Origin of the sequence: Frankia sp. ACN1ag, assembly GCF_001414035.1 — a bacterium.
GTDB lineage: Bacteria > Actinomycetota > Actinomycetes > Frankiales > Frankiaceae > Frankia > Frankia torreyi.
Window position 1 is genome coordinate 1 of record NZ_LJPA01000030.1, and the last position, 57,671, is coordinate 57,671.

General features: G+C 72.3%; 38 protein-coding genes and 7 pseudogenes (1 of these 45 running past the window's edge). 28 read left to right on the top strand and 17 right to left on the bottom strand.

Annotation, left to right across the window (positions count from 1 at the left end):
- Window positions 1-275 (bottom strand): annotated as a pseudogene (locus UK82_RS23130) (HNH nuclease); the annotation flags it as partial.
- A 467-nt stretch (window positions 276-742) separates the two neighbouring features.
- On the bottom strand, window positions 743-2,752 hold the full coding sequence (locus tag UK82_RS23135) for an MFS transporter (protein ID WP_055409265.1): 2,010 nt from the start codon (window positions 2,750-2,752) through the stop codon (window positions 743-745).
- 429 nt (window positions 2,753-3,181) lie between these two features.
- Between UK82_RS23135 and UK82_RS23140 the strand changes: the two genes are divergently transcribed.
- The 3 genes from UK82_RS23140 (at window position 3,182) to UK82_RS23150 (ending at window position 6,352) form a co-directional block, all read left to right on the top strand.
- Window positions 3,182-4,126 carry an alpha/beta fold hydrolase gene (locus tag UK82_RS23140; RefSeq protein WP_044888684.1) on the top strand — a complete coding sequence of 315 codons (945 nt, stop codon included), beginning with the start codon at window positions 3,182-3,184 and terminating at the stop codon, window positions 4,124-4,126.
- Between the two features lie 336 nt (window positions 4,127-4,462).
- Window positions 4,463-5,533: a DUF2889 domain-containing protein gene (locus tag UK82_RS23145; protein ID WP_236706337.1), complete on the top strand. Its 1,071-nt coding sequence runs from the start codon at window positions 4,463-4,465 to the stop codon at window positions 5,531-5,533.
- Between the two features lie 126 nt (window positions 5,534-5,659).
- A complete protein-coding gene (locus UK82_RS23150; protein ID WP_236706338.1) occupies window positions 5,660-6,352 on the top strand; it encodes a TetR/AcrR family transcriptional regulator in 693 nt (230 codons plus the stop codon).
- A 273-nt stretch (window positions 6,353-6,625) separates the two neighbouring features.
- On the opposite strand, the gene UK82_RS23155 is transcribed toward UK82_RS23150, so the two are convergent.
- From UK82_RS23155 to UK82_RS41675, 5 genes and pseudogenes are all read right to left on the bottom strand, one after another.
- Window positions 6,626-8,854, bottom strand: coding sequence for a glycosyltransferase family 39 protein (locus UK82_RS23155; RefSeq protein WP_055409267.1), 2,229 nt, complete (start codon window positions 8,852-8,854; stop codon window positions 6,626-6,628).
- Window positions 8,855-8,938: 84 nt separating this feature from the next.
- Window positions 8,939-9,367 (bottom strand): annotated as a pseudogene (locus tag UK82_RS39720) (hypothetical protein); the annotation flags it as partial.
- 1 nt (window position 9,368) lies between these two features.
- Window positions 9,369-9,880, bottom strand: a pseudogene (locus tag UK82_RS39725) (glycosyltransferase); the annotation flags it as partial.
- 386 nt (window positions 9,881-10,266) lie between these two features.
- On the bottom strand, window positions 10,267-10,545 hold the full coding sequence (locus UK82_RS33075; RefSeq protein ID WP_152989992.1) for a tetratricopeptide repeat protein: 279 nt from the start codon (window positions 10,543-10,545) through the stop codon (window positions 10,267-10,269).
- A 114-nt stretch (window positions 10,546-10,659) separates the two neighbouring features.
- The gene (locus tag UK82_RS41675) at window positions 10,660-10,791 is read right to left on the bottom strand and encodes a hypothetical protein (protein WP_255354341.1); all 132 of its coding nucleotides are present in this window, start codon (window positions 10,789-10,791) and stop codon (window positions 10,660-10,662) included.
- Window positions 10,792-10,830: 39 nt separating this feature from the next.
- Between UK82_RS41675 and UK82_RS23165 the strand changes: the two genes are divergently transcribed.
- The gene (locus UK82_RS23165; protein WP_055409269.1) at window positions 10,831-11,871 is read left to right on the top strand and encodes a threonine/serine dehydratase; all 1,041 of its coding nucleotides are present in this window, start codon (window positions 10,831-10,833) and stop codon (window positions 11,869-11,871) included.
- A gap of 15 nt (window positions 11,872-11,886) precedes the next feature.
- Here UK82_RS23165 and UK82_RS39730 read toward each other — a convergent pair.
- The 6 genes and pseudogenes from UK82_RS39730 to UK82_RS33750 form a co-directional block, all read right to left on the bottom strand.
- Window positions 11,887-12,218: pseudogene (locus UK82_RS39730) on the bottom strand (molecular chaperone HtpG); the annotation flags it as partial.
- 1 nt (window position 12,219) lies between these two features.
- Window positions 12,220-13,833 (bottom strand): annotated as a pseudogene (gene htpG / locus UK82_RS23170) (molecular chaperone HtpG); the annotation flags it as partial.
- 245 nt (window positions 13,834-14,078) lie between these two features.
- A complete protein-coding gene (locus UK82_RS23175) occupies window positions 14,079-14,822 on the bottom strand; it encodes a methyltransferase domain-containing protein (protein WP_055409271.1) in 744 nt (247 codons plus the stop codon).
- A 247-nt stretch (window positions 14,823-15,069) separates the two neighbouring features.
- A pseudogene (locus UK82_RS41875) lies at window positions 15,070-16,017 on the bottom strand (excalibur calcium-binding domain-containing protein); the annotation flags it as partial.
- Window positions 16,018-16,235: 218 nt separating this feature from the next.
- Window positions 16,236-17,372: an ABC transporter substrate-binding protein gene (locus tag UK82_RS23185; protein WP_055409378.1), complete on the bottom strand. Its 1,137-nt coding sequence runs from the start codon at window positions 17,370-17,372 to the stop codon at window positions 16,236-16,238.
- A 487-nt stretch (window positions 17,373-17,859) separates the two neighbouring features.
- Window positions 17,860-18,450, bottom strand: coding sequence for a metallophosphoesterase (locus UK82_RS33750; protein WP_052681121.1), 591 nt, complete (start codon window positions 18,448-18,450; stop codon window positions 17,860-17,862).
- Window positions 18,451-18,970: 520 nt separating this feature from the next.
- On the opposite strand from UK82_RS33750, the gene UK82_RS23195 reads away from it, so the two are divergent.
- The 3 genes from UK82_RS23195 (at window position 18,971) to UK82_RS23205 (ending at window position 23,413) form a co-directional block, all read left to right on the top strand.
- The gene (locus tag UK82_RS23195) at window positions 18,971-19,750 is read left to right on the top strand and encodes a TetR family transcriptional regulator (protein ID WP_055409275.1); all 780 of its coding nucleotides are present in this window, start codon (window positions 18,971-18,973) and stop codon (window positions 19,748-19,750) included.
- 277 nt (window positions 19,751-20,027) lie between these two features.
- Window positions 20,028-22,187 carry an acyl-CoA dehydrogenase gene (locus UK82_RS23200; protein WP_044885565.1) on the top strand — a complete coding sequence of 720 codons (2,160 nt, stop codon included), beginning with the start codon at window positions 20,028-20,030 and terminating at the stop codon, window positions 22,185-22,187.
- Window positions 22,188-22,309: 122 nt separating this feature from the next.
- The gene (locus UK82_RS23205; protein ID WP_055409278.1) at window positions 22,310-23,413 is read left to right on the top strand and encodes an MBL fold metallo-hydrolase; all 1,104 of its coding nucleotides are present in this window, start codon (window positions 22,310-22,312) and stop codon (window positions 23,411-23,413) included.
- Between the two features lie 32 nt (window positions 23,414-23,445).
- On the opposite strand, the gene UK82_RS23210 is transcribed toward UK82_RS23205, so the two are convergent.
- The gene (locus UK82_RS23210) at window positions 23,446-24,213 is read right to left on the bottom strand and encodes an SDR family NAD(P)-dependent oxidoreductase (RefSeq protein ID WP_044885563.1); all 768 of its coding nucleotides are present in this window, start codon (window positions 24,211-24,213) and stop codon (window positions 23,446-23,448) included.
- 205 nt (window positions 24,214-24,418) lie between these two features.
- Between UK82_RS23210 and UK82_RS23215 the strand changes: the two genes are divergently transcribed.
- Window positions 24,419-25,591 carry a thiolase family protein gene (locus tag UK82_RS23215; protein WP_055409281.1) on the top strand — a complete coding sequence of 391 codons (1,173 nt, stop codon included), beginning with the start codon at window positions 24,419-24,421 and terminating at the stop codon, window positions 25,589-25,591.
- A gap of 240 nt (window positions 25,592-25,831) precedes the next feature.
- Window positions 25,832-26,803: an aldo/keto reductase gene (locus UK82_RS23220; protein ID WP_055409283.1), complete on the top strand. Its 972-nt coding sequence runs from the start codon at window positions 25,832-25,834 to the stop codon at window positions 26,801-26,803.
- A 432-nt stretch (window positions 26,804-27,235) separates the two neighbouring features.
- Here UK82_RS23220 and UK82_RS23225 read toward each other — a convergent pair whose 3' ends face one another.
- On the bottom strand, window positions 27,236-28,219 hold the full coding sequence (locus tag UK82_RS23225; RefSeq protein ID WP_055409285.1) for an SDR family NAD(P)-dependent oxidoreductase: 984 nt from the start codon (window positions 28,217-28,219) through the stop codon (window positions 27,236-27,238).
- 140 nt (window positions 28,220-28,359) lie between these two features.
- On the opposite strand from UK82_RS23225, the gene UK82_RS23230 reads away from it, so the two are divergent.
- The 6 genes from UK82_RS23230 (at window position 28,360) to UK82_RS43190 (ending at window position 34,789) form a co-directional block, all read left to right on the top strand.
- On the top strand, window positions 28,360-29,193 hold the full coding sequence (locus tag UK82_RS23230) for a DNA-binding transcriptional regulator (protein WP_055409287.1): 834 nt from the start codon (window positions 28,360-28,362) through the stop codon (window positions 29,191-29,193).
- 893 nt (window positions 29,194-30,086) lie between these two features.
- Window positions 30,087-31,133, top strand: a complete 1,047-nt coding sequence (locus tag UK82_RS23240) for an LLM class F420-dependent oxidoreductase (RefSeq protein ID WP_055409292.1) — start codon at window positions 30,087-30,089, stop codon at window positions 31,131-31,133.
- Complete coding sequence (locus UK82_RS23245; RefSeq protein ID WP_083507318.1) at window positions 31,130-31,963, top strand: enoyl-CoA hydratase/isomerase family protein; 834 nt, start codon at window positions 31,130-31,132, stop codon at window positions 31,961-31,963. Before UK82_RS23240 ends, UK82_RS23245 begins: the two co-directional genes overlap by 4 nt.
- 96 nt (window positions 31,964-32,059) lie before the next feature.
- The gene (locus tag UK82_RS23250; protein ID WP_201784235.1) at window positions 32,060-32,716 is read left to right on the top strand and encodes a TetR/AcrR family transcriptional regulator; all 657 of its coding nucleotides are present in this window, start codon (window positions 32,060-32,062) and stop codon (window positions 32,714-32,716) included.
- A gap of 438 nt (window positions 32,717-33,154) precedes the next feature.
- Window positions 33,155-34,149: FAD-binding oxidoreductase (locus UK82_RS43185; protein ID WP_396230623.1), on the top strand; the 995-nt coding region annotated here is incomplete at its 3' end.
- Between the two features lie 220 nt (window positions 34,150-34,369).
- Window positions 34,370-34,789, top strand: a complete 420-nt coding sequence (locus tag UK82_RS43190) for a BBE domain-containing protein (RefSeq protein WP_396230626.1) — start codon at window positions 34,370-34,372, stop codon at window positions 34,787-34,789.
- A 57-nt stretch (window positions 34,790-34,846) separates the two neighbouring features.
- Here UK82_RS43190 and UK82_RS23260 read toward each other — a convergent pair whose 3' ends face one another.
- Complete coding sequence (locus tag UK82_RS23260; protein ID WP_055409296.1) at window positions 34,847-35,380, bottom strand: PadR family transcriptional regulator; 534 nt, start codon at window positions 35,378-35,380, stop codon at window positions 34,847-34,849.
- Between the two features lie 105 nt (window positions 35,381-35,485).
- Between UK82_RS23260 and UK82_RS23265 the strand changes: the two genes are divergently transcribed.
- The 9 genes and pseudogenes from UK82_RS23265 to UK82_RS23300 all read left to right on the top strand — a co-directional run bounded on the left by UK82_RS23265 (window position 35,486) and on the right by UK82_RS23300 (window position 43,640).
- Entirely contained in the window at window positions 35,486-36,391 is a 906-nt protein-coding gene (locus UK82_RS23265) for an SDR family NAD(P)-dependent oxidoreductase (RefSeq protein ID WP_161849159.1), read from the top strand.
- 272 nt (window positions 36,392-36,663) lie between these two features.
- Window positions 36,664-37,587, top strand: coding sequence for a beta-ketoacyl-ACP synthase III (locus UK82_RS23270; RefSeq protein WP_055409300.1), 924 nt, complete (start codon window positions 36,664-36,666; stop codon window positions 37,585-37,587).
- Between the two features lie 33 nt (window positions 37,588-37,620).
- On the top strand, window positions 37,621-37,890 hold the full coding sequence (locus UK82_RS23275) for an acyl carrier protein (protein WP_055409302.1): 270 nt from the start codon (window positions 37,621-37,623) through the stop codon (window positions 37,888-37,890).
- Window positions 37,891-37,938: 48 nt separating this feature from the next.
- Window positions 37,939-38,574, top strand: a 636-nt coding sequence (locus UK82_RS23280; RefSeq protein ID WP_236706340.1) for an oxidoreductase, incomplete at its 3' end; no start/stop codon positions are given.
- Between the two features lies 1 nt (window position 38,575).
- Window positions 38,576-38,898: pseudogene (locus UK82_RS39735) on the top strand (short-chain dehydrogenase); the annotation flags it as partial.
- A 4-nt stretch (window positions 38,899-38,902) separates the two neighbouring features.
- The gene (locus tag UK82_RS23285; RefSeq protein WP_055409307.1) at window positions 38,903-40,300 is read left to right on the top strand and encodes an NAD(P)/FAD-dependent oxidoreductase; all 1,398 of its coding nucleotides are present in this window, start codon (window positions 38,903-38,905) and stop codon (window positions 40,298-40,300) included.
- 136 nt (window positions 40,301-40,436) lie between these two features.
- Window positions 40,437-41,390 carry an enoyl-CoA hydratase/isomerase family protein gene (locus tag UK82_RS23290; protein WP_063897551.1) on the top strand — a complete coding sequence of 318 codons (954 nt, stop codon included), beginning with the start codon at window positions 40,437-40,439 and terminating at the stop codon, window positions 41,388-41,390.
- 61 nt (window positions 41,391-41,451) lie between these two features.
- On the top strand, window positions 41,452-42,798 hold the full coding sequence (locus tag UK82_RS23295; protein ID WP_055409311.1) for an NAD(P)/FAD-dependent oxidoreductase: 1,347 nt from the start codon (window positions 41,452-41,454) through the stop codon (window positions 42,796-42,798).
- Window positions 42,795-43,640 (top strand): SDR family oxidoreductase, encoded by an 846-nt coding sequence (locus UK82_RS23300; protein ID WP_055409313.1) that lies wholly within the window; start codon window positions 42,795-42,797, stop codon window positions 43,638-43,640. The genes UK82_RS23295 and UK82_RS23300 overlap by 4 nt, the downstream gene beginning before the upstream one ends.
- A 138-nt stretch (window positions 43,641-43,778) precedes the next feature.
- Here UK82_RS23300 and UK82_RS23305 read toward each other — a convergent pair whose 3' ends face one another.
- Window positions 43,779-45,344, bottom strand: coding sequence for a GMC oxidoreductase (locus UK82_RS23305; RefSeq protein ID WP_063897552.1), 1,566 nt, complete (start codon window positions 45,342-45,344; stop codon window positions 43,779-43,781).
- Window positions 45,345-46,061: 717 nt separating this feature from the next.
- Here UK82_RS23305 and UK82_RS23310 point away from each other — a divergent pair.
- The 4 genes from UK82_RS23310 to UK82_RS43195 form a co-directional block, all read left to right on the top strand.
- Window positions 46,062-47,885: a fatty acyl-AMP ligase gene (locus UK82_RS23310; RefSeq protein WP_083507321.1), complete on the top strand. Its 1,824-nt coding sequence runs from the start codon at window positions 46,062-46,064 to the stop codon at window positions 47,883-47,885.
- Complete coding sequence (locus tag UK82_RS23315) at window positions 47,885-53,800, top strand: type I polyketide synthase (RefSeq protein ID WP_055409320.1); 5,916 nt, start codon at window positions 47,885-47,887, stop codon at window positions 53,798-53,800. The genes UK82_RS23310 and UK82_RS23315 overlap by 1 nt, the downstream gene beginning before the upstream one ends.
- A complete protein-coding gene (locus UK82_RS23320) occupies window positions 53,797-56,934 on the top strand; it encodes a type I polyketide synthase (protein WP_055409322.1) in 3,138 nt (1,045 codons plus the stop codon). Before UK82_RS23315 ends, UK82_RS23320 begins: the two co-directional genes overlap by 4 nt.
- Window positions 56,935-57,075: 141 nt before the next feature.
- Window positions 57,076-57,671: part of an FAD-dependent oxidoreductase coding region (locus UK82_RS43195; protein WP_396230627.1), annotated on the top strand (this coding region is incomplete at its 3' end). Its footprint extends 36 nt past the window's final position; the window shows 596 of its 632 annotated nt.

A 57,671-nucleotide genomic window follows, 5' to 3' on the forward strand; every position in this document is an offset into this window, starting at 1 on the left:
GTGGTGGTGTCGTGGGCGAGGGTGACCTGCCGGCGGGCGTCGCGGGTGGTCAGTCGCAGCCGGTCCCGTAGCCAGCCGGCGAGATCGGTGGCGCCGTGGCGGACGGCGAACCCACGGTCCTGGGCCTCCACGAACAGCAGGCCCCGCGCCGCGGCGACCCGGCCGGTCAGCCGGCACATCCCCTCGATCAGTCCTGCCAGTTCCCCGTCCGACAGCTGCCAGGCCTGCGCGGCCAGCAGCCCGTCGAGGTGGCGGGAGATCGTCGCGAGGCGGGCNGGCGGGTCAGGGCCGTCCCCGAGGTCGTCGTCGAAAACCATGGGTCGACGGTAGAACAACACACCCCGGATGTCGAACACATGTTCGTACGCTGTGGGCGGAGACGGCACGGGAACCAACCCTCACTTGCACGTCCCGCGCGAACAACGCCAACCACAACGACCGGATCTGGCCGCCACACCCTTCGCGGTCCGTGGGCGGTACCGGCTCTCGACGGGTGTACTGGCGCGCCGAGTCTCCCGGCAGCCACCCAGGAAGGGCGACCGTGGCAGCAGCCGACGTCCGCGGCAGCAGAGCTGGGTGGCGTCGTTGGAGGGTAGGCGTCGCAGGCAGGCGGCGCGGAAAGGCGGGCGCCGCGGGTGAGGCGGGCGGGCGGCGCGGGTGGGAGAACATCGGCGCGGCCGGGGGAGGTGGACGGCCGGCCGCCTCCCCCGGGCACAGGCAGTGCGCGGCTAGGGATGCGCGGCTAGGGGATCCGTACCGTCGGCGCGTCCAGGTCGACGCCCGCCTGGTCGGACGGCCGCATCCGCCCTGCCGGCAGGACGCTCCTGGCCGGTTGACCGCTCCCCGCCGGGTGGCCGTTCTCGGCCGGGTGGCTGTTCTCGGCCGGGTGGCTGTTCTCAACCGGATGGCGGATCTCCCTCGAACTGCTGCTTCCTGCCGGAACAGCAGCGCCGTCGGTGTGGGCACCGCCGTCGGTGATGGCACCGCCACCGATGGTGCCGCCGTCCGCGGTGGGGCCGGCGGCGGCCTCGGCGGCGAGCATCGTCTCGACGTGGACATACCGCGCGCCGCGCAGCAGGGAGGCGACGGCTGCGATCAGCGACATGGCGATGGCCAGCGAGAACACGATGATCAGGCCGTGGTGGAACGGCGAGGCGATCAGGTGCGGGAAGAACTCCTTGCCGGTCAGCGCCTGGGCGTTCGCCGCGGGAAGCTGGTGCAGGGTGCCGTCGCCGAGCAGGTTCTGCATCGGGTTGTAGCCGAGGAAGGCGGCGAACAGGCTGCCGACCGGCGGCAGGTTCGCCACCCGGTCGGTGACGTCGGCGGGCACGCCCTGCGCGGCCAGCCCACTGTGCAGCGAGTGCGGCAGCGTCGAGGACAGCCCGGCGATCATCAGGGAGAAGAACAGGCCGATCGACAGGACCTGGCCGGAGTTCATGAAGGTCGCGCGCATCCCGGACGCGCCGCCGCGGGCTGCCGCGGGCACGGCGTTCATCACCGCGGTCGTGTTCGGCGCGGAGAACAGGCCCGAACCGATCCCGTTGAGGACCAGCAGCGCCGCGAACGCCGGGTAGCTGAAGTCCGTCGGCAGCAGCAGCAGGCCGACGAAGGTCGCCGCGACCAGCGTCAGGCCGCCGGTGGCGAAGGCGCGGGCGCCGAACCGGTCGGACAGGAAGCCCGACACCGGGCCCGCCACCAGGAACCCGATCGTCAGCGGCAGCAGGTAGATGCCCGCCCACAGTGGCGTGTCGACGTAGTCGTAGCCGTGCAGCGGCAGCCAGATCCCCTGCAACCAGATGATCAGCATGAACTGCATCCCGCCGCGGGCGATCGAGGACAGCAGGACCGCTGCGTTGCCGGCGGTGAACGCCCGGATCCGGAACAGCGCCAGGTTGAACATCGGCTGCGCGGTGCGCCGTTCGATGAGGACGAACGCGACCAGGACGGCGGCGCCGCCGATCAGTGCGGCGAGCACCTTCGGGTTCAGCCAGCCCATGTCGTGGCCGCCGTAGGGCTGGATGCCGTAGGTGACGCCGGCGAGCAGCGCGGTCAGCCCGACCGCGAAGGTGATGTTGCCCCACCAGTCGATCCGCGCGGGTGCGCGCCGGCCGGTGTCGCGCAGGCTGCGGTAGGACCAGATCGTGCCGGCCACGCCGATCGGCACGCTCACCCAGAACACCGCGCGCCAGTTCCACTCCGACAGCAGTCCGCCGGCGACCAGCCCGATGAAGGAGCCGGCGAGCGCGGCGACCTGGTTGATGCCCAGCGCCATGCCGCGCTGGCGGGTAGGGAAGGCGTCGGTGAGGATGGCCGTCGAGTTGGCCATGAGCATCGCGCCGCCCACGCCCTGGACGACCCGCCAGCCGATCAGCCACAGCGCCCCGGACGAGCCCTGCCAGGGGGTCAGAGCCAGCCCGATCGAGGCGACGCTGAACACGGCGAAGCCGGCGTTGTAGATCCGGACCCGGCCGAACATGTCGCCGAGCCGGCCCAGCGTCACCACCAGCACGGCGGAGACGAGCATGTAGCCCATCAGCATCCACAGCAGGTAGCTGACGTTGCCCGGCTGCAGGGGATCGAGGTGGATCCCGCGGAAGATCGCGGGTAGGGAGATGATGACGATCGAGCTGTTGACCGTCGCCATCAGTACCCCGATGGTCGTGTTCGACAGGGCGATCCAGCGGTATCCCGAGTGGTCGTCCTGGTGTGGCCGGCGCGCTGCGTCGACCGGAGTCCCCGCTGTCGTGGACATCCGGCGCTGCTCCCTCCATCACCGATGCGGGCCGGGCCCGCCGCTGCGGGCGGTGCCGGGCGTGCTGCATGGCATGGGCGCGAGGCGGGTCGGCCGGGGGCCGGGAGGCATCTCGTCGCTGCGGTGAGGGGCCTGGGTACCTTCTGCGTCGGGCGTGTGCCCGCTGCGTCTGGCGCATGCCTTTGGTCGGGTCGACCGTGTGCCCCGCGTCCACGTCGGATAGTTGCTTGACTCATACTAACAACCGCGCCTGTCGATCGGCATTCCCACCGCTGGGATCGCATTGCGGCTCGAAGCGGCACACGTCGACGCCGGAGCGTCCTACATTGCTCGCTGGACGGATCGAGGCTCGCTGGACGGATCGAGGTTCGTGGGTCGGATCGAGGTTCGCGGGACGGATCGAGGCCGGCGCGAGGAGAGCGAGGCGACGTGGCGACCGATGTCGAGGGCACGTTGGCGGCCGACGACTACGACGAGTTCGGACTGCTACACGAGAACGCCGAGGAACTGGGCCTGCCGTTCGCGGGCCGGCCCGACGTCAGCCGCGGCTACGTCGACCTGGCGGCCGACCGACGGCTGAGCTACATCCGCTGGGGCACCGCCGATCCCGAGGTGGTGTTCCTGCACGGCGGCGCGCAGAACGCCCACACCTGGGACTACGTGGCGCTCGCGCTGGGCCGGCCCGCGGTGGCGTTCGACCTGCCCGGCCACGGCCGGTCGTCCTGGCGCGCCGACCGCGACTACGGTCCGTGGCGCAACGTCGAGGCGTTGGAGGCGGCGCTGCCGGCCGTGGCGCCGAACGCGGCGGTCGTGGTGGGCATGTCGCTCGGCGGCCTGACCGTCACCCATCTCGCCGCGACGCGCCCCGACCTCTGTCGCCGCGCGGTGATCGTCGACGTCACCCCGCAGGTCAACGACCCGAGCCGGACGATGACGACGGCCGAACGCGGCTCGGTGGCGCTCGTCTCCGGACCGCCGACCTACGCCTCGTTCGAGGAGATGGCCGACGCCGCGGTGGCGCTCAGCCCGCTGCGGGCCGCCGCCGGGGTGCGCCGCGGGGTGCGCCACAACGCCCGCCGGCTGCCGGACGGCCGCTGGTCCTGGCGGTACGACCTGTTCGGCCCGCCCCCGCCGGGAACCCCGGACTGGCTTGACTTCACCTCGCTGTGGGAGGAGGTCGACACGATCACCGTGCCGGCGCTGCTCGTGCGGGGCGGCGAGTCGAAGTACGTCCACGACGCCGACGTCGCCGAGTTCCGCCGCCGCCTGCCGGCCCTGCGCTACGCCCTCGTCGATGGCGCCGGCCACGCCGTGCAGAGCGACCGACCCCTGGAGCTCGTCACCCTGATCCGCGACTTCGCCTTCCCGGCCTGACCGACTCCAGCCCCTGCCCGGCTCCAGCCCCTGCCCGACCCCAGCCCCTGCCCGACCCCAGCCCCTGCCCGACCCCAGCCCCCAACCGCCCCAGCCCCTGGACCGACTCCAGCCCCTGCCCGGCTCCGCACCCTGACCGGGAGCGCACCCGCACCCCCACTCGGGCTGCGGGTGTCCGGCCTGCCCGTGGTCGATGTCACCCAGCGCAGCGGGATTGTGCAGGGTAGATTCACCACTGGCTTTACTGTGTAAAGGGTGACGGGTTATGCCGCGGGCGCGGCCCAGAAGGGCGGTGCGCCGCTGCGGCGTGCCGCCCGACCGGGCTCGGAGGTCCAGATGCCGTCTCCCGTACGACCGCTGCCGGCACTCGCCGAGCTGACCCCGCCGCCGGGTAGTCCACACCGGGGCGCCCCGCCGCGCGTGCCCGGATCGGTGCGCCGCACCAGCCATCTCAACGTGACCTGGCCCGACGGCTTCGGGTCCCCGATGCACCTGCACGCCGGCGCCCGCGACCTCGTGACCGGGCGCGACAGGCAGGCGACGGTGGTCGACTCCGCGCAGCTGCGCGTCACCATCGACAGCACCCGGACGCTGCGTTCCGTCACCAGTGTGCCCCCGCGCAAGGCCCTGGACGGCCTGATCGGGCAGAGTGGTGGCCGCGGCTACCGTGCCCGCCTGCGCGAACTGGTCCCCGAGGACGTCGCCACCGGATCGCCGCTGCACTTCCTGCTCGACGACATGCCCGGCGCGACCCTCGTGGCGCCGATCGCCTGGCGGCTGTGGCCCCGCGAGCAGGAGAAACTGACGGAGTTCGCCGCGTCGACGGCGGCCAGCCGGGTCGAGGCGATGCGGGAGGTCTGCTCGGGATGGCGGGCTGACGGCGCCCCGCTGGAGCGGATGGCCCAGGGCGGCGGGTTGGAACAGAACCTCGTGCCCGCCCATCCGTTGGAGCAGCCCGACGACCCGCTGGCCTGGCACCGGATGCCGGCGCCGTCCGGCGATTCGGCGATGTTCCGCCGCCGGCGCCGGGTGGACGTGGTCGCGCCCGAGCCCGGGACGCCCCACGGCCTGCTCACCGTCGACTCGATGTTCCGGGACAGCATGTGGAGCCCGCAGGGGGTGGAGACGGTCGTCCACGAGTACGGCGTGCACGCCACCGTCGACCCGGCCACCATGCGGCTCGTCGGGCTGCGCGCGGACCCGCGGGTGCTGCCCTTCGAGACCTGCCCGTCGGCCGCCGACAACGTCGACCTGCTGCTCGGCGAGCCGATGCGGACCCTGCGGGCCCGGGTCATCCGACTCGTCGTCGGCACCGACGGCTGCACCCACCTCAACGACGCGCTGCGGGCGCTCGCCGAGGTCCCCGTCCTCGTCGACCACCTCGTCACCACCGGCCGCATCGACTGACCGACCGGGGTCGGACGATCGTCCGGTCCGTGGGGGCGCCGGTTTTATACTGACCGCGGGGCGTTCCCCGGGGGTGCCGGGGAGGGTGGCGGCGCCCGGCGACGTCGACGTGTCTCGGGTGGTGAGGTGGCGGCAGGTGCCCGTCCGGCTACGGCGCGCGGCGCGCAGGCGTCCGGCGCGCCGGCCGGTGCGGTGCGGGCCCTGGGGGTCGACGACATCGTCGCCGCCGCCCTGCGGGTGGGGACTCACCGGGGGTTCGAGGCGCTGACCATGCGCGCGCTCGCCGAGGAGCTCGGGGTGTCCGCCATGGCGGCCTACCACCACGTTGCCAGCAAGGACGCGCTGGTCGACCTGGTCATCGACGCGGTCCTCGCCGGCGTCGAGATTCCCCCGCCCGACCTCGGCGACTGGGACGTGCGCCTGTGCGAGCTGCGCCGGCGCTGCGCCGCGGCCCTGGAGGCGTGGCCGGGTGTCGACGTCCTGGTCTACGGCCGCCCCCCCACCACCCAGGGGTGGCGGATCATGGACGGTTACCTCCAGATCCTGCTGGACGCCGGCCTGACGCCGAAGAACGCGCTGCTCGGCTTCAACGTCCTGCACGACTACGGCATGGCCCGGTCGATCCAGCGCCGGCTGCGCGAGGGCGCGGGTACCGGTGTCCCGAGCGACCGGCCCGCGCAGTGGCCGGCGCTGAGCCGGGTGGAGGCGATGTGGTCGCAGGTCCACGGACGCGACCTCACCGCCTTCGCCGACACCCTCATCGTCGACGGCCTGCGCGCCCTGCTCGCCAGACAGCACGCCGCTCCCGACACCCCCTGACCACCCGCCCACTCGTCCAGGTGGAGATCGGCATGGGCTCGGGGGTCCGCCCCGGCCCGGCCCGCCCCGCGGTGCGGTTCCGCGGAACCTCCTGACTGTCGGGGCCGGACCGCGCCCTCATCCGGACGGCGTGCTGATCCGGGCGCGCCGATCGCAGCGGAGGGGCCGAAACGCCCGCCGCGGCGGCGATGGTCCCCGGGAGGTCCGTCGCCGCCGTGGCGGGCAGGGTCAGCCGTTGTCGTGCCCGGCATCGTCGTGCCCGGCATCGTCGTGTCAGCCGTTCGTGCTGGTGGCGGTCAGGTCGTAGACCGTCTGACCGCCCACCGTGGTGGCGGTGAAGTGCGCCGCAACCCAGGTGGCGATCGCGGTGCCGGTGCCCGTGGCACGGTCGCCGCCCATCCCGCCGCCCATGCCCCCGCCGCCGGCCAGGAAGTAGTGGATCTTCCCGTCGGCGACCCACTGCTGGAACTGGGCCAGGGTGGGCGCCGGGTCGCTGCCGTCCCAGCCGCCGATCGCGATCACGGACTGCCCGCTGGCCAGTTCGAGCTGCGCCGCGCTGGTCGCGCCGCCCGTCGTGGCCGCGGCCCACGTGGTCGTCGACCGCGCCAGCAGCGCCGTCAACGCCGCGTTCGCGGACTGCTCGCCGCCGCCTCCGCCCGCCGCCATCCCCCCGGCCGTCGAGGTGCCGCCGGTCGTGGACGTGCTGCCGGCCGTCGAGGTGCCGCCGGTCGTGGATGTGCTGCCGGCCGTCGAGGTGCCGCCCGCCGTGGACGTGCTGCCCGCCGTGCTGGTGGTGCCGGTCGTGGTGGTGCCGCTGGTCGGGGTGGTGCCGGTCGGCGGGGTGGTGCCGGTCGGCGGGGTGCCGCCGGCACCGAAGCGTCCGCCGTTGCCGCCGGGGCCACCGCCCATGGCGGCGCTGGACGGTCCCGAGGTGGGGATCGAGCCGGTGTGCGGATGCGCGGCGGTGCTGACGGCGTAGGCGGTGCTGCCGGCGCCGACGGTGAGCACCGCCGCGGTGGCGAGCACCGCGGTCACCCGGGTGAAGCGGGCCGCGCCGGCGACCAGCGCGGCGGCCAGGGCCAACGCGGCGACCAGCACGATCCAGCGCAGCGCCGGCAGCCAGGTCGGCACCCGGTCGAGCAGCACGAAGCTCCACCCGCCGGTCAGCGCGATCATGGCGGCGAGTGCCGCCCGCGCCGGGAACTGGTCGCGGTCGCGCCACAGCGCGGTCCCGCCGGCGGCGACGAGCGCGGCGATCGCCGGCGCCAGGGCCACGGTGTAGTAGGGATGGATGATCCCGCTCATGAAGCTGAACACCAGCCCGCTGACGACGAGCCAGCCGCCCCACAGCACCAGCGCGGCCCGCGCCGGGTCGGTGCGGGGTGCCCGCCTGGTTCGCCACAGTCCGACGACCAGCACGAGCAGCGCCGCGGGCAGCAGCCAGGAGATCTCCGAGCCCATGCTCGACCCGAACAGCCGGGTGATCCCGGTCGCGCCGCCGAAGCCGTTGTTCCCCCCGCCGCCCATCCCGCCCCCGCCGCCGCCGGCCCCGCCGCCGCCGGCCCCGCCGCCGGAGGAGCCGAGGATGCGGCCGAGACCGTTGTAACCGAGGGCGAGCTGCAGCAGGCTGTTGTCGGTGGAACCGCCGATGTAGGGGCGTGACGACGCCGGCCACAGGTCGACCAGGGCGACGTACCAGCCGGCCGAGACGACGATCGCCCCGGCCGCGCCAGCCAGATGCAGCACCCGGCGTCCCAGGCCCGTCGGCGCGGCGACCAGGTACGCCAGGCCGAGTGCCGGGACGACCAGGAACGCCTGCGCCAGCTTGGTGAGGAAGCCGAAGCCGAGGCAGGTCCCGGCGAGCATCAGCCAGCGTGCGCTGGCCCGCTCGGTCGCCCGGACCGTGCAGTAGGCCGCGGCGACGAGGAGCAGCACCAGCAGGGCGTCCGGGTTGTTGAAGCGGAACATCAGGGCGGCGACCGGCGTCAGTGCGAACGCGGCGCCCGCGAGCAGCCCGGCGGTGGCGCTGGCGCTGCGCCGGACCGTCGCGTACAGCAGCCCGACGGCCGCGACCCCCTCCACCGCCTGCGGCGCGAGCACGGACCAGGAGGAGAAGCCGAAGACCCGCGCGGACAGCCCCGAGATCCACAGCGCCGCCGGCGGCTTGTCGACGGTGATGGCGTTGCCGGCGTCCAGGGAGCCGAACAGCAGCGCCTTCCAGCTCTGCGAGCCCGCCTGCGTCGCCGCCGCGTAGAAGCTGTTGCCGTAGCCGGAGGCGCTGAGGTTCCACAGGTAGAGCAGCGCCGTGCCGGCCAGCAGGGCCAGCAGCGCCGCCCGGACCCAGACCGGATCACCGGCCGGCCCGCGGGCCAGCCGCCCGAGCCGCCCGTGTCCCCTGCCCGGCGGCGGAGGCGGCGGTTGGGCCCAGCGCCCGCCGCCGCGCGGCCGCGGGGCGAGCCGGATCGTGTCGGATGGGTCGACGTTGGGTGCGGTGGTCGTCATCGAGAAAGCTCCAGAGTCAGTCGCGGCAAGGCCACCCACCCGACGGGCGGGTTCAGTGCGGGATGCCGCGGGATGCGGGCGGGCTCAGCGCAGGGCGCCGGTGCCGGCCGGGGCGCCGGTGCCGGCCGGGGCGGCCTGCCGGTCGGCGTCCGGCTGCGTGGGTCGCTGGTCGTGCGGGTCGCGCTGGTCGTGGAGGTCGTGGAGGTCGCGCTGGTCGCGGGGGTCGGGGTGGGCGTCCGGGTAGGGCGTCAGGTGGGTGGGCAGCGCGCAGGCCGCGGTGAGCGGGCGGCGTCCGATCCAGGAGCGCAGGTGGGCGACGGGCACCGCGCCGCTGGCGATCGCCCGGCGGACCCGCACGATGCCCCGCAGGTCGGCCAGGGCGGTGGCGACGATGTCGACGCGGCTGTCGGGATCGTCCACCCAGTCCACGGGCACCTCGTGCACCCGCAGTCCGCAGCGTTCGGCCAGGACAAGCAGCTCGGTGTCGAAGAACCAGCCGGTGTCGGCGACGTGNGGCAGCAGGTGTGCGGCGACGTCGGACCGGATCGCCTTGAAGCCGCACTGCGCGTCGCGGAACCGCACCCGCAGCGTCCGGCGCAGCAGCAGGTTGTAGCAGCGGGAGATGAACTCCCGCTTCGGCCCGCGCACCACCCGTGCCCCGCGGCTGAGCCGGCTACCGATCGCCACGTCCGAGTGCCCGGAGATCAGCGGCGCGACCAGGGGGAGCAGGGCGCCCAGGTCGGTCGACAGGTCGACGTCGGTGTAGGCGAGCACGTCGGCGTCCGAGGACGACCACACCTCCCGTAGCGCCCGTCCCCGTCCCTTGAGGTCGAGGTGGGTGACGGCGACGCCGGGCAGCTCGGCGGCCAGGACCCGGGCCAGCGCCAGGGTCCCGTCGGTGCTGGCGTTGTCCGCGATCGTGATCCGGAACGGATACGGGAACCGGCCGAGGAGAAAGGCGTGCAGCCGCCGAACCGACGGCGCGAGATCCTGCTCCTCGTTGTAGACCGGCACCACCAGGTCCAGAACGGGATGATCCGCCCGGGGTGGCCGCGGGCTCGGCTGTGTGACTCTCTGATCGGCGCGCCCCTCCCGGCCGACCTGCCCTGCGGAAGGCTGGCTCGAGGACCGCGGGTAGTCGGACCGCGGGGCGATGGTGCGCGGGGCGATGGTGCGGGAGACATCGGAAATCGGCAGGAGTGTCATGCCCTCACGGTCGGCCCCCCGCCTGCGCAGACCCTGTGCGACCTCTGTGTGATCCCTGTGAACCCCACCGCCCGACAGCCCGCACGGCTGAAGCCGCATGGATCAACGCCTGGCCGTCTGTCTCCGTCTCCCCACCAGCCGCCGACGCGACGGCGTCATCTTTCTCGACGAAGCGCGAAAGAGCTTTACTGCACCAGCGTGGCTGTTCACCGCCTGTCCCACGCTCTGCGCCATCTGGGCGATCGCTGTGGCTCTGAGGGCCGCTTTCCAAGTTGGTCCAAGGTCCACCTGAGCGCGCGGGTGGTGGCGAGGGTGTGGGGGTGGTCGGAGCCGAGGGCGGTGCGTTGGCGGGTGAGGGTGTCGTCGCGCAGGGCGCGTGCTGTGCTGTGCTCGCCAAGCTCGTTCAGGCTGACCCCGAGGTTGTGGGCGGTGGCTTCAACCTTCGGACCACGGTGGCATCGCATCATCGACGAATGCCTACGCATCCGACGTGCCGATCATCGTCGGTCCCTCTACCGCAACCCCCTCACCCGACGGACCGAAGCGCTGACCTTCGTAGACATGGTTATCAACGACGCACCCCAACCCTCAGGAACCGGCTAACCGCCCTCCCCGCCCTCAATCCACAGGTATTGACAATTTCTCACGGCGTGCCGCTTGCGGGCTCGCTCGATTTCGCCGGCGCGTTGCTCGGCGAACTTGCCGCCGTCGGCCGCGCTGATCGGGTTCACCCAAACCGAACATCGCCGGCGGCGCTACGCTGCTGTGTCGTGCAGGGGACGCGTCTCGACACTGCTCGGATCCGGGCGGCTCGCCGGGTGATCGACCCGGTTTTTCTCGACACGCCGCTGTACCGCTGCGAGGCGCTGGAGCCCGCCCTCGGGTGCGCGGTGAGCATCAAGCTCGAAACGGCGAACCCGGTCCGCAGCTTCAAGGCCCGCGGTACCGAGGTGGTCGCGAGCCAGCTTGCCGAGCATGGCTCGCGAGCCGTGGTGTGCGCCAGCGCGGGCAACCTTGGCCAGGCCCTCGCCTGGTCCGGTCGCGGCCGGGGGCTCGACGTCACCGTCGTGGCCTCCCGCTTCGCCCCTGCGGCCAAGCTTGATCGCATCCGCGCCCTGGACGCCAGGGTGGAGCTGGTGGACGGCGACTTCGACCTGGCTCGGGAGCGGGCGGCGGCCGTCGCGCGGCACGACGGCATCCGGCTGGTCGAGGACAGCCTGGACCTCGAGACCTGCGAGGGCGCGGCGACCATCGGCCTGGAACTGGTGGGCCCGGAACTGGTGGGCCCGGAACTGGTGGGCCCGGAATCGGTAGGCCTGGAACCGGTGGACACCGCGCCGTCGTTCGACGCCGTCCTGATTGCTCTCGGCGGCGGGGCGCTGGCCACCGGGGTGGGTCATGTGGTGAAGGCCCTGGCGCCCGGCGTCGAGGTGATCTGCGTCCAGCCGCTGGGCGCACCGGCGATGACCCTCTCGTGGCGCGGGCGGCGCGTCGTCACCACCGACGCGACGAACACCATCGCGGACGGCGTCGCCGGCCGGCGTCCGATCCCGGCCGTCCTGGCCGACCTGCTCCTGGTCGCGGACGATGCCGTCCTGGTCCAGGAGGCGTCGATCATCGCCGGGATGCGGATGCTGCTCGACCACGCCGGCCTCGTCGTCGAACCGTCGGCCGCGCTCGGCATCGCGGCAATCCTCGAAGACCGTGACCGCTTCGCCGGCCGCCATGTCGTCACCATCGTGTGCGGCAGCAACGTCGACGTGGACGCCTACCACCGCTGGGTCGGTGCGGCTTCCACCCGCAGGCCCTGACCTCTGCGCCTCCCGCTACAGGGTGTTCGCGAGCCGGTCGGCGAGGATGCGAGTGAAGCGGGACGGGTCGGGGAGTTCGCCGCCCTCGGCGAGCAGGGCCATGCCGTACAGCAGCTCGGCCGTCTCGCCGAGAACGTCGGAGTCCGCGTCCTGCTGCTCATGGGCCTTCCGCAACCCCGACACCAGGGGATGGGTGGGATTGAGCTCCAGGATGCGCTTGGGATGCGGCACGTTCTGCCCCATGGCGCGGTACATCTTCTCCAGGGTCGGGGTGATGTCGTAGGTGTCGCCCACGAGGCAGGCCGGTGACGTCGTGAGGCGCGACGACAGACGAACCTCCTTCACCTNCTCCTGCAGGGTCTTTGCCAGCCAGGACAGCAGCTCGGCGAAATCCTTCTGCTGCTGTTCCCGCTCGGGTTCGGCGCTCTCCTTCTCGTCCGCCGTGCCGAGATCGACCTGGCCCTTGGCGATTGAGCGCAGCGGCTTTCCGTCGAACTGCGCCACCCGCTCGACCCACACCTCGTCGACCGGGTCCGTCAGGATCAGGACCTCGTAGCCGCGGGCCTGGAACGCCTCCATGTGGGGCGACTTCTCGACCATCAACCGCGACTCGCCGGTCATGTAGTAGATGTCGTCCTGGCCGTCCTTCATCCGCTCGACGTATTCCCGCAGGGTCGTCGTCTGCTCCGGGTCACGCGTCGACGCGACGGAGACGATGTCCAGGATCGCCTCCTGGTTGTCGACGTCGTCGAGCAGCCCTTCCTTGACGACGGGGCCGAACTCCTTCCAGAAGGTCCGATAGCGCTCGGCGTCGTCGGTCTGCAACTGCCTGACGGTGGAGAGCACCTTCTTGACCAGCCGGCGGCGAACCTGCTGGATCTGACGGTCCTGCTGGAGGATCTCACGCGAGATGTTCAGCGACAGGTCGTGCGCGTCGACGACGCCCTTGACGAAGCGCAGATAGTTCGGCATGAGCGCCTGGCAGTCGTCCATGATGAACACGCGCTTGACGTAGAGCTGGACTCCGCGCCGGCCGTCCTGCGCGAACAGGTCGAGCGGTGCGTGGGACGGGAGGAACAGCAGCGCCTCGTACTCGAAGAGCCCCTCGCCCTTCATGTGGATGGTCTCGAGCGGGTCGGTCCAGTCGTGGCTGAGGTGGCGGTAGAGCTCGTGGTACTCGGCCTGGTCGACCTCGTCGCGCGGGCGCGCCCACAACGCCTTCATCGAGTTGAGGGTCTGGATTTCGGTCGTGGCCGCGCCGGCCTCGCCTGTGCTGGCATCGTTCGTGCCGGCCTCGTTCGTGCGCTCGACGGCCATCCGGATGGGCCACGCGATGAAGTCGGAGTACTTCTTGACGATCTCGCGGATCTTCCATTCGGCGGTGTAGTCGAACAGATGGTCCTCGGTGTCCTCGGGCTTGAGGTGCACGGTGACCGCGGTGCCCTGCGGCGCGTCGTCGACGTCGGCGATGACGTAGGTGCCCTCGCCGCTGGACTCCCACCGCGTGCCGCCGCTCGTGCCGGCCCGCCGGGTCAGCAGCGTGACCGTGTCCGCCACCATGAACGTGGAGTAGAAGCCGACGCCGAACTGCCCGATGAGGTCCTGTGACGCGGCGGCGTCCTTCGACTCCTTCAGCTTGCGGAGCACCTCGGCCGTTCCCGACTTCGCGATGGTGCCGATCAGCTCGACGACGTCGTCCCGGGACATGCCGACACCGTTGTCGCGCACCGTGAGAGTGCGCGTCTCCCGGTCGACCTCGATGTCGATGTGCAGGTCGGACGTGTCAGCCTGCAGTTCTTTGTTGACCAGCGACTCGAGACGAAGCTTGTCGAGGGCGTCGGACGCGTTGGAGATCAGCTCGCGCAGGAAGATGTCCTTGTCCGAGTAGATCGAATGGACCATCAACTGCAGAAGTTGACGGGCCTCGGCCTGAAATTCAAGCGTCTCGATCCGGTTGCTCACGCAGACCTCCATGCGGACACGGGCAGTTCGGGGCAGGATCAACGCGGGGTCCCATGCGGCCGGGGAGGCACTCCTGCGGCGCGCCAACCCGGAGACGGCACAGCGCTACCGGCGTCCCCCATTCGCGGAGTCAAATATTAGCGCAGCCGGACTCGTTCTCACGCGCGCCTTCGGAGCACCTGCGGAGGAGGCGCGGGCCGTGTCCTGATCATCGATGCCGCGTCGGGGAACCTTCGGGCGGCCCCTCAGCCGGGCAGGCGCGCGGTGACGATGTAGGCGGTCTCGCTGAAGAGGAATTCGTCGGCCGCGTCGGCCGCTTCCAGGTCGCTCCACCAGCGGTCGACCTCGGTCGGTGTGACGCCACCGAGACCCTGGTCGGCGGCGGAACGGATCGCGGTCGCGACCTCTCGAAGACGAAGGTCCGCAGCCTCGGCTAGCGACGATACGACCCTCGTGTGGGCCTGGACCGACTCGTGGCGCAGCGGCCCGCGTCGGACGAGGCCGGACAGGCGCCGGCCCAACTGGGCGTCGGTCGCCTGCATGTAGAGGTACGGGACGGGCAGGTCGGCGTAGGTGCGCAGAACCCGGCGGGACAGCTCGCGGTCCGACGCGGTGACCACGATCGTCTCGAAATCGGTGTGTGCCAGCACGGCCACCCCGGTCGGCCGCAGGATTCGCGCCATCTCGACGAGCGCCGCGGACGGGTCGACCAGGCATTCCAGCGTGTTGGTCGAGATGACGACGTCGACCTGGCGATCCGCGATTGGTAAGGGCCCGGCGAGGTCGGCGCGGATCGCGGTGAGATTCGGGACGGTCGCCATCGCCGACGCCAGCTTCTCCCCGTCCAGATCGATGGCGATCAGCCGCGCCCGCGGGGCCATCCCGCCGATCGCGGCAAGGGTCCGACCCGACCCCGCACCGGCATCGACGACGATCGATCCTGGAGCGGGCGACGCCAACTGCGCGATCTGCTCATGGACCACGATCATCACCGGTTCCCGACTGGCCCGGGCTCCCCGCTGAACGGGACGTCCGATCCTCCGACACGCGGTGCCCCATCGTAAGGGCGGCGTGCCGCTCTGTCAGCGCACATCGTGCATTGTTCGTCGCTGGATGCGCGTCGCCGGCAGACTGTCAGCTCACGGGCACCGAGGCGGTCGTGGGGACGGGTGCCGGGGCGGTCGTGGGGGCAGGTGCCGGGGCGGGCGATGGGGGCTGGGAGGCCGACTCGGTGGNCGGCGACGCCTGGTTCGCGAGAGAGACCGGGCTCGGAGCCGTGCTGGGTGGCGGTGGGACGGAGGCGGCGGGAGTGGGTGTGGTGACCGGGGTCGTGGGGGGCGCCGCCGGCGGTTGCTGCACCGTCGACGTCGACCCCGTCGTCGACCTCGTCGACGTCGACGGCGGGGTCTGGCAGGCGATGCCGTCGCGGTCCGCGTCGAGGGCGGCCCGGTAGCCGGGGTCGCCGCGATGCAGGTTGGTGACGCCGGCGTTGCGGGCCGCCGTGCAGTTCGCGTAGTAGGTCGATCCCGACCCGGTGACCGGCGCCGGGTCGCTTGAGGCCGCCGGTACCGACGAGGCCGACGTCAACGTCGTCGTCGACGACGTGGCTTCGCAGGCGATGCCGTCGTCGTCCGCGTCGAGGCCGGCCCGGTAGCCGGGGGCGCCGCGGTACAGGGGAGTGACGCCGGCGTCCTGGGCCGCCGTGCAGTTGTCGTAGTAGACCGACCCGGACGCCTGCGTCGGGCCGCCCGCCGCCGCGGGAGCCAGCGCATCCTCGCCGAAAGTCCCGCTGCCGGCCGTGCCGGCGCCGTGCGTGCCGCTGCTGGTCGTTGCGTCAAGCACGAAGCCGGAGCCGGTGCCGGACGCCTCTGCCAGAGCGGCCGAGTACGGCAGTCCCGGCCGCCCGCCGCCGGGCGATGGCGAGCCGGCGGGCGACGGCGACCCCGATGCCGACCCCGGTCTCGAGGCCGATCCCGACAGGCCGGACGGGGGCGTTGCCGCCGCGGTGGGCGGCGGCGTCGAGTTCCCGGCTCGGGAGGCGGCGTCGGCCAGGCCCGCGGGCTTCGACGAGCCGCCGAAGCTCCCGACCACGATGACGATGGCTACGACGGCGCCGAGCACGCCGATTGCGATCTTGCCGCCGCGTCCCGCCAGAAAGTCGACCGCTGCCCGACGATCCGCCATGTCTGCTCCCCCGAAGTCGCTGGGGCGAGACCCTAACGGAAGGTCACGAACCGGTCGAAACGGGGCCTGACCCGGGCGGTTCGCCGTCGGCGGCGGGGGAGAGGCTCCCGGCCGGCCCGGGTGGGGGCCGGCCGGGACTGATAGTCAGGGCGCCGAAACGTCAGGGCGTCGAAAGGTCGGGACGCCGAAACGTCAGGGTGCCAGGGTGTCGGGACGGGTCAGGGGGTCGTCGGGTGGAGGATGCCGGTCACCTCGGCGTCGGTCAGGTCGTAGGAGTAGAAGGTCTTGTAGAAGTCCTTGATCTCCTGCTCGATGCTGACGTCGGCGAACTGCGCGGGATGCAGGGTCTTGGCGACGAAGATCGGCTGCAGGGCCTCCTCGGCGCTGCGGGCGGCCCAGACGAACACGCCCCGCGGGTTGACGATCAGGTGCTTGTCGCGCACCGCGGCCACCGACGACCAGCGCGGGTCCGCCTGGATCTTCGTGCAGGACGAGGCGTCACGGCAGAAGACGTACTCCGGGTCCCACTGGACGATCGACTCGACCGAGACGTCCTTCATCGTGCCCTGGACGCCGTTCACGGTGGCGACGTTCGTCCCCCCGGCGAGCGTCGACCAGTTGTCGATGATCGAGCCGCCACCCTCGGTGTTCAGCGGGTTGTTGGCGGTGTAGTAGAGCTTCGGCCGGTCGGTCGCCGGCAGGCCCGCGAGGCCCTTGTTGATCTGGGCGACGTTGCCGTCGACGTATTCGACGTACTGCTGGGCCCGCTTGGGAGCGTCGCCGCCGAGCACGTCGGCGAGGAACGTGACGCCGTCGTTGAGCTTTTTGTAGTTCGGGAACGAGGCGATCTGGACCACGGGCACACCGAGATCGGTGATCTTCTTCACGAGCGCCGCGTTGCCGGAGGTCAGCACCACCAGGTCCGGCTTCTGGGCGAGCAGGGTCTCGGTGTTGACGGTGGTGGTGTCGGCGCCGAACACCGCCTTCTTCTGCGCGAGCGGCGGGTAGATCTTCTTGAACAGCGGCAGGGTCGTGAGGTTGCTCAGCGGCACGCCGGCGACCCGCTCGATCCCGCCGAGCATGAAGATGATCTGGGTGACCGCCGGGTAGTTGGTGACGATCCGCTCCGGGTGCGTCGGCACGGTGACGTGCCGCCCGCCCATGTCGACGACCTCGTGGGTCGTCGGCGCGGCCGACGCGGTGGGCTTGGCGGCCGCGCCCGACGAGCCGGCGGAGTCGCTGCCGCAGGCGGTGAGCGTGACCAGGGCGATCAGGGCCGCGATCAGGGCCGCGAGCAGGGCGGCGAACGGGCGTCTGGGTGACGGGTGTGTTGCTGGCAGGTCTGTTGCTGACATGTGTTCGGTGGTCCCCATAACAGTTGTCCGACAGGGAGGGCGCAGATGGGCGCCGGGCACCCGGTGCTCTGGCCGTGCGGGGATCCGCGACCGCGGTCTGCGTGGCGGCGGGGTGCGGCTGTCCCGGTGACCGCAGCCCGCGCGCGCCGCACCCGGAGCTCGGCCGGCGGGCTCACCCCGGGGCGGCGACGGCGCAGGGGCCGGGTCCTGGCCTCGGACCGCCCGGACGCCGTCGGCCCGGGCCCGGCGCGTGACCGCGCGCCAACCCGGGCCGCCCGAAAGGGGCGAGCAAAACCTCGTGCACGGGAAGTGACCGACTTCCGTGCGTGAGCATGACGTGCTCCGTTGCACCGAGCTCCGCGGATGCGGACTCAGGCGTGAAGATATGCCGCTTCCTCGGTATCTGTCCCTAGTTCGGCCAAGATATACGGCACACTGAGGGGCCCCGACGGGGGTGGGGGGCGGCGAGCCTCGTCACTCTCCGAGACTAGGCGGTCGGCTTGGGGCGGCGGACGAGCGTGACCTCGTCGGTGCTGGCGTCGAGCAGGGCGTAGGTCATGAGGTCGAAGCCGCCGGGATCCTGGGAGAACGCCAGGGAGCCGGGATTGATCACGAGGGTCTTCCCGACGCGCTGGATGTGCGGCAGGTGCGTGTGGCCCATGACGAGGATGTCCACGCCGAGGTCGCCGCAGCGGGAGAAGTCCGGGTCGGCCGGATGGAGATAGCGGTCGTAGGGCGGCCACGGGCAGCCGTGGATCATGCGCAGCGCGCGGCCGTCGACGACGGTGTCGATGGTGGTCGGGATGGCGGCGACGAAGTCGCGGTTCGCGGCGCGGACGTGCGGCGCCTCCCGGGCCCGCTGACCGGTCGGGCCCATCAGGCGCCACTCGTGGTTGCCGGAGATGTAGCGCATCCCGAACGCCCGGATGACCTCGGTGACGTCGTTGGCGAAGCGGTACTCGAAGTGCGCGTCGCCGGCCAGGAGAATCTCCTCGGCGCCCGCGTCGACCATCTCCCGCGCGGCGGTCTCGAGCAGCGCCGCCTCGCAGTGCACGTCGGACACGATCCCGAGCTTCATCGCCGTCTCCTCCCAGCCTCGATCACCAGGCCCGGCCGCCCGCCGATTCCGGCCGCGATCCGCGGCATGGGCGCGATAACGTCGGCCGTGTCCGATCCATCCCGCACAAAAGGGTATACCCATAGGGCTTTGGGGTTTCGGAGTTGGAACGCGCGAGCCACGGCCGCCGTTCACCGGACGGCATTGGCGCACGTCGGTCCGGCGGGACCCGGTGGGAGTTGTGCTGAGGGGATCCGGGGGGAGTTGTGCGGAGGATCCCGCCCCGTCCCCCTCGCCCGCTCTGCGGCGGTCGTCGAGCATTGAGGCCGATCTCGGATCCTCGTCGCCGCCGGGCGTGTGGCGGCCGGGAAGTCCCGGTGAGGCGGCCGCGCGACGGCTCCGTGAGACGGGCCGCGACCTGCGGACAATCCCTGCATCCGCAGGGTGCGGCGCACGTCTCAAACCCATCCGGAGAACCATCCGGTAGGATACTCGGGGTGGTCCTGGCGGGCGGGGCCGCGCCTGACGATGCGGAGGCAGCGTGCCCCCCACAGCGAACACGAACGCCAAGCGGTCCCGGTCGCGGCGTGCTCGGGGTTCGATCAACGCCGCGGGGATTCTTTCGGGGGCCTTCGAATTCTGCCGGGACACGCCTGTCGACCAGCTCAGCATGCCGCGGCTCGCGGCATTCCTCGACGTCGGCGTCACCAGCATCTACTGGTACTACAAGAACAAGCGTGACCTTCTCGACGCGATGACCGAGGAGGCGCTCGCCGCCTTTTACGAGAGCATGCCACCGCTGCGCGCCGGCGGCTGGGAGGACATGCTCCGCGGGTTCTTCGACGACTGCTACACCGCGCTCGCCGCCGACGACCTGACCTGCGATCTGATTGCCCGGCGCATCGGCGGCGCCACCCGCCAGGCGGCGGTCACGACGTGGCCACGGGCCGCGGAGCTGCTCGACGGGCTGCGCGAGGCAGGCTTCCCCCCGTCGCTGGCCTGGCACGCCTTCGTCACGCTGGCCGCCTACACCCGCGGATTCCTCCTCACCGAGCAGCCGACCGAGGCTCCGCCCGGCTCCGGTCGGCGCCCGGCCGTCGCCGCAGCCGCGGCGGCACCGACGCCGGCGACGCCGGCAACGCAGGTAACGGCGACGCCGGCAACGGCGGCGGTGACACAGACAGCGGCGTTGGCGTCAGAGCTGGAACCGTCGCGGCCGATCGCCGGGCCGCCGGAGGAGTTCGCGTTCGGCATCACCAACATCATTCTTGGTCTGCGGAGCCTGCTGCCCCAGGAGGCGCACGACCGCGAGGTCGCCTGACCCCTGCCCTGACCCTGACCCGAGCCACGCCGGGCTGGTCATCGGCCGGTATCGATCGACGCACGGCCTGGCTCACGGTTAGCGTGCCTGGTGTCGTTCCGGGTGCCCGCATCCGGCCGCCCAGGTCGAGTCGACTCCCTGCGGATGGTCGGTGCGTCGGGATCCGTGGACGGAGCCTGCTTGAAAGGCTTACGGTTAGGTTTACAAATCATGGTCGGCGGGACGGCCGCGCGCCGCTCGGCGGTGCGGTGACGAAAGCCCGCTGGAGGGAGACACGATGGCCCTGGCGATCAGCGACGACCACAAGGCCCTCGCCGAGGTGGTCCGCACCTTCGCCGACGCGAACGACCTGCGCGCGGCGGCCCGGCGGGCGCTCGACGGCGGTCCCGGCGCCGTCGGCCCGCAGTGGAAGCAGATCGCCGACCTCGGCTGGCTTGGCCTGCACCTGCCCGAGGAGCACGGCGGCTCCGGTTTCGGTCTGGCGGAGCTCGCGATCGTCGCCGAGGGTCTCGGCGGTCGGGCCGCCGCCGGCCCGCTGCTGCCGACGGTCGTCGCCTCCGCCGTCGTGGCCGCCGTCGGCTCGCCGCAGCAGCAGGCGGAGCTGCTCCCCGGGCTCGCCGACGGTTCGGTCATCGCCTCGTTCTCCTCGGTCGGCGCCGTCACCGCGGACCCCGCGGGCGCGCTGCACGGCGAGGCGCCCGCGGCGCTCGGCGCGGTGTGGGCCGGCCTCCACTTCGTGCCGGTGGGCGACGACCTCGCGGTGGTCGCCGCCGATGCCGAGGGTCTGACGCTGCGCCCGACCAACGCGCTCGACCCGTCGCTCGGGCTCGCCGGCCTCGGCCTGTCCGCCGTCGCGGTGCACCCCGCCGGCCTGCTGCGCGGTGGCCGGGCCGCGGCCGTGCGCATCCTGCGGGTCGTCGCCGCCGCCGAGGCGGTCGGCGGCGCCCGGGCCACCCTGGACATGGCGCTGGCCTACGCCAAGGTCCGCGAGCAGTTCGGCCGCATCATCGGCGGGTTCCAGGCCGTCAAGCACCACCTGGCGAACATGCTCGTCGACACCGAGCTCGCCACCGCCGCCACCTGGGACGCCGCCCGGGTCGCGGCCGGCGGCGCGGAGGCCGAGCTCGCCGCGGCCGTCGCCGCCGCGGTGGCGCTGTCGTCCTACCAGCACAACGCCCGGATGAACATCCAGATCCACGGCGGCATCGGCTTCACCTGGGAGCACGACGCCCACCTGTACCTGCGCCGCGCGGCGACGCTGGCCGCGCTCGCCGGCCCGGTCGAGGGCGCCGAGGACGACGTCTACGCGCTCATCCGCGACGGCGCCCGGCGCGCGTTGGCCGTCGAGCTGCCGCCCGAGGCCGAGCAGTACCGGCGCGAGGCCCGGGAGTTCGTGGAGCGCTACCACGCCGCCGCCGAGGGCGAGCGCCGCGAGCTGCTCGTCGAGAGCGGCTACCTGGTGCCGCACTGGAAGAAGCCGTGGGGTCGCGAGGCGAGCGCCGCCGAGCAGCTCGTCATCGAGGAGGAGTTCACCGGCGTCGAGGTGCCGAACCTCGGCATCGGCGGCTGGGTGCTGCTCACGCTGACCCAGCAGGGCTCGCCCGAGCAGATCGAGCGCTGGGTGCTGCCGAGCCTGCGCGGTGAGCTGCGCTGGTGCCAGTTGTTCAGCGAGCCGAACGCCGGCTCCGACGCCGCGGCCGTGCAGGCCCGCGCCGAGCGGGTCGAGGGCGGCTGGAAGATCAACGGGCAGAAGGTCTGGACGTCGGACGCGCAGAACTGCAACCGCGGCCTGGCCACCGTCCGCACGGACCCGACGGCGCCCAAGCACAAGGGCATCACGGCGGTGGCGATCGACCTGACCGCGCCCGGCGTCGAGGTCCGGCCGCTGCGCGAGATCACCGGCGACGCGTTGTTCAACGAGGTCTTCTTCGACGACGTCTTCGTCCCCGACGCCGACGTCGTCGGGGAGATCAACGCCGGCTGGATCGTGGCCCGCGCGACGCTGGGCAACGAGCGGGTGACGATCGGCGCCGGCAGCGGCGCGGACGAGGGCCGCACCGCCGTCGGCCTCGTCGACCTGCACGCCCGCTACGCCGCCGGGGACGTCGAGCTCGCCCGCCGCGTCGGCCGGCTCGTCGCCGTCGAGGTCGCCATGGGGCTGATCAACCTGCGCCAGGTCGAGCGTGCGGTCGCCGGCAGCGAGCCGTCGCCCGAGGGCAACGTCAGCAAGCTGCTGTCCGCCGAGCACGCCCAGCACGTCACCGAGCTCGGCATGACCATCGCCGGCGCCACCGGGGTGACCGGCGACGAGGCCGACCTCGCCTACCGCTACCTGTTCGCCCGGGCGCTCACCATCGCCGGCGGCACCTCCGAGGTCGGCCGCAACGTCATCGCCGAGCGGATCCTGGGCCTGCCCCGGGAACCCAACATGCGCTGAGGCAGGCTCATCTTTTCCCGCCACCGCCGCGGTGCCGCCCGTGCGCCGCGGCCGGCGGCGCGTCGGGGCCGGCTCGGCACATGGCCGGCCCCGACGGCATCCCAGCGCTAGGAGGCGCCAGCGTGACGGTCGACGACAAGATCATCGTCACCGGGCAGGTTCAGCAGCAGGCCTGGCGGGACCGGGTCCTGCCGCCGGTGGAGCAGGTCCGCCCGGGCCTGTGGTCGGTGCCGACCCCGTTCCCGCAGAGCCCGCTGCGCTACGTGCTGGCCTACCTGCTGGAGACCCCACGCGGGCCCGTCCTCGTCGACACCGGGTGGCCCAGCGAGGACGCCTGGGACGGCCTCGTCGCGGGCGTGCGCGCCACCGGCCACGAGATCGGCGACGTCAGCGCGGTCCTGATCACCCACGGCCACGCCGACCACTTCGGCCTCGCCCGGCGGATCCGGCGGGAGTCCGGCGCCCCCGTCATGATTCACGAACTGGAGGTGGCGGCCTCCCACCAGTTCGCCAGCATCGCCGAGTTCCGCGCCGCCGACCGGATCTGGTTGCGCCGCCGTGGCATGCCCGCCGCGGAGATCGGCGCGCTGTTCCCCGACGGCGACGAGCCGCCCGAGTGGCGCGATCCGCCCGACGTGCTGCTCCAGGACGGTGACCGCCCGCTCGGCGACGCCGTCGCGGTGCGGGCGCTGTGGACCCCCGGGCACACCCCCGGCCACCTGTGCTTCGTCCACGAGGAGTACAACGTGCTGCTGACCGGGGATCATGTACTGCCGCGGATCAGCCCGAACATCAGCCCGTCGCCGCGGGTGCGCGCGGACTCCCTCGGGGAGTACCTGGGCTCGCTCGCGGCGATCGAGGACATGCCGGTCGACGAGGTGCTGCCCGCCCACGAGTACCGCTTCCGCGGCCTCGGCGCCCGGGTGCGCCAGCTTCAGGAGCATCACCGGGCGCGGCTGCGCGAGGTGGTCGAAGCGGTGATCGAGCTCGACGGGCCGACGACGATGGCGGTCGCCGAGCGGCTGACCTGGTCACGGCCGTGGAGCGAGTCGCAGGGGATCGTGCGCCGCTCGGCGGTCGGCGAGACCTACGCCCACCTGCTGCACCTCGAACGCCGCGGCCTGCTCACCGGCGGCGCGAGTGGCGAGGAGGCCGGCCCGGGCCAGGTCGATGCCTGGCGACCCGCGGCCGAGGCCGGCGTCCTCGTGGACGCGCTGTTGCGCTGACTGGTGTCAGACAGGGCAGTCAGCGCAAGGCGTCAGATGTTGAAGCGCTGCGCCCCGTCGATGCGGATGGTCTCGCCGTTGATGTAGTCGTTGTCAACGATCGACAGGGCGAGCTTGGCGTACTCGTCGGCGTGGCCCATCCGCTTGGGGTTGGGCACGCCGGGGCCCCACTTGGCCTGCGCCTCGGCCTCCTCCATCCGGTAGGCGGGGGTGAAGAAGGTGCCCGGGGCGATGCAGACGACCCGGATGCCCGTGGGGGCGAGGTCGCGGGCCGCGGTGAGGTTGAACCCGATGACGCCGCCCTTGGCCGCCGAGTAGTCGGTCTGGCCGACCTGGCCCTCGAACCCGGCGATGCTCGCCGTGGTGATGATGACGCCGCGCTGGTTGGAGTCCAGCGGCTCGTTCTGCGACATCGCCGCCGCGACCTTGCTGACCACCCGGAACGTCCCGACGAGGAAGATGTCGATCGTCCGCTGGAAGGTCTCCACCGGGTAGGCCTGGCCCGACCGGTTGACCAGGCGCTTGCCGGCCGCCGGGCCGCCGTGCACGACGACCGCCGCGCGCAGCGGGCCGAGCTCGACGGCGGCGGCGATCGCCGCCTCGACGGACTCGTCGCTGGTGACGTCGGTGGGAACGAAGACGGCCTGTTCGCCGAGTTCGTCGGCGAGGGTCTTGCCCTTGTCCGCCGCCAGGTCGGCGATGACGACCTTGGCGCCGGCCTGGACGAGCCGGCGCACGGTGGCCTCGCCGAAGCCTCCCGCTCCGCCTACGACCAGCGCGGACGCTCCTGTGAGATCCATGGTTCCTCCTTCGGGGCCGCCGGTGTCCCGCAGGGGTGGCCGGCGGGGGCGGTCGTCATCAGGGGCGTCCGGCCGCAAGGTGACGTTATCGTCAACTCACGGCTCCATCCCGCTGTATTACTGTCGGTATCTCGGTAATGCTTACCATAGTTCCTGTCCGGGGGCGTTCCGCTGGAAGCCCTCACCCTGTGAAAGGTGGACCGTCATGTCAGATCCCGTCATCGTCAGCGCGGCGCGCACGGCGATCGGCACGGCCTTCAAGGGCTCGCTGGTCAACACCACCGGCGAGGAGCTGGCGGAGGTGGTGCTGCGGGAGACGGTGCGCCGCTCGGGTCTCGACCCGGCCCGCATCGACGACGTCATCTTCGCCGAGTCGATGTACGGCGGCGGCGACCTCGCCCGCTACGCCGCGGTCGTCCTCGGCCTGACGAGCGTCCCCGGGCAGGCCGTGAACCGGCACTGTGCCGGCAGCCTCACCGCGATCGGCAACGGCTCCGCCGGCATCGTCAGCGGGATGGAGAAGATCGTCGTCGCCGGCGGCGTCCAGGCGACGTCCACGGGGCCGAAGCTGACCCGCCGCGTCCTGGGCACCGCCGACCAGTTCGAGGACTGGATCCCCGCGACCCACCCGGACTCTCCCGAGGCCCCGAACATGGACATGTCCATCTCGGTGGGCTGGAACACCGCGAAGGAGGCGGGGCTGACCCGGGAGGAGCTCGACGCCTGGGCGTTCCGCTCCCACCAGCGCGCCGTCGCCGCGATCGATGAGGGCCGCTTCGTCGACGAGATCGTGCCGATCAAGGTGCAGGCGCCGGACGGGTCGTTCCGCGAGTTCGCCGTCGACGAGCACCCGCGCCGCTCCAGCACGCTGGAGAAGCTGGCATCGCTGAAGGTCCTGCACCCGGAGATTCCCGGCTTCAACATCACCGCGGGTAACTCCAGCGGCGTCAACGACGCGGCCGCCGCGGTCACCCTCGTCGGCGCCGACATCGCCGCCGCCGAGGGCCTGCCGACGCTGGCGAAGGTCCGCGCGTGGGCGGCGGCCGGCGTCGAGCCGCGCCGGATGGGCTTCGGCGCCCTGGAGGCGATCTCCAAGGTGCTCAGCCGCGCCGGGCTGACCACCAAGGACGTCGCCCTCTGGGAGATCAACGAGGCGTTCGCGTCCGTGCCGGTGGCCGCGGTCAAGGAGTTCGGCCTCGACGAGGACACCGTCAACATCAGCGGCTCCGGCTGCAGCCTCGGTCACCCGGTGGCCGCCTCCGGCGCCCGCATGATCATCACGCTGCTGCACGACCTGCGCCGCCGCGGCGGTGGCATCGGCGTGGCCGCGATGTGCGCGGGCGGCGGCCAGGGCGGCGCGGTCCTCATCGAGGTCTGAGCCCGGCGAGGTTCGGGCCCGGCGAGGTCTGGGCCTGGCGAGGTTCGGGCTCGGCGAGGTTCGGGCCCGGTCCGGTCTGCCACCGGCAGGATGTAGACCGGCCGCCGGCACCCGGTCGCGTTCCCCGCGGACGCGACCGGGCGCCGGCGACGAGGCTGTACGCCGGCGACGAGGCTGTACGCCGGCGACGAGGCCGGGTCGGCGACGGATGCTGGTCGGCGACGGCTGTTAGGAGGCACGGTGAAGTACACGAAGCTCGGCTCGACGGGGCTGGACGTGTCCCGCATCTGTCTGGGCTGCATGAGCTACGGCGAACCGGGCCGAGGCGCCCACCCGTGGTCGCTGGACGAGGACGCCGCCCGGCCGTTCTTCCGCCGGGCGATCGAGGCCGGCGTCAACTTCTTCGACACGGCGAACGTCTACTCGGCCGGCAGCAGCGAGGAGATCACCGGGCGGGCGCTGGCCGAGTACGCCAACCGGGACGAGATCGTGCTGGCCACCAAGGTCCACGGGCCGATGCGGCGCGGTCCGAACGGCCGCGGCCTGTCCCGCAAGGCGATCATGAGCGAGATCGACGCGAGCCTGACGCGGCTCGGCACCGACTACGTCGACCTCTACCAGATCCACCGCTGGGATCCGCGCACCCCGATCGAGGAGACGCTGGAGGCCCTGCACGACGTGGTGAAGGCCGGCAAGGCCCGCTACATCGGCGCCTCGTCCATGTACGGCTGGCAGTTCGCCAAAGCGCTGTTCGTCGCCGACTCCCACGGCTGGACCCGGTTCGCGACCATGCAGAACCACTACAACCTGATCTACCGGGAGGAAGAGCGGGAGATGCTCCCGCTGTGCGCCGACCAGGGCGTCGGCGTCATCCCGTGGAGCCCGCTGGCCCGCGGCCGCCTGACCCGCGACTGGGACGCGACGACCGCGCGCACCGAGACCGACGAGTTCGGCCGCACGCTCTACGTCGAGGGCGACCGGGCCATCGTCGACGAGGTGGCGCGCATCGCGGCCGACCGCGGCGTGCCCCGCGCCCAGGTGGCGCTCGCCTGGCTGCTCGGCCGCCCCCAGGTCGCCGCGCCGATCATCGGGGCGACGAAGCTGTCCCACCTCGACGACGCCGTCGCCGCCGTGGAGCTGGAGCTCACCGAGGACGAGCGGGCCCAGCTCGAGAAGCCCTACACCCCCCACCCCATCGCCGGCTTCAACTAGACCGGTAGGTCTCAGCTACGCCGTGGTTGGCGGGCCGCGGCACGCGGCGGGGATCGCGGAGCGTGGCGGCGGTGGTGGAGTGGTCGGGGTGGGTGCGTGGGAGAGCGACCAGCGTGGTTCTTCTGGTGGGTTCGGCGTCCGGTTTGTCCATACCCAACGACCACGTGGCGCTGTTCCCACGCACACCCCCGCTCCCGACCCCCTCGCCGGCCACGGAACGTCACCATCGACCTGACCCGACCCGGGCCGAACCGGATGCCCGGCGGCGCTCGCGTGAGGACCGCGGCGGGTGTTCCGCGGAACACCTTGATCACCGATCTCGTGGCCGAGACCGACGCCAAGATCGGACGCGGACGCGGTTCCGCGGAACACCATGATCGCCGAGGTTGGGTGCGCGTCGTTGCCAGCGGATTCGGGCCGCCACCCGCCTGGCTAGGTGGGGCGCAGCCAGCCGCGGCGGCCCAGGTCGGGGTGCAGCATGTCGTCGCTCCACAGCAGCTGGCCGTTGGTCGTCGCCGGGTCGGCGAGCGCGACCAGGACGGTGGCCTCGGCGAAGTCCTCGGGGCTGGCCCAGTCGGACTCCCCGGCGGCGGCGACCAGGTTGCCGGGGGTGATGACGGGCTCCGACGGCGAGAGGACGTTCACCGCGATCCCGTAGGCCTGCGCCTCGATCGCGACGGCCTGGGTCAGGTGGTGCAGCGCCGCCTTGTTGCCGCCGTAGGCGATCGGGCCGGGCGTGCCGGGAGCGGCGTAGGGCCCCTCGCCGGGGATGAACCCGGCCACCGAGCTGATGTTCACGATCGATCCCCGACCCAGGTCGATCATGTCGGGGAGCACGAGCTGCATGAGCCGGTAGGAGGCGAACAGCCCGATCTCGAAATGCATCCGCAGGCCCTTGAGCGGGAAGTTCAGGAACGACGCCCAGTTCGGCATCCGCCCCGGCGCTCCGGACGGTGCCGGCGACCCGACGGGCCCTGCCGGAGCGGCGTCGCGCGGCGCGTCCGTGGTGGTCGGCGCGCCGGATGCGGCGGCGGCGCCTGGGGATGCCTTGCCTGGGGAGGCCTTGGCCTCGGGCTGCGCGGGTGGGCGGCCCGGGACGGTCAGGGCGGCGTTGTTCACCAGCAGGTCGACGGGGCCGAGGTGGGCACGGGTCACCTCGACGATGCGTTCGACGTCGGCGGGCCGGGACAGGTCGGCCGGGACGGCCAGCGCCCGACCGCCCTCCTGGACGATCTCCTCGACGACCTCGTGCACGGTGCCGGGCAGACGCGCGTCCCACTGCGCCTCGGTGCGCGCGACCACGGCGACCGCGGCGCCCTCGTGGGCGAAGGCCAGCGCGATGGCCCGGCCCAGGCCGCGGCTGGCCCCGGTGACGATCGCGGTACGGCCGGCGAGCCGGCCGGTGCCGGCGCTCACCTCGCCTCCTCGGACGGATGGCGAGACTCCTGGCCTCGTCGGGTGTGACGTCGAATACGGTCCATGTCCGGGTTCTAGGCGCGCCCGCGCCCACGCGTCAATCGATCCGCCACCGCGGCGGGCGTTCGTACACTGCGGTGATGGCGGCCGGTGAGTTTCCGGGCGTGTCGGCGCAGAGCTGGGTGCCGCTGCTGATCGGCACCGCGCTGCCGGCGCGCCCGTTCGCGTCCGGTGCGGGTCTCGTCGACCTGCTTGCCACCGCGGGTTACGCGGCGGGGGCGACCCGGGTGGGGTTGTCGCGGCTGTGCGCGGACGGCTCGCTCGAACGCCGCCGCGACGGCCGCCAGACCAGCTACCGTCTCGGCCGGCAGATGGCCGAGACGGTCACCTCGGTCGGCGGCCGGGTGGAGAGTTTCGGCCGGTCGGTGGGCTGGGACGGCTCGTGGACGATCGTGCTCGCCTCGGTGCCCGACGAGCTGCGCTCGACCCGGCGGCGGATGAAGAGCGCGCTGGCCTACCTCGGCTTCGGCCGGCTGCGGGAGACGACCTGGGTCGCCGCGCGGGCCTGCGAGGACGAGGTCAAGGACCTGGTCGAGTCGCTTGACCTGGCCGGACTGGTCGACGTCTTCGTCGGCCGCCCCTCGGCGCTCGCCGACGTCGACGCGATCCTGCACCGCTGCTGGGATCTCGGCTCGCTCACCCAGCGTTACAGTGCGTTCGTCGCCCGCTTCGCGCCGCTGCGCGCCGCCGGCTCCCGCGACGCCCTGACTCCGCCGGAGGCGCTGCTGTGGTGGATGCGGCTCACCCATGACTACCGCGAACTCGTCTACCGGGACCCGGAGCTGCCACCCGAGTTCCTGCCGGCCGAGGCCCGCGCCCTGCGCGAGCAGGTCGTCGACACCTACGCGACCGCCCACGGCGGCCTCGACGGGCGCGCGACCGCACAGGTCCGCCACACGCTCGGCATCGCGTGACCGGCCGCGTCCGGTCTGGCCGCGTCCGGTCTGGCCGCGTCCAGTCTGGCCGCGTCCAGACCGGGCCCGCTACTGATCTTTGATTCACCGGGTCGGACTGGAGCGGATCCCGCCCGGTTCCGGTTCCGCGGAATCCGAAAATGACCGTACTCCGTGGCTGCGGCCGTGGCCGTGGTGGTGATCACAGATCGTGGCGGCGGCGGTGGGGTGTTCAGGGTGGATGCATGGGAGAGCGCCTACCTGGTCGCTCTGGCGGGTTCCGCGTCCGATTTGTCCCTACACAAGGACCGGATGGCGCCGTTCCCCTGCACACCCCCGCCCCCGGCCCCCCTCGCCGGCCACGCGACGTAATCGTCGACCCGACCCGACCCGACCCGGACCGGACCCGACCCGGACCGGACCGGCAAAGAACCGTGCGGACGCGACAGCAGCGACCGTGACGGTCGCGTCCCGGCAGCACACGGGGACAGCACCAGCACCAGCGGAAGCGCAGCCGAACCGTGCGCCGGCCCGGTGACGGAAGCGTGATGGCCGTGGCGCGGTTCCGCGGAACACCTCGATCATCAGTCGGGGTCGGGGTCGGGGTCGGGATTGTGCGCCGGCCGGCAGCCGTCCGCGGGCCGGTCTGGCACCATCCTGATCTGCCCGGAGGGCACCTCGCCGTCACCGGACCGACTGCGGAGCCATCATCATGATCCATCCACCGGCACCGCACGTTAAAGATCAGTATGACCGGTCGCGCCATGGCCGGTGGGGGAGCGGTGGGGCCCCGCGCGGGGTAGCGCGGCAACAGATAACAACCGATGGCCGCAGCGGACCGGTTCTGTTAGCTTCTCGGTCGACGGACGGCTGCGGCCGGGTGGCCGCCGGGCGCGCCCCGCGGAAGGACACGCATGAAGATCGACGGAGCTCTGGGCACGCTGGAACAGGCGACGCGCAATGCCCGTGCGGCGCAGGAGGCCGGCTACGACGGTGTGTGGGCGTCCGAGGTCAACCAGGATCCGTTCCTGCCGCTGACGCTCGCCGCCGACGCCACGTCGACCATCGAGCTGGGCACGTCGATCGCGGTGGCGCTCTCCCGCTCGCCGATGTCGCTGGCCTACACCACGCACGACCTGCAGCGGTTCTCCGGCGGCCGGTTCGTGCTGGGGCTGGGGTCGCAGGTCAAGGCGCACATCACCCGGCGGTTCTCGATGCCGTGGGGCCGCCCCGGGCCGCAGATGCGCGAGTTCATCCTGGCGATGCGGGCCGCGTGGACGAGCTGGGCGGACGGAACGCCGCTGTCGTTCGAGGGCGAGTACTACCGGCACACCCTGATGCCGCCGACGTTCGTCCCGGCGCCGCACGCCTACGGGCCGCCGCGGGTGCTGCTGGCCGGCGTCGGCGACGTGATGACCCGGGTCGCCGGCGAGGTCGCCGACGGTTTCCTCTGCCACGGTTTCACCACCGCGCGCTGGATCCGCGAGCACACCCTGCCGGCGCTGGCCGAGGGCCGGCGCCGCGCCGGGCTCGACCTGACCGGCTTCGACGTCGTCGCCGGCGCCTTCCTCGCCACCGGAACCGAGCAGGAGATCGTCGAGGGCCTGGCGACGATCCGCGGGCAGATCTCGTTCTACGGCTCGACGCCCGCCTACCGGCCGGTGCTGGACCTGCACGGCTGGGGCGACCTCGGCGCCGAGCTCACCGTGCTGTCGAAGCAGAACCGGTGGGCGGAGATGGCCACCCTGATCGACGACGACGTCGTCGAGGCGTTCGCCGTCGTCGCCCCGCCCGCCGAGGTCCCCGCCCGCATCGCCGAGCGCTTCGCGGGCCTGGCGACGCGGCTGTCGTTCACCCCGCCGCCGTCGTTCGGTGCCGACGAGGTCCGCGAGCTGGTCGGTGCGCTGCGCGCCGTGCCCGCCCTCGGCGCCGACCCGGCGACCAGCGGCGCGACGCTGTGAGCTCGCCTGGCGGGGCCGGGGTGGACCTGGTGCAGCGGGAGGTCGTCGAGGACGGCGTGCAGCTCCTGCGGCTCAACCGGCCGGCGCGGTTCAACGCCATCACCCCGGCGCTCGTCGACGCGCTGCACCGCCGCCTCGACGAGGTCGACGCAGACCGGTCCTGCCGGGTGGTGATCCTGACCGGCGCGGGCCGCGGCTTCTGCGCCGGCGCGGACCTGCGCGGCGGGGATCCGGACCTCCCGGAGCCGTTCGAGCCGCGGCCAGGCCCCGTCGGTACCTTCCAGATCCAGGAGCAGTACTCGCGGACGACGAGCCGGCTGCGGGCGCTGTCCAAGCCGGTGATCGCGGCGGTCAACGGGCCGGCGACCGGCGGCGGTCTGGCGTTCACGCTCGGCTGCGACGTCCGCCTCGCCGCCGCGTCGGCGCGCTTCTCCGCGGCGTTCGCCCGCGTCGGGCTGTCCGGCTGCGACATGGGCACCGGCTGGCTGCTCAACCGGGTCGTCGGCGTCGGACGGGCGCACGAGCTGCTGCTCACCGGCCGGATCATCGACGCCGAGGAGGCGCTGCGCATCGGCCTCGTCGTCGACGTCGTGCCCGACGACGCGTTGCTGGAGCGCGCGCTGCAGACCGCGCGGCTCATCCGCGCCAACTCGCCGTTCGGCGTCTACATGACCAAGCAGGTGATGTGGTCGACGCTGGAGATCCCCGGCCTGGACGCGGCGATCAACCTGGAGAACCGCACCCAGGTCCTCGCCTCCACCACCGCGGACAACCCGGAGGCGGTGGCCGCCTTCCTCGAACGGCGCGAGCCTCGCTGGACCGACTCCTGATCCGGCAGGCCGGCCAGGGGCCTGCCGGAGCGGCATCGGACTGATCTGAACTATTTGTCGAGACGATGTGTGTCGGCAAACGCTAGACTCCACCGCGTGAGGGACATCAAAGCGACGCCGCACCCGTCGGCGACGCCTGCCGCAGCCTCCCCGGCCCGTCCCCACACGGGGCGGCGGCGCAACGATTCGGTGCGCCGCGCCGTGCTGGACGCGGTTCTGGATCTGCTCGGCCGGCCCGACCATCCGCCGCTGACGATGGAGGGCATCGCCTCGGCGGCCGGGGTGGGCCGGCAGACCATCTACCGATGGTGGCCGTCCAAGGGCGCGGTCGTGCTGGAGGCGCTGGCCGAACGCGCCCGCGCCGACGTGCCTCAACCCGACTCCGGTTCCCTGCTGGGCGATCTCGACGTCTTCCTCGCCGCGACCTTTGCGCTCGGCGCCGACCCGACCACGGCAGCGCTGTTGCGCCATATCGTGGCCGAGGCGCTGCACGACCCCGCGGTCGCCGACGCCCTACAGCGGTTCACGGCAGCCCGGCGGCGCGTGCTGAGGACGATCCTCGCTCGCGCCCGGGACCGCGGTGAGCTGCCCGCCGAGGCCGACCTCGACTTGGGCGTCGACGTCGCCTACGGCGTTTTCTGGTATTCGATCCTGGTGGGCCACTCGCCCCTGACGCCCGACGCGGCACGTCGCCTGGCTCAGGCCGTCATCGCGGTCCTCCGCGTCCAGCACGAGCCGTCTACCCCGCCGTGAAGTCGATCTGGCGGGTGCGGGGCCCACCTCGTGCGCCGTGTCCCCTCCGCCGCCGTGGTGTGGCGGCCTGAGCACGTCCCTTCGGGCGTGTCACCTTTCCGGACGCGCCGGGCGCGCGTCCGTCGGTCGAGTTTTTCAGGCAATGCCGCTCCGGCCGGGTCCACTGCGGCGGCGACCCGTGCCTTTGCAATTTCCTCTTTGCTTCGCCGCCGAGGTGCTGATGCCGCCACAAAGTAATGGCGGGGGCGCTCATCGCCGTCACCGACACGTGCTAATGTGCTCCGTGCCGGGCCGCCCGGAAACCCTGTGGCAGTTCCTTGTCGGGTCCGTGGCGCGGGCAGAAGTCATCTGGGGAAATTTCGATGATCTCGGTCCGGGAATTTTGGAGCGGGACAAAAATCGTGATCACTGAACCCGTCATGCTGAGAGGCGGCAAGAATGAGCGAGGTCAGTAGGAGACGAATACTCCTTGGTGGAGCGGCGGCCACTGCCGCGGCCGGGATCGGGACTCCGGTCGCCACGGCACGGGCCGCCACCACGACGGTGGCCACTGCCGCGGCCGGGCGCGAAACCGTCGGACCTGTCTCGGTGACGGCGGCCGACGCGCGATATCCGGAACTGGTTCGGGGGGTGAACCAGCGGTGGGTCGCCGCTCCGGACGCCGTCCGCCTGGCCGCCTCCGCCCCGCAGGTCGTCGAGGTCGTCCAGGACGCCGTCCAGACAGGGCGGCGGCTGTCGATCCGAAGCGGCGGCCACTGCTACGCCGACTTCGTGAGCAATCCCGAGGTCAAGATACTTCTCGACCTCTCCGCTCTGAACGGGGTGTCCTACGATGATCGACGACATGCCTTCGCCGTCGGCGCCGGAACCCAGCTCGAGTCCCTCTACGAGGCGCTCTACCGCGGGTGGGGCGTGACGATCCCGGGTGGTGTCTGCCCGACGGTCGGGATCGGCGGGCACGCAAGCGGAGGCGGTTTCGGGCTGCTGAGCAGGCGGTTCGGGCTGGTCGCCGACCACATCGAGGCGGTCGAGATGGTGGTCGTGGACGACGGCCACACGGCGCGTGTGGTGGTCGCCTCGCGCGACGCATCCGATCCGAACAACGACCTGTGGTGGGCCACAACCGGAGGGGGCGGCGGGAACTTCGGCGTCGTCACGCGCTACTGGTTCCGCTCGGCGTCGGCGGCGGGAACCGCGCCGGCCGCAGCGCTACCGCGCCCGCCGTCCCAGGTACTACTCAGCTCGGTGCCGGTGCCCTGGAGCGCCCTGGACGAGGCGGCATTCACCACGCTTGTGCGCAACTTCTGCCGCTGGCACGAGCAGAACAGCGCTCCGACCTCGCCGCACACGGCGCTTTCTGGGGTCATGTTCATCCGTCAGGGGGCCTCGGGCGGCGTCCAGCTCGTCACCCAGCTCGACGCGGGTGCTCCCGANGCCAATGCGATGCTCGCCGACTACCGGACGGCCCTGCTGGCCGACACCGGAATCACGACACCATTCCCGGCCCGGCCGGTGGCCTGGCTCGCGTCCACGAAGCTTGTCGGCACCAGCAATCCCGCCCTCCTCTATGACCCCACGCTGCGGAGCGCGGTCAAGTCGGCCTACCTGCGTACATCATTCAGTGATGAGCAGATCTCGGCGATTCGCAAGAACATGTTGCGCGCGGACTACACCAACCCGAACGCGACGCTGCAGCTATCCGGGTTCGGCGGCCAGATCAACGCCGTCGCTCCGACGGCGACGGCGACGGCCCACCGGAGCGCGGTGGTCTACGCCCTTTTCGAGAACTTCTGGATCAGTCCCGCCGAGGATGCGACCCACCTCGGCTGGCTGCGCGACGTCTACAGTCAGACGTTCCAGGGCACTGGCGGCTACCCGGTGCCGAACGAACAGACCGACGGCTGCTACATCAACAATCCCGATCCCGACATCGTCGACGCGTCGATCAACAAGTCGGGTGCTCCGTTCTCGACGCTCTACTACGGCAACAACTACCCGAGGCTGCGGAAGGTGAAAGCCCGCTGGGACCCCGGAAACGTGTTCCGGCACTCCCAGTCGGTCGCGCTGCCGTAGTCCACCGGCCCGGCGCCGCAGGTCTGGCCGCCGGGCCGGCATTGCATGGCGTCGGTTCTAGTCCGACTGGGCGAGTGGCACCTGCTGCGCCCAGTCCGCCCAGTCGGCCAGGGCCTGATAGAGCCGAATGCCCGCCTCCACCGTCACCCGCAGCGACTGCACGCGGGCGCCCGCGCCGAAGTCGCCTCGGTCCTTCGCCTCCGCGTACTCGGTGTACTTCGCGACCAGCGAGCGGAAGTACTCCGTCTCGCGCTCCAGGTAGTCGCGCAGATCCTCCGGCTCCATAAGCCAGAAGAAACACGACCGCAGCACCGGCTCCAGGCGCAGGGTGTGGTCGACCTCGCCGGCGGTGAGCCAGGTTCGCACCTCGGTCAGACCCTCCGGGGTGATCCGGTAGGCCTTGCGTCGTCGCGGCCCCTCGCTCTCGACCTCGATCAGTCCCGCCTCGACCAGCCGGGCCAGCTCGCCGTAGATCGCCGGGTGCTTCGCCGGCCAGACGTGGCCGAGCACCTCCTGGAAGCGCGCCGTCAGGTCGTACCCGCTGGCTGGCCCCTCGGCGAGCAGCCCCAGCAGGGCGTGGTGCAACGACATGGCTGGACTGTACATGTCGCACTTGACAGGACGCGATATTGCCGGCAGGTTGTGCAAGGCGACATGTCGTGTCTGACATGTCATTGGCCGATGGGAAGACCGAAGATGGTGCGTAGTCCAACACTTGTCATCGTCCTGACCGGTGCTACCGCCGGGATCGGGCGGGTGCTCGCCGACAGGCTGGCGTCCGAGGGCCATCGGCTCTTCGCCGTGGGCCGCGATCCGCGCAAGGCCGAGTCCCTGCGCGCCGAACTCGCCCGCTCGAGCGGGGAGGTCGTGACGGTCCTCGCCGACGTCGCCGAGCCGGCCGGCTGGGAGGAGGTGACGGGCCGGGTCGCGGCGGGCGCTGACCGAGTCGACGTTCTGATCCACAATGCCGGCGTACTCCAGCCGCGTCACATCCTCACCAGCAAGGGGTGGGAGCTCAACCTGGCCGTCCACCACCTCGGGCCGTTCGCGCTCACCGCCCGGCTGTGGCCGCTGCTGATGGCCGGTGAGGTGCCGGGACCGGGCGGTGGGCGTCCGCGGGTGGTCTGCGTCAACAGCGTCGGCCACCACACCAGCCTGGGCGGGCATGTCGAGCCCAGGATCGACTTCACCGACCTGCACCACCTGCGTGGCTACGATCCGTTTCTCGCCTACAGCCGGTCGAAGCTGGCGAACCTCTACTTCGTCTACGAGCTGGCGCGCCGTCACGGCGGTCGAGCGACTGTGAACGCGATGAACCCCGGACTGACCCGCACGGAGATCGGTCGCGACTTCCCGCGGACCTACGTGCTGTCGGTCATGGCGTTTGCGTCCTCGCCGCGCCGGGCGGCGAAGGCCATCCAGTATCTGGCCACCGACCCGACGGTGGACACCGACGGCTCCTATTACGACCTCACTCAGGTGACTCCATCCTCCGGGCCCTCGTACGACGCGGACGCCGCGCGGCGGATGTGGGATCTGACCGAGGACATGGTAGGACAGTTTCTCCCGCTCCCGAGCCCGTCCCCGCCATCGGCGGGGTGAATTCTTCGGCGAGATCTCCGTGGCTCCTGACAGCGTCGACACCAGTACAACGGCCACCATTGTATGAGGCGGGCGATGCTGGTCAGTATTGCCGGTACAAGCGGCTGACGGAAAGGGAGTTCTATGCGCGTAACCGGCAGGCGACAATCACCCGCGGTCCTGCTGGGCCGTCTTCCGGCAGACCTGGACGGCGTGCTGGTCGCGGCCCCCGCCGCAGGCCGGCGGGGTGCGGGCGCGTGAACGTTCGCAGCGGCTCTCCGCACGCCCGTCTGATGGGCTTCGGCGACTACCGGCCGCCGAGGGTGATGACCAACACGGAGCTGTCCCGTACGGTCGACACGAGCGACCAGTGGATCCAGTCGCGGACCGGGATCGAGCAACGCCACGTCGCGGGCTCCGATGACACCGTGGTGTCCATGGCCGTGGAGGCCGGCGGCAAGGCGCTGGCCGCGAGCGGCCTGGGCCCGCGTGATCTCGACGCCGTCATCCTCGCGACCTGCACGATTCCGCGCGCCATCCCGGGCGGAGCGGCCACGGTCGCCGCGCAGCTCGGCTGCGGTTCGCCGGCGGCGTTCGACCTGAACGCCGCGTGCTCCGGCTTCTGCACCGGGCTCGAGGTCGCGGCCGGTCTCCTCGGCCGCGGGGCGGCTCGCCATGTGCTCGTCGTCGGCTCGGAGCGCTTCACCGCCGAGTGGCTCGACTGGGCCGATCCCGGCGTCTGCGTCCTGTTCGGCGACGGTGCCGGCGCGGCCGTCGTCGGCCCCTCGGACACGCCCGACATCGGGCCGGTCGTATGGGGCAGCGACGGGACCGGTGCCGGCTTCATCGCCGTCCCCGAAGGCGACTGGGCCCTTCGGATGGACGGCCGCAACGTCTACCGGTGGGCGACCACCCACGTCGCCCCGCTGGCCCTGCAGGTGTGCGAGGCGGCCGGGGTCGATCCCACGGAGCTGGCCGCGATCGTTCCGCACCAGGCCAACCTGCGGATCGTCGACGCCATCGCCAAGCAGGTTGCCGCTCCCGACGCCGTCGTCGCGTCCGACGTCGTGAACGCCGGCAACACGTCGGCCGCGTCGGTGCCCCTCGCGGTGACCCGTCTTCTCGCGGAGCAGCGGGTCAGGAGGGGGGACCTGGTGCTCCTGCTGTCCTTCGGCGCTGGCCTCAGTTGGGCCGGCCAGATCATCCGACTGTCCTGATCTGCCCTCACGACATCTGCGGAGGTAGCGACCATGTCCACGGACCACATTCTCGACATTCTGCGGTCAGTCGTCCGCGAAATCGCCCGGATCGAGCTGGACGGGATTGACCGCACCACCACCTTCACCGACCTCGACCTCGACTCGCTGACGGTCGTCGAGATTGCGACCGCTGTCGAGGAGAGGCTCGGCTCCAGAATGCCCGCCGACGTGTTGACCGATCTCGCCACCATCGGCGAGCTGGAGTCCGCGGTGCGGCGGATGGCCGGCGGCCCGGATGCGGTGACCTCGCCGGCGACCTAAAAATGTGATCATCCGAGTCGGGTGATCGGGATAGTCAGGGAGAGGAAAATGGCGAACCACGGCGGAAACCCACGGGTCATCCAGAAGAAGTGGAGCGAAGACGCGATCGGTGATCAGACCGGTCGTACTGTGATTGTCACCGGCGCGAACGGCGGCCTGGGACTCGTCACCGCGCGTGAGCTGGCGGGGGCGGGCGCCCGGGTCGTCCTGGCCTGCCGGGACGCCGGCCGTGGCGAGGAATCGGCCGCCGCTATCCGGGCCGCGACCCCCGGCGCGGACGTCGAGGTGCAGGCGCTCGACCTGGCGGACCTCGGCTCGGTGCGCAAGTTCGCCTCCGCCTTCGGCCGGGATCACGACCGGCTCGACGTGCTCGTCAACAACGCCGGTGTGATGGCCACGCCCAAGCGGGCGACCGCCGACGGCTTCGAGCTGCAGCTCGGCACCAACCACTTCGGCCACTTCGCCCTCACCGGAGTGCTGCTGCCGAACCTGCTGGCTTCCCGTGACCCTCGGGTCGTCACGGTGAGCAGCACACTGCACGCATACGGCCGCATCAGGTTCGACGATCTACAGAGCGAGCGACGGTACCGCCGCTACGGCGCGTACTTCCAGTCCAAGCTCGCCAACCTGCTGTTCGCCTTCGAGCTCGACCGCCGGGCCGGCGGGAGGCTGCGTAGCATCGCCNCACACCCGGGGTATGCCGCGACCAACCTTCAGCTCAGCGGGCAGAAGGGTGCGATGCGGGCGATGATGGCCGCCAACAACAAGGTCTTCGCCCTCAGCCCGAGGATGGGCGCGCTGCCGATCCTGTGCGCGTCGACCGTGCCCGACCTGCCCGGCGGCGCGTTCGTCGGGCCGTCCCGGTTGATGGGTTACCGGGGATACCCGGGCTTCGCCAAGTCGAGCAGGCGGGCTCGCGACCCCGAGACGGCCGCACGCCTGTGGGAGGTCTCCGAGGCCCTGACGGGGATCCATTACACCTTCGCGACCAACACCACGCGGGCCTGACCCGATGGTCGGGGATGCGCCGCCGCGCGCGAGGACACTGCCGGACGAGGTCGACGTCGTCGTGGTCGGCGCCGGTCTGGCTGGGCTGACGGCCGCCCGGGTCGCGCTGCGGGCCGGTCTGGAACCGCTTGTCCTGGAGGCCCGCGACCGGGTCGGCGGACGGGTCGTGGGCGAGTCGGTGGCGGAGGGAATCGACGTCGAGCTGGGCGGCCAGTGGCTGGCGGGCCGGAACAAGCGGGCCCAGGCGCTCGCCGCCGAGGCCGGCATCGAGCTGTTCCCGACCTACGACGAGGGCAATGACCTGCTGGAGGTCTCGGGCGAGGTCCGCCGGCAACGGGGCAGGGTCCCCCCGCTACGCCCGGCCGCACTGCTGGACGTGGGGCTGGCGCGCCTGCGGCTCGACCGCCAGGCTCGCACCGTTCCGCCCGACGCGCCGTGGCAGGCAGCCCGGGCTGAGGAATGGTCGCGCATGACAGTCTCTGCCTGGCTGGACCGAGCGACCCGCACCGCCGAGGGGCGGTCGGTCCTGCAGACCGCCATCGCCACAGTCTGGGGTGCCGAAGCGCACCAGCTCACGATGCTGCAGGCCCTCGCCCACATCGGGGCGGCCGGAAGCTTCGACGCGACGACGACCACGGACCTCGGTCTGCGGGTCGCCGGCGGCTCGCATCTGCTGCCCGCCCACCTCGCCGCCGAGCTCGACGGGCGCGTGGTCCGCGAGTGCGCCGTCACCGGGATCCGCGACCTCGGAGAGCGGGTCGAGGTGGATGCCATCGGCGGTCGTGTCCGGGCCCGGCGGGTCATCGTCACCGTGCCGCCGGCACTGGTCGCTCGGATCGGTTTCGACCCGCCGCTGCCGGCGGCGCGCCACCAGGCGATCGCGGCCCTGCCGATGGGGCACATCATCAAGGTCGCCGCCGTGTACGACGCACCGTTCTGGCGGGACCGAGGTCTGTCCGGGCGGGCACTGAGCATGGAGGGGCCGGTCACCGGCACCTTCGACAACTCACCCCCGGAGGGGCGGCCGGGCGTGCTGGTGGGCTTCGTGCCCGGCGACCGCGCCCGTGCCTTGGCCGTCCGACCGCCCGCCGAGCGGCGGGCCGCGGTACTCGCCTCCTTCGCCCGGCTGTTCGGAGGGGCGGCCGCCCAGCCCCGCCGGTACCTGGAGAAGGACTGGGCGGCGGAGGAATGGACCCGCGGCTGCTACTTCGGCATCGCCACGCCCGGGTCGATGACCGGACCGGTGCGCGATCTGCGGAAGCCGACCGGCCGCATCCACTGGGCCGGTGCCGAGACGGCCCTGGCGAACTACGGCGGCATGGACGGTGCGTTGACCTCGGGCGAGCGGGCCGCCGGCGAGGTCGTCGCCGCCCTGTCGACAACCCTGGAACAGCTCGCCTAGAACCAGCCCCGGGTACTCGGCTCCACACTGGCGCCTGCCCGCGGCGCCCTTCGCGGCGCCGCGGGAGTCCGGCAGCGCCTGTCACAGGTCAACGAGCCATGCCTGCCGGCCGGGCCACGACGGAAAGAGAACCGCGATGAGTCTCGTAGAGGTGGACAAGGACGGCGCGGTTCTCACCGTGCGAGTGAACAACCCTCCGTTCAACCTGCTCACCACGGCCACCATGGCTGAGCTGGGCACCGTCTTGGCCGCGGCCGACCGGGACCCCGGCGTGCGCGCGGTGGTGCTGGCCAGTGCAGTACCTGACACCTTCATCGGACATTACGATCTTGAAGAGGTCCTCGCCGTCGCGGACGGTCTGGGTCTGCCGGTGACGCCCCGCGCAGCCTACCCGGCGCTCTGGCTGGTCGCCGGCCTGCTGCGGGTGCCGATGCTTCGTGACGCCGTCGAGCGCACGCCGGCGGCCGGGATTGCGGCCCTCCTGCGCTTCCACGGCGTCGTGCGGCGGATGCGCGACAGCGACACGGTGTTCGTGGCCGCGATCGACGGACCTGCACTCGGCGGCGGCTTCGAGCTCGCGCTCGCCTGCGACATCCGGATCATCGGCGACGGGTCCTACGGAATCGGACTGCACGAGACTCTGATGGGCCTTATCCCCGCGGGCGGCGGTACCCAGATCATGTCGCGAGCGCTGGGCCCCGCCAGGGCGGTGGAGCTGATCCTGGCGGGCCGGCTGCTCGATCCGCAGGCAGCGCTCGCGACCGGCATCGTGCACCGGCTCGTCGACAGCAAGGACGTGGCGGAGCTGGCCCACCAGACGGCCGCGCGAATCGCCACCCGACCGCCGATGACGATACGGGCGGCCAAGCAGGCGGTCTACGTGGGCGGCTCGGTCAGCCTTCGGCGTGGGATGGCGATGGAACGGGCCCGCTTCCTCGCCCTGGTCAGCCGCCGGCCCGCGCAGAACGCGATGCGCCGGTACGTCCGGCAGCTCGCCCACCACCGTGAGACAGGCAAGGACCTGGCGGAGTTCACCCGTGATCGCCTGCCGGCCTGGCAGGCCCGCACGGCGGCGGACTTCGTCGACTGAAGCAGGCCAGGGGCGAGGCAGGGCCCGCCCACCGCAGGCGCATTCCTCGAAGGAGATCATCGTGGCGACGAGAAGAACAGGCGAGGGTCGGCGGGTCGCTGTCGTCGGCAGCGGAATCTCCGGGCTGTCGGCCGCGCTGCGGCTGGAGCAGTCCGGGCACGACGTCGAAGTGATCGAACGAGACTCCGTCCTCGGGGGCCGGTTCGGTGTCGGCCGGCTCGGTGACCGGCGGGTGATGATGGGCGGGAAGAACATCGGACGCAAGTACACGGCGTTCCGGTCGTTCACCGCGGCGCTGGGCAGCTACCCCTGGGAGCAGTTCGGGATCAACCAGTCGTTCATGAAGGACGACGAGGTGCTCACCGTGGACAGCACTCGGCGTAGCTCCAGCCTCAACAGCATCCGGCAGATGGCGACGCCGCGCGACCTGGCCCGGCTCGGGCGGCTCGCCGCGCAGATCCGTCTCGACGACTCGAGCCGCTTCCTCGGGTCGGACTACTTCACCCGGCTGGCGCGCAAGTACGACCGGCGACCGCTCAGCAGCCACTTCAGCGCCAAGGTCACGAAGAATCTGCTGCGGCCCCTCACCGTCCGCATGAACGGGGCCGAGCCCGACGAGGTCTACCTGGGCACGTTCGGTACCAACCTCTCGCTGCTGATGGACACCTACGACCAGCTCTCCGGGGGGATCGAGCCGGCGCTCGAGGCGCTGGCGCGCAGGGTCACCGTCCGCCTCGACACCGAGGTCACGGGGCTGGTGGTGCGGCAGGGCAAGGCAGTCGGCCTGCGACTGTCCCACGGCGGCACCGAGATCGAGCGGTCGTACGACGGGATCGTCATCGCCACCCCGGCGTACGCGACGGCCCAGATCGTGCGTTCGGAGATGTCGACGCTGTCCAAGCGCCTGGGCGAGGTGCGTTACTTCGGCTCGTCCGTCGTCCTGGTCGAATACGATCGGCCGATCTTCACGCCGGAGGTCCGCGCGCTGGCAATCAACGACGGCGGTCCGTGCAGCAACGCCGGGTCGTACGCGATGGAGTCCCGCCATATCGTGCGCTACACCTACAGCGGTCGTCCTGGCCGGATCGACGAGCAGGACCAGTCCCCCCTCGACGACTGGGTCGGCGAGACGGAGGAGCGCCTCGTGCGGTATCTGGGAGCGAGTCGGGCGCAGCGGGTGCACACCGGAGGGCGAAGCTGGAGCGCGGCCTACTGCGCCTACGTGCCCTTCCACGGAGAGTTCCTGCGCGAGGTTTCCCAGGCCGTCGACGAGGTGCCCGGTCTGGAACTCGCCGGCGATTACCTCATGGGCGCGTCCCTGGAGTCCTGCTGCCGCACCGGCCGCAGCGCCGCTGACCGGCTCGCGGCGGCGCTCGGCGCCCCCGATGCGGCACGGGTCGGCAGATGACTGGATCGTCAGACGAATACCGGCCGTTCGAGGGGGCGACGGTGCGTCCCTGGGCCGTGGTGACGGGTGCCTCGTCGGGGATCGGGGAGGCCCTCGCGCGCGGCCTGGCGGCCCGCGGCCATCCGGTCTGGCTCGTCGCCCGTCGGGGTGACGTGCTGGGACGCCTGGGCAAGGAGCTTCGCGCGGAACACGGCGTGCAGGTGGGGATCAGCGAGTGCGATCTGGCCGACCGGGAGCAGCGGGCCCGGCTGCGCGCCGAGCTCGCCGCCGCGCAGGTGATGATCCTGTGCAACAACGCCGGCTTCCCGACCTGCGGTGAGCTCACCGCGAACGATCCGGTCCGCGAGGCGGCCGAGATAGAGGTCAACGTCGCCGCGGTGCACGACCTCACCCTCGCCGTCCTACCGGGGATGATCGCCCGCGGCCGAGGATTCATCCTGTTCACCGGCTCGACGGCCGGTGTCCAACCCGTGCCGACCGCGGCGACGTACGCGGCGTCGAAGGCGTTCGTGAACTCCTTCGCCGAGGCGCTGCACGCCGAGTTGGTCGGTACCGGCGTCGGCTGCACGTTGCTGGCACCCGGGCCGGTACGCAGCGAGTTCTCCGACGTGGGTGGCATCGGTGACATCGAGGCCACCCGCTGGTTCGGCTGGAAGGCGCCGCAGCAGGTGGCCGGCCAGGCGCTGGACGCGCTGGAGAACGGGCGCCGGGTCATCGTCCCCGGCACGGCGGCGAAGTCACAGGCGTTCCTCGGCCGCTACCTGCCGCGTTCAGTGGCCTTTCGGGTGATGCGCGCCGCCATCCTGCCCACCTTGCGTTCTGCCAGACGGACGTCGGTGTGACGGCCGTGGCCTCGCGGACGGCCCCCTCCCGGGGTTGCCGTCTGCGAGGCCACGGCAGCGGCCCGCTGCCTGCCGCCTACTCGGGTAGGGCGCGCGTTCCGCGCCGGGCGCCCGGAGGCCGGCGCGGGCTCATCGTCCTCAGATACCGGCCGCGATGATGTTGTCCATCGACCGTTCGGCGAGTGCGGCGATCGTGAAGGTGGGATTCGCACCGCCAGCGTTTCCGGGAATGACCGAGGCGTCGACCGCATACAGACCCCGGTATCCTCGGACGCGACCGTACAGGTCGGTTGCCTTGCCGAGTTCGCACCCGCCCAGCGGATGCGCGGTGATGCCACTCGGCGGGGGCGGTCCCATCCCCGCGATCCCGCGGTCGATGAGCATCTGGTTGAACGCCTGAGGGGCCGCCTCGGCCGGCGCGTTCTTCGACGCGTCCCAGTCACTCAGGTTGACCTGTTTGGTCGCCGGGTCAAACGTCCAGCTACCACGGTTGTCCATGTCCACCGCGACGCTGAACTGGGCCAGGTTCGAGGTACCGTTGAAGTTGATGAGCCACCAGTTCTCGAGTCGTACCGGGACTCCGAAGTTCCCATCAAGGAATGTGGTTGACACGCAGGGCGCAGCCTGGGTGGAACCGGTCTTGCCGGAGAAGGTTCGGAAGGTGAAAGCATCACCGTTAGTGCCCCAGTTCCGGCCGACGGCGTCACTGAGATTCGGCAGCGCTCCGGTCTCGCGGGCCGCGACCAGCAGCCGCGTCGTGTTGATGGAGCCCGCCGCCAGGAACAGCAGGTCCGTAGTCAGCTCGTCGCTGCTGACGACGTCTCCGTTCGGAGCGAGGCGACGTGATTCCACCACGTAGCCGCCGCCCTTGCGGGTCCGGATTCCCGTGACCTCGGTCAGCGGGCTGATCTGTACGTTCCCGGTCTCCACGGCCGACTGCAGGTAGTTCTGCGTGGTGTCATTCTTGGCGCCGTCGCTGTTGCCGAAGCTCGACTCGCCGACCGTTGCCGACGGGCGCAGCCGGCCGGAAAGCTCACCTCGGATCCGGTCCCAGTTGAAGTCGGTCATGACCGGGGTGGTCGGGAAGCCGGCCGCGCGCATCTGGTCGTCGTAGGCCCGGGCGTGGGTGAAGGGATCCGAACGATAGACATCGTCCGGCACCGTCTGGGTGTTGAGCATCTTACGCACCCGCGGGTAGTAGACGCGATCGAGTTCCGGATACGACACGCCGCGGGGGAAAAGCGCCTCGAAGTATTTGCGCGGTGGCTGGACCGTGCAGCCCGCGTAGACGACGGAGCCGCCGCCGACCGCGGCAGCGCAGGCCACCTCGATCCCGTTCGCCACCACTACCTGCATGATGCCGGGCACGCGGTCGATCGGCGATTCGGGGAGGCCCGGCCAGATCATCTTGTCCTGGAACCAGAACATCGAACTGGACGGGTTCAGTTCGGTGCTGAACACAGGCTTGGTCGGACTGTAGCGGTAGCGCTGGCCGCGCTCCAGTACCAGCGTCCGTATCCCCGCCCGCCCGAGCCGCAGCGCGGCCACGGAGCCGCCGAACCCGGACCCGATCACGATGGCCTTGACCGTGCTCGCATCCGTCCCGGCGAACGCCGCCGGATTGCCGATCAGTGCGGTTCCAGCGGCTGTGAGACCACCGCCGACCGCGAGTCCCAGCAACCTTCTCCGGTCAATGTCGGGCATGACTCATCCCCCTGTTCTGCCGACAGACATCTGTGCTCCAGCCTGTGATGTGAGTCCCTGCGGCCCGATGACGGCACGTGGCCTCGGCCCCTCAACTCCGAACGTGCGTCCCGTTCCGCATGCGGCAATCCGTAAGGCGGGACGCGAACGACGTTGCCTGGCTGGGCAATTAGACTACATCAATCAGGGATCGGTGGAAGCATCACCGCCGTGTCGTGCGGACGACGTGTCGGCGCGCTCGGATGAAATTGATTTGTGCTCGGCGGGTGGCAATGTTAGTCGGCCCGGTCGCCGGGTCGCTGCTTACGAGCAGTGGTTTTGCCTGCCGGCCTGGCGCCGGCGTGCTGGCCCGCGTCCTCGGGGGAGTGCGGGGTGTGGTCGAGATCGGCCGCTGCCGACCTCCCGGCTCGGCCCGTCATACTAGTGTTCCAGCTACCAGGAAAGAGATTCGCCGGGTGCCGCGAAGATCGTAGCAGCCTGGATACCAGGAATACCGATACCAAAGTTGGCTGGGCGGGGGTTGACCCTCTGGTTTCGGCTCGTTATCTTCTTGGTCGACCCTGAAACTCAGGATATTTTCGGGGTGGCCGGAGGCCTCGACCGAGGCGGCCGGTCACCTCCTCGGGGTGCAGATTTCAGGCCGAGTGGTTCACCGTCGCGGAGTCCGAGCGCCCCGCAGGTCAACCCGCGCCCCCGAACTTCGTTCCGCGTCGAACGGTGCCTAGCCAAGGAGCTGAATTGCGTTCCTCGCCGCAGTCGTCGACGATTGCCGAGTTGCTGTCCGAACACGCTCGAGAACGGGGATCGAAGGTATTCTGCACGATCTTGTCCGATGGTAGCCAGGAAGGTCCTTCGATCACCTACGCGGACCTGGACGCGGCCGCTCGCGCCCTGGCGGCGCGGCTGCTCGATGCCTGCGCGCCGGGGGATCGCGCGCTCATCCTGGAAAGTGACATCGCCGACTTCGTCGTCGCGTTCATGGCCTGTCAGCGGGCCGGCGTGGTGGCCGTTCCGCTGGCCACCCCGACCCCGATCGGTTCCGCCAGCCGGGTGGCAACCCTGCGCGCCATCGCCCGGGACTGTGCGGCGACGGTCGTGCTCACCGGCGGCCGCGGTGAGCTGCGCGCGCAGGTCACCCGATTCGCGCCGGAGATCGCGGCGCTGCACTGGATCGTGATCGGGTCGACCGGCGGGACGATCGGCACCGCGCCCGACCCTCCCCGCGAGGCCGCCTGCGTGCGTCCCGATGACCTGGCGTTCCTGCAGTACACCTCGGGTTCCACCTCGACCCCGAAGGGCGTCATGGTCACCCATGAGGCGCTGCTGCGCAATGCCCGGCTGCAGGCCGACGGCATGCGGCTCGACGCGGACGACGTCGTCGTCTCATGGCTGCCGCTGTTCCACGACATGGGACTGATCGGAAAGGTCCTCCAGACCTTCTACCTGGGCGCGAGCGCCGTCCTCATGCCGCCCATGACGTTCGTGCAACGCCCGAGCCGGTGGCTTGCGGCCATCACCCGCCACGGCGGCACCGTCGCCGGAGCACCGAACTTCGGTTTCGACCTGTGCGTACGGCGGGTCTATCCGCAGGAGCGGGCCGAGCTGGACCTGTCGAGCTGGCGGGTGGCGTTCAGCGGCGCCGAGCCGGTCCGGCCGGCCACCCTCGACGCGTTCGCCGACGCCTATCGGCCGCACGGCTTCGAGGCCCGAGCCCTGTTCGCCGCATACGGCCTGGCGGAGAACACACTGATCACTACCGTGTCCGCGGCCGGTACCCGGCCGCGGACGCTGCGGGTGGACCGGGCAGCGCTGGCGGCCGGCCGACTGACGCCCGGCGGGAGCCAGGAGATCGTCGGAGTGGGGATACCGGCACCGGAGCGCCGTCTCGAGATCGTCGACCCGGATACCTGCCGCCGGTGTCCGCCCGGGTCGGTGGGCGAGGTGTGGGCCGGTGGCCCGGACGTCGCCGCCGGATACTGGGGCCGGCCGGAGGAGAGCGCACTCACGTTCGCCGCCCGGATCGCGCCCGACGACGACGGGCCGTTCCTGCGTACCGGAGACCTGGGCGTGCTGCACGACGGCGAGCTGTTCATCACCGGTCGGCTCAAGGACCTGGTCATCGTCGGCGGACGCAACCACTATCCGCAGGACCTGGAGGCCACCGTCGAGGCCGCCCACCCGTGGATCAGGGGGATCGGCGGCTGCGCCGCGTTCGCTGTCGACCGGGATGACGGGGAACGCCTCGTGATCGTGTCCGAGGTCTCCCGGCCCACGGGGGCCTGGGCCGCGGATGCGGCCGACGCGGTGCCGAGCAGCACCGAGATCGATCGGGCGGTGCGGTCGGCGATCTCCGTCGAGCACGGGATCGCCGTGGACGACCTGGTGCTCGTCGCGCCGGGCGCGGTGCCCAGGACGTCCAGCGGAAAGGTCCGCCGCCGCGCCTGCCGAGCGGCCTACGAGGCGGGCGAGCTGCGGCCGGCTCCCCTTTCGCTGGCCGGGCCCGCGCAGGAGCACGAGCCCGTAAGAGAGGGAGTCGAGTGATGCCGGATGCCGACGGGATCGGGAGCTGGCTCGTCGCCCGGATCGCCGAGATCCTCGGGGTCGAGGCGCGCTCGATCAGAACCGACGCCGAGTTTCTGACGCTGGGGCTGTCGTCGCTGCAGGCCGTGGAGCTCTCCGACGATCTGCAGCGTCATACCGGGTCCGCCCTGCCACCCACGTTGCTCTATGACTGCCCGACGGTCGACGCGGTGGCCGCCCTCCTGACCGGTCAGACGGGGGCGGCCGACACGCCCGACTCCCTCGGCCGGGCCGCGGCGCCCCGCCCGGTGACCGCCGAGGGGCCCGAACCGATCGCGATCGTCGGGATCGGCTGCCGGGTGCCCGGCGCCGCCGGCCCGCAGGACTTCTGGCGCCTGCTGTGCGACGGAACCGACGCGGTGGGCGACGTCCCGTCGGGGCGGTGGGACTCCGCCGCGCTGTACGACCCGGACCCGGCCGCTCCCGATCGGATGAACACCCGGTGGGGCGGGTTCCTCGACGACGTCGAGGGTTTCGACGCGGCCTTCTTCGGCATCGCCGCCCGCGAGGCGGCGCGCATGGATCCCCAGCAGCGGCTCGCGCTGGAGGTCGCCTGGGAGGCGCTCGAAGACGCCGGGGTGCCGCCGGCCACGCTGTCCGGGTCTGGCGCCGGGGTGTTCATGGGCGTATCGACCTTCGATCATGCGGTCGCGCTGTTCGGCAGGCTCGACGGGGCCGAAGCCCACGACGGAACCGGCGGTGTGCTGAGCATCGTCGCCAACCGCCTGTCCTACTGCCTGAATCTGCGCGGGCCGAGCCTCGTCGTCGACACCGCCTGCTCGTCATCGCTGGTGGCGGTGCACCTGGCCTGCCAGGCCCTGCAGCGCGGCGAGACCGACCTCGCGATCGCCGGCGGGGTGAACGTCATCGCCAGCCCTCGGGTCGCGCTCAGCTTCAGCCGAGGCGGGCTGATGGCGGCCGACGGCCGCTGCAAGCCCTTCGACCATCGGGCGGACGGCTATGTCCGCTCCGAGGGCGCTGGGGTTGTCGTGCTCAGGACGTTGTCGGGGGCCCTCGCCGCCGGCGACCGGATCTATGCGGTGGTCAGGGGTGGCGCGGTCAACTCCGACGGCCGGACCAACGGGCTGACCGCGCCGAGCGAGCAGTCCCAGGCGGCGTTGCTGCGCGCGGCCTGTGGGGCGGCCGCCGTCGACCCCGCCCAGATCGACTATGTCGAGGCCCACGGGACGGGCACCGCCGTTGGGGACCGGATCGAGGCCGGCGCGCTCGCCCAGGTTCTGGCAGCCGGCCGTGGCGGCAACCGACCGCTGCTTGTCGGGTCGGTGAAGTCCAATCTGGGGCACCTGGAGGCGGCTGCCGGTGTCACCGGTCTGATCAAGGTCGCGCTGGCGCTTCACCACGGCGAGATCCCGCCGACCGTGCACTTCGAGCGGCTCAACCCGCGGCTCGGCCTCGACACCCTCGCCCTGCGAGTCGTTGCGGGCGACCGGGCGCCGTGGCCCGACCAGCCACTGGGCGAGCAGGCTCGCCTCGCCGGCGTCAGCTCCTTCGGATTCGGCGGGACGAACGCCCACCTGGTGCTGTCCGGCGCACCTGCCGGACGGCGCGACGCCGCCGACGGCTCGCCGATCGGTGCGGGAGGGCCCGTGCTGGTCCCCGTGTCCGCCCGGTCGGCCTCGGCGCTGCGGCGCCGGGCCGCCGCCTGGGCCGGGACCCTGCGCGAACCCGCCGACGACCATGCCTGGGTCCGGCGGGTGGCCGCCGCCGCCCGCCGGACCGGCCATGACCGGCACCGGGCAGCAGTGGTGGCCGCGAACCGCGACGAGCTCGCCGCGGGCATGGCGGCGCTGGCCGCGGGCAGGCCGGCCGGCGAGGTCGCCGGGCCGCGGGAGGCGGGCCGCACCCGGCCACGGGTCGTCTTCGTCTTCCCCGGCCAGGGCCCGCAGTGGGCGGGGATGTGCCAGCAGCTCGCCGCGTCCGTGCCGGTGTTCCGCGCGGCGATCCACCGCTGCGACGCGGCGGTCGCGCGATGGACGGGCCGATCGATGTGGAACGACGACGCCGGCCTCGTGGCCGAGGGCACGGCCGCCGTGCAGCCGGCGTTGTTCGCGATGCAGGTGGCGCTCGCCGAGACCTGGCGGGCCTGGGGCGTCGAGCCGGCGGCGGTCATCGGCCACAGCATGGGTGAGATCGCGGCCGCCTGTGTGTCCGGTGCCCTCAGCCTCGACGACGCCGCGCGGATCGCCTGTGAACGCAGCCGCCTGCTCGACGAGATCTCCGGCTTGGGCGGCCTGGTCCTGGTCGAACTGGGCGTGGGCGAGGCCACCGCGTTGGTGCGCGGCCGGGAGCACGAGCTGTCCGTCGCCGCGGTCAACGGGCCACGGGCGACCGTGCTGTCGGGCCGCATCGCGGCGCTGGACGACCTGATCGCGCACCTGTCCGGCCAGGGCGTGTTCGCGCGTCGGATCGATGTCGCCTTCGCCGCGCACGGCCCCCAGGTCGAACCCGTCCAGGCGCGGCTGCGGGCGGCGCTCGACGCACTGCGTCCCGGCGAGGCGACCACGCCGCTGTACTCGACGGTCACCGGCGGCCCGGTGCCCGGCATCGATCTCGGCGCGGCGTACTGGGAACGCAACGTGCGCGCACCTGTCCTGTTCGCGCCGACCCTGCAACGGCTGCTCACCGAGGGGTACGACACGTTCGTCGAGATCGCGCCGCATCCGGTGCTGGCACGGCCGATCGGTGAGACCGCCGCCGACGCCGGCCGACCGGTCACCGTCGTGTCCTCGATGCGCCGGAGCCGGCCCGAGGCGGCGGGCCTGCTGTCCGCGCTGGGGGAGTTGTACACGGCCGGGGTTCCGTTGCGATGGGAGGCGCTCTACCCGGGCGTGGTGGCGCACGCCGACGTCCCGCGCCACGGCTGGGAGCACCAGTCGTTCCCCCTCGCGCGACTCGCCCCCGACGGGCCGCGGCCGTCCGCGCGCACCTCGGCCGGCGCCGGGCCGCTGGGTCGGCCCATCCGGGTCGGCGTGCAACCGTCGCTGCGCCTGTGGTCGCTCGAGGTCGACCTCGGCGCCGCCCCGGAGATCGCCGATCATCTGGTCGACGGCACGGCGGTGGTGCCCGGCGCCTACTGGCTCACCGCAGCGGCGGCTGCGGCCGCCGCCGAGGCGCGGCCGGGCTCCGCGGTGGAACTGGTGGACGTCACGTTCACCCAGCCCTGTCCGGCCAGTCAGGATGCCGCCAACGAGCCGCAGCTTGCCCTGCATCCCGGTGAGGCGGGGTCAGCCACCTTCACCGTCACGTCGTGGCCGCCCGGCCAACCCGCGTTGACGCATGCGCAGGGCGTGCTGCGCGGTGAGGCCGGCGCGCCGCCTCCTGCCACGCCCGCGCCAGAACAGGCGGCCCAGGGGCTCAACCCACTGCGCGTCGACGACTTCTACGCGCGGCTTGCCGCCGCCGGCCTGCGCTATGGGCCGCGCATGCGGAGTCTGGACCGGCTGTGGTCCGGCGCCGGTCAGGCCCTCGGCCGCGCCCGACCGCTCGCCGTGTCGCCGCAGCGGGCCGGCGGCGGCCCCGGCGACGCGGCCGCCGCATTGCACCCGGCGCTGCTGGACGGCTGCCTGCAGGTGGTCGCCGCGGCGGACACCGGCGTGATCCGAGAGGGCTCGGTACCGGTACCGGTCCGGGTGGGGCGGGTCTGGAGCGCAGTCCGCCCAGCGGTCGGGGACGAGCTGTGGTGCCATGCCCGGATCACCGGGACCTCCACCCGCGAGGTCCGCTGCGACATCACGATCTCGGGCCCCGACTGTCGGGTCCTGTGGGCGGCCACCGGCTTCACGCTTCGCATGGCCGGTCCGAGCCGGCCGGTGAACCAGGGCCGGCTCTACCGGGTGCGGTGGGAGCCTCGGCAGGTGACCCCCCAGGCGGGCGGGGGCTGGCTCGTCGTCGCCGGCTCCTCGCCGCTGGGGCGAGATGTGAGCCGCCGGCTGCGTGCGGTGGGCGAGCGCTGCCTGGTCGCGGTCGAGGGCCCCGCCCGAGAACCGGGCGAGCGCACGCTGGTCGCCGACGCCGGCCCGCGCGCCTACCAGGAGTTGCTGGCCGAGGCGGAGAACCTGCTCGGAACGGTCCGCGGCATCGTCGACGCGCGGATCGCGCCAGCCGGCGGCGACCCGCCGGTCGTTCCCTGCGTCGGTGATCCTGGCCCCGCGCGGTTCGAGCCGGCGCAGGTCGCGAACGGGACGATCGCCGCGCTTCGGCTTGCCCAGGCCCACCTGGGCCGCGCCTGGTCGGCCGGGCATCCCCGACTGTGGCTGACCGTCGCGAGCGGCGCCGAGGCCAGCCTGCGCGACGCGGGCCGGCAGGGACTCGGCCTGGTGCTGGCCAACGAGCATCCCAGCCCAGGCTGCGGGGTCGTCGAGCTCGCGTCGGATCTCCCCGACGCCGACATCGAGGCGTTCTGCGCGCTGCTGCGATGCGCGGACCCACCGAGCCAGGCGGCGGTGCGCGACGGCGAGGTCCTCGTCCCGGTGCTTGCCACGGTCGTCGACGGGTCCGCCGCCGACGGGTCCGCCGCCGACGGGTCCGCCGCCGACGGGTCCACTGCCGACGGGTCCACTGCCGGTGGGTCCGCCGGAGGCGGGTCCCTGGCCGGGGCCGGTCGCCGGCCGATCCGCCACGACCGCGCCTACGTCATCACCGGCGGTCTGGGCGTGTTGGGACTGCGGGTGGCCCGTTGGCTCGTCGGCCGCGGCGCTCGACATCTCGTGCTGGTCGGAAGAGGGGGGCCGTCGGCGGCGGCGCAGCGGGCGCTGGACGCGTTGCGGGACGAGGGCGTCGACGTGCGGGTCGCCGCGGTCGATGTCGCCGACCCCGCTCGGCTGCGGGCGGCCCTTCGCCCGGACCCGCAGGTCCCCCCGGTCGGCGGCGTGTTCCACCTGGCCGGTGTGCTCGAGGACGCGCTTGTCGCCGACCTGTCCGAGCCGGCGGTGCTGCGGGCCCTCGCGGGTAAGGCGGTGGGTGCCTGGAACCTCCACCGCCTCACCGTCGACGAGCCGGTCGAGCACTTCGTGCTGTTCTCCTCGCTTGCCGGCCTGATCGGTTCGCCGGGACAGGCCGCCTACGCGGCGGGCAACGTGTTTCTCGATGCGCTCGCGCGGTACCGGGCGGCGGCCGGCCTGCCGGCACTGAGCATCGACTGGGGCACCTGGTCGGGCGCCGGCCTTGCGGTGCAGGCCGGTGGCGTCGCGCGCCTGGCCGCCCGGGGGATGCTGCCGCTGGAACCCGCCACTGGGCTGGAGCTGCTCGCCGAGGCCCTGGACAGCGGGCAGGCGTGGCTAGCGGCGGCGGCGTTCGATCCGGGCGAACTGCGCCTCGCCGGGGCGGGCCCGGCGGCCCGGCAGCTTTACCGCGGGCTGCTGCCGGCGGGGGCTCCGGGTGAGCCGTCCGGGCGCGACCTCGTGCTTGCGGCGCAGCCCGACGAACGCCGGCAGGTGATGCGGCGCGTGCTCACGGGTGAGGTCGCCCGGGTCCTCGGCGCCGAGGCGCCCGCCGTCGCGGCGCACGTGCCGCTCCAGGAGCTCGGCTTCGACTCACTGATGGCGATCGAGTTGCGGGACCGTCTCGAGGCGGGGATGGGCGTCCGGCTGTCCGCCACGATGGTCTACGCCCACCCCACCGTCATCGAGCTGGCCGACGCCGTGCTGGCGCGGTTGGAACAGTCACGGTCCGCGCCGCCGCAGCCCGCCATCCGCGTCGCCGATCCCGCCGATCCCGCCGATCCCGCCGATCCCGCCGATCCCGGCAATCCCGCCGATCCCGTCGGCGCGGACGACCTGTCGCGGCTGAGCGACGAGGAGATCGCCGAGCAGCTCGAGAGAGAACTCGAAGCCTTCGACCTGAATGGGGACGGATGAGCACCGCGGAGCGAACCAGCCAGGGAGCCCTGCTCGCCCGGGCGCTACTGCAGCTACGCGATGCCCGGGATCGGTTGCGAGACACACAGCGCGCCTGGCGCGAACCGATCGCCGTGATCGGGGCGGGGGTGCGGACCCCCGGCGGCGCCGCCGACCTCGACGGCCTGTGGCAGCTTCTGGCGACGGGCGCGGACGTCGTGTCCCGGCTCGTCCACGACGTCGACGGCCACCGCGAGCAGTACGGGCGCCCCGATGAAGGCGGATCCGGCGACGGCCTCAGAGGAGGCATGCTTCCCTCCGTCGACGGCTTCGACGCCGAGTTCTTCGGCATGTCGGCGGCGGAGGCCGCGCACCTGGATCCCCAGCAGCGACTCGTCCTGGAGACGGCCTGGGAGGCCGTCGAGGACGCCGGGCTCCCTCTTGACCGTCTCCGCGGGAGTGAGACCGGGGTGTTCCTCGGCCTCTACGGCGCCGACTACCTCAACCTTCAGCTTGCCGGGCACGCCGACATCACCACCTACACGGCTCCGGGCGGTGCCCACAGCATCGCCGCGAACCGGCTGTCGTACCTGCTCGACCTGCATGGCCCGAGTCTGGCGGTTGACACGGCGTGCTCCTCGTCGCTGATCGCCGTCCACCTGGCCTGCCGGGCGCTGCGAAACCGCGACTGTGACCACGCGCTCGTCGGCGGGGTCAACGTGATCATCAATGCGGCCGCGACGGTGATGACGGAGATGGTGCTGCCGCTGTCGCCGAGCGGGCGCTGCCGAACCTTCGACGCCGCAGCCGACGGCATCGTCCGGGCCGAGGGCTGCGGAATGCTCCTGCTGCAGCGGGCCGCGGACGCGCGGACGGACGGCCGCCGGGTGCGGGCGACGATCCGCGGTACGGCCGCCAACCACAACGGCAGGACCAACGGGTTGACCGCGCCGAGCCCGCGCCCGCAGGTCGAGCTGATGCGCCGGGCGCTGGCCGACGGCGACGTCGAGGCCGCGGACGTCGGCTATGTGGAGGCCCATGGCACGGGTACGCGGCTCGGCGACCCGATCGAGGTCGAGGCCCTGCGGGAGGTGTATGGAGCGGGGGACCTGCCCTGCGCTCTCGGCTCGGTGAAGACCAATTTCGGCCACCAGGAGGCGGCCGCCGGCGTGATGGGTCTGCTCAAGGCGATGCTCGCGCTGGAGCACCGCCAGGTCCCTGCTCATCTGCACCTCACCCGGCTCAACCCGGAGATCGACCTGGCGGGGACCCGCCTGCGGGTGCCGACCACGCCCGCGCCCCTGGCGCCTGCGCCGGACGGGCGCCCGCCGCTCGCCGCGGTCAGCTCCTTCGGTTTCGGTGGGGCGAACGCCCATGTAATCCTGCAGGCTGAGCCCTCCACCCCGCAGCCGCCCCCGGCGGCGCCCCCGGCGCTCGATGCGGCGGCGTCCCCGCAGCCCCTGGTGCTGCCGCTGTCCGCCCGCTCGCCGGGCGCGCTGGCCGCCCTCGTCGGCCGGTTTGCCGACCGTCTCGACGGCGCTGGCGACGACGCGGCAGCCGAGATCTGCGCCGCCGCCGCCCTGACCCGCACCCACCACTCCCACCGCCTGGCTGTCGCCGCCACGGACCGGGCCGACCTCGCCCGCAGGTTGCGGGCCGCGCCGGCCGCCCGGGTCAGGCCGGCCGACCCGGGCGACCGGCGGGTGGCGTTCGTCCTGTCCGGCCAGGGCTCGCAGTGGGAGGGGATGGGACGTGAGCTGCTGGCCCGCTACCCGTTGGTGCGCGCCGAGGTCGAGGCCGCCGAAGCGGTGATCGGCGAGCGGGCCGGGTGGTCCGTCCTGGCCGCCCTGACGGGGTCGGACGGCGGGCGCGGCCTCGTCGAGACCGAGACGGCCCAGGTGGCGATCGGCGTGCTGGAACTCGGCCTGGCCGCTCTGTGGCGGTCCTGGGGCGTCGAGCCGCAGGCCGTCGTCGGACACAGCATGGGGGAGGTCGTCGCCGCCCGGCTCGCCGGTGCCCTGGACCTGGAGGAGACCCTGGAGCTGCTGCTGCTGCGGGCTCGGCAGACCGAGCGGGCGGCGCGTGGCGGCCGCATGGCGAACATCGGGCTCCCCGAGTCCGACGTGGCCCGGCTCGTTCGTGCGGACGGCGGCGTCGTCGGTATCGCGGCGGTCAACGCGCCCGGATCGACCGTCGTGTCCGGCGAGCGGGCGGCCGTGGAACGGGTGACCGCCGCCGCGCGAGCGGCGGGCGCGGTGACCCGGCCGCTGCGGGTCGACTACGGCTTCCACAGTCCCCTGCTGGGCGACGCCGCGACGGCGCTCGCGGCGACGGCGCCGACGGGGCGGCGCGCTGGCGCCGGCCCGGCGTTGTACTCAACCGTCTCCGGCGCGCGGATCGCCGCCACAGACCTCGACGGCGGGCACTGGGCCCGCAACCTCAGCGCGCCGGTGCTCTTCCGATCGGCGCTGACTGCGCTCGCCCGTGATGGGATGACCGTCTTCGTTGAGATCGGTCCCCATCCGGTGCTGTTGCGCGACATCGCGGCGACCCTGGAGGAGATCGACGCCCCGCATGTGGCCGTGGGCAGCCTGCGCCGCGGCCGGTCGGCGGGGGAGTCCCTGCACCGTTCGGTGGCGCACCTCTACCAGGCGGGGCTGGACGTCCGCTGGGACGGCCTGGTCCGCGCGCGCGGCCACCACGTGGACCTGCCGCTCTACCCCTGGCAGCGGCGGCGGCACTGGCTGGCCGTGCATGAGCGCGAACCGGCGCGGACCCCCGCCGGACCACCGACGCAACGAGTGGGGGGCGGGCTGTCGACGGCTGCCGACGAGGCGGCGGTGGGGCCGGTCGCGGACGCGCGCGAGGCGGCGATCGACTACCTGCGGCGGCACCTGGCTGACGCGCTGGACCTGGCCGACCCGACGCTGGTCGACAGCCGGGCGCGGCTCGTCGAACTGGCGCTGAGCTCCCTGATGATCGTCGATCTCAGGAACCGGATCGAGCAGGATCTTCTGGTGACGGTGCCGTTGCAGATACTGCTGGCCGGGGCCACGATCGTCGATCTTGCCGACCGGATTGCGGGCGCCCTCGCCACGGACGGGCCACCGGGCGCATCCGGTGGTGTCCGGCGGGGTCCGGGGAGCGGATCGTGACCGCGCCGCGGTCCCGCCGCGCCGCGGCGGAGGGGCCCGCCGCGACCGCGCGTCCGATCGGCCGGTGGAGGACGCCGGCAGGCCGCCCGCGGCCGCTGCCAGCGGCAGGGGGGAGCCACCGTGGGCGAGCGCTTTGACGTGGTGGTCGTCGGTGCGCGGTGCGCCGGTGCGCCCCTGGGCGCGCTGCTGGCCCGCCAGGGGGTCAGGGTGGCAGTCCTCGAGCAGGCGACGTTCCCCCGCCCCACGCTCTCGTCACATGTCATGCAGGCCGACGCCCTGGCGTTCCTCGCCCGTCTCGGGGTGATCGACCGGGTGCGGGCGACCGGGGCCCCGTTCATGTCCCGCTGCGAGGTGCGGTTCGACGACTTCCGCTTCGCGGCCGACTTCCCGCTGCGGCCCGGGGATGTCGGCGGCGCGGCGGCCGTGCGGCGACATCTGCTCGACCCCATCCTCGCGGATGCGGCCGCCGAGGCCGGGGCCGAGGTGCGGATGGCGACCCGGGTCACCGGGCTGCTGACCGAACGTGGGCGAGTTGTCGGGGTGCGGGCCGTGCGCGACGGACACGACGAGGAGATCCGGGCCCGCCTCGTCGTCGGGGCGGACGGACGGGAGTCCACGGTGGCCCGCCTGACCGGCGCGCGCCGGTACAACGTCGTCGCCGGTGAGCGTGTCTACCACTGGACCTACTTCGAGGGTGCGGACCTGTCCGCCGCCCCGACGTTCGTCTTCCACCGGTG

Coding starts and splice junctions, on each gene's coding strand:
- UK82_RS23135 (WP_055409265.1), bottom strand. CDS start 2,752: ATGTCCACGACAGCGGGGACTCCGGTCGACGCAGCGCGCCGGCCACAC.
- UK82_RS23145 (WP_236706337.1), top strand. CDS start 4,463: ATGCCGTCTCCCGTACGACCGCTGCCGGCACTCGCCGAGCTGACCCCG.
- UK82_RS23155 (WP_055409267.1), bottom strand. CDS start 8,854: ATGACGACCACCGCACCCAACGTCGACCCATCCGACACGATCCGGCTC.
- UK82_RS33075 (WP_152989992.1), bottom strand. CDS start 10,545: ATGCGTAGGCATTCGTCGATGATGCGATGCCACCGTGGTCCGAAGGTT.
- UK82_RS23175 (WP_055409271.1), bottom strand. CDS start 14,822: ATGATCGTGGTCCATGAGCAGATCGCGCAGTTGGCGTCGCCCGCTCCA.
- UK82_RS23185 (WP_055409378.1), bottom strand. CDS start 17,372: ATGTCAGCAACAGACCTGCCAGCAACACACCCGTCACCCAGACGCCCG.
- UK82_RS33750 (WP_052681121.1), bottom strand. CDS start 18,450: ATGAAGCTCGGGATCGTGTCCGACGTGCACTGCGAGGCGGCGCTGCTC.
- UK82_RS23200 (WP_044885565.1), top strand. CDS start 20,028: ATGGCCCTGGCGATCAGCGACGACCACAAGGCCCTCGCCGAGGTGGTC.
- UK82_RS23210 (WP_044885563.1), bottom strand. CDS start 24,213: ATGGATCTCACAGGAGCGTCCGCGCTGGTCGTAGGCGGAGCGGGAGGC.
- UK82_RS23215 (WP_055409281.1), top strand. CDS start 24,419: ATGTCAGATCCCGTCATCGTCAGCGCGGCGCGCACGGCGATCGGCACG.
- UK82_RS23230 (WP_055409287.1), top strand. CDS start 28,360: ATGGCGGCCGGTGAGTTTCCGGGCGTGTCGGCGCAGAGCTGGGTGCCG.
- UK82_RS23240 (WP_055409292.1), top strand. CDS start 30,087: ATGAAGATCGACGGAGCTCTGGGCACGCTGGAACAGGCGACGCGCAAT.
- UK82_RS43190 (WP_396230626.1), top strand. CDS start 34,370: ATGTTGCGCGCGGACTACACCAACCCGAACGCGACGCTGCAGCTATCC.
- UK82_RS23260 (WP_055409296.1), bottom strand. CDS start 35,380: ATGTCGTTGCACCACGCCCTGCTGGGGCTGCTCGCCGAGGGGCCAGCC.
- UK82_RS23265 (WP_161849159.1), top strand. CDS start 35,486: ATGGTGCGTAGTCCAACACTTGTCATCGTCCTGACCGGTGCTACCGCC.
- UK82_RS23270 (WP_055409300.1), top strand. CDS start 36,664: ATGGGCTTCGGCGACTACCGGCCGCCGAGGGTGATGACCAACACGGAG.
- UK82_RS23275 (WP_055409302.1), top strand. CDS start 37,621: ATGTCCACGGACCACATTCTCGACATTCTGCGGTCAGTCGTCCGCGAA.
- UK82_RS23285 (WP_055409307.1), top strand. CDS start 38,903: ATGGTCGGGGATGCGCCGCCGCGCGCGAGGACACTGCCGGACGAGGTC.
- UK82_RS23290 (WP_063897551.1), top strand. CDS start 40,437: ATGAGTCTCGTAGAGGTGGACAAGGACGGCGCGGTTCTCACCGTGCGA.
- UK82_RS23300 (WP_055409313.1), top strand. CDS start 42,795: ATGACTGGATCGTCAGACGAATACCGGCCGTTCGAGGGGGCGACGGTG.
- UK82_RS23305 (WP_063897552.1), bottom strand. CDS start 45,344: ATGCCCGACATTGACCGGAGAAGGTTGCTGGGACTCGCGGTCGGCGGT.
- UK82_RS23315 (WP_055409320.1), top strand. CDS start 47,885: ATGCCGGATGCCGACGGGATCGGGAGCTGGCTCGTCGCCCGGATCGCC.
- UK82_RS23320 (WP_055409322.1), top strand. CDS start 53,797: ATGAGCACCGCGGAGCGAACCAGCCAGGGAGCCCTGCTCGCCCGGGCG.